General features: G+C 50.4%; 50 protein-coding genes (2 of these 50 cut by a window edge). 35 read left to right on the forward strand and 15 right to left on the reverse strand.

Annotation, left to right across the window (positions count from 1 at the left end; genetic code table 11):
* The 3 genes in view from JSQ97_RS01470 to fliS are tightly spaced (at most 14 nt apart) and all read right to left on the reverse strand, a layout consistent with a single transcriptional unit that may run on beyond the window.
* Positions 1 to 119 carry the 5' portion of a dihydrofolate reductase gene (locus JSQ97_RS01470; protein WP_205074419.1) on the reverse strand. It extends 400 nt beyond the left edge of the window, so 119 of the gene's 519 nt are visible here — the first part of the coding sequence; its start codon is at positions 117 to 119; the stop codon falls past the left edge of the window.
* A gap of 6 nt (positions 120 to 125) precedes the next feature.
* Positions 126 to 605 (reverse strand): flagellar export chaperone FlgN, encoded by a 480-nt coding sequence (gene flgN, locus JSQ97_RS01475; RefSeq protein ID WP_205074420.1) that lies wholly within the window; start codon positions 603 to 605, stop codon positions 126 to 128.
* 14 nt (positions 606 to 619) lie between these two features.
* Complete coding sequence (gene fliS, locus JSQ97_RS01480; RefSeq protein ID WP_205074421.1) at positions 620 to 1060, reverse strand: flagellar export chaperone FliS; 441 nt, start codon at positions 1058 to 1060, stop codon at positions 620 to 622.
* Positions 1061 to 1245: 185 nt separating this feature from the next.
* Between fliS and ftsH the strand changes: the two genes are divergently transcribed.
* The 9 genes from ftsH to tkt all read left to right on the forward strand — a co-directional run bounded on the left by ftsH (position 1246) and on the right by tkt (position 13539).
* Positions 1246 to 3276, forward strand: coding sequence for an ATP-dependent zinc metalloprotease FtsH (gene ftsH / locus JSQ97_RS01485; RefSeq protein WP_205074422.1), 2031 nt, complete (start codon positions 1246 to 1248; stop codon positions 3274 to 3276).
* A 163-nt stretch (positions 3277 to 3439) separates the two neighbouring features.
* The gene (locus JSQ97_RS01490; RefSeq protein WP_205074423.1) at positions 3440 to 4585 is read left to right on the forward strand and encodes an ABC transporter substrate-binding protein; all 1146 of its coding nucleotides are present in this window, start codon (positions 3440 to 3442) and stop codon (positions 4583 to 4585) included.
* Positions 4586 to 5211: 626 nt separating this feature from the next.
* Positions 5212 to 6135, forward strand: coding sequence for a branched-chain amino acid ABC transporter permease (locus tag JSQ97_RS01495; RefSeq protein WP_205074424.1), 924 nt, complete (start codon positions 5212 to 5214; stop codon positions 6133 to 6135).
* 53 nt (positions 6136 to 6188) lie between these two features.
* On the forward strand, positions 6189 to 7184 hold the full coding sequence (locus JSQ97_RS01500; protein ID WP_205074425.1) for a branched-chain amino acid ABC transporter permease: 996 nt from the start codon (positions 6189 to 6191) through the stop codon (positions 7182 to 7184).
* Complete coding sequence (locus JSQ97_RS01505; protein ID WP_205074426.1) at positions 7177 to 7974, forward strand: ABC transporter ATP-binding protein; 798 nt, start codon at positions 7177 to 7179, stop codon at positions 7972 to 7974. The genes JSQ97_RS01500 and JSQ97_RS01505 overlap by 8 nt, the downstream gene beginning before the upstream one ends.
* A gap of 48 nt (positions 7975 to 8022) precedes the next feature.
* The gene (locus JSQ97_RS01510; protein WP_205074480.1) at positions 8023 to 8727 is read left to right on the forward strand and encodes an ABC transporter ATP-binding protein; all 705 of its coding nucleotides are present in this window, start codon (positions 8023 to 8025) and stop codon (positions 8725 to 8727) included.
* Positions 8728 to 9143: 416 nt separating this feature from the next.
* Positions 9144 to 9788, forward strand: coding sequence for a CBS domain-containing protein (locus JSQ97_RS01515; protein WP_205074427.1), 645 nt, complete (start codon positions 9144 to 9146; stop codon positions 9786 to 9788).
* Positions 9789 to 9840: 52 nt separating this feature from the next.
* On the forward strand, positions 9841 to 11298 hold the full coding sequence (locus JSQ97_RS01520; protein WP_205074428.1) for a hypothetical protein: 1458 nt from the start codon (positions 9841 to 9843) through the stop codon (positions 11296 to 11298).
* 270 nt (positions 11299 to 11568) lie between these two features.
* On the forward strand, positions 11569 to 13539 hold the full coding sequence (gene tkt / locus JSQ97_RS01525; RefSeq protein ID WP_205074429.1) for a transketolase: 1971 nt from the start codon (positions 11569 to 11571) through the stop codon (positions 13537 to 13539).
* A gap of 90 nt (positions 13540 to 13629) precedes the next feature.
* Here the strand turns inward: tkt and JSQ97_RS01530 are convergent, their stop codons facing one another.
* On the reverse strand, positions 13630 to 14427 hold the full coding sequence (locus tag JSQ97_RS01530) for a carboxyl transferase domain-containing protein (protein ID WP_239446857.1): 798 nt from the start codon (positions 14425 to 14427) through the stop codon (positions 13630 to 13632).
* Between the two features lie 496 nt (positions 14428 to 14923).
* On the opposite strand from JSQ97_RS01530, the gene JSQ97_RS01535 reads away from it, so the two are divergent.
* The 6 genes from JSQ97_RS01535 (at position 14924) to JSQ97_RS01560 (ending at position 20387) form a co-directional block, all read left to right on the forward strand.
* Positions 14924 to 15937 (forward strand): C4-dicarboxylate TRAP transporter substrate-binding protein, encoded by a 1014-nt coding sequence (locus JSQ97_RS01535; protein WP_205074430.1) that lies wholly within the window; start codon positions 14924 to 14926, stop codon positions 15935 to 15937.
* A 97-nt stretch (positions 15938 to 16034) separates the two neighbouring features.
* Positions 16035 to 16535 carry a TRAP transporter small permease gene (locus tag JSQ97_RS01540; RefSeq protein ID WP_205074431.1) on the forward strand — a complete coding sequence of 167 codons (501 nt, stop codon included), beginning with the start codon at positions 16035 to 16037 and terminating at the stop codon, positions 16533 to 16535.
* On the forward strand, positions 16535 to 17815 hold the full coding sequence (locus JSQ97_RS01545) for a TRAP transporter large permease (RefSeq protein ID WP_205074432.1): 1281 nt from the start codon (positions 16535 to 16537) through the stop codon (positions 17813 to 17815). The genes JSQ97_RS01540 and JSQ97_RS01545 overlap by 1 nt, the downstream gene beginning before the upstream one ends.
* Positions 17816 to 17848: 33 nt before the next feature.
* A complete protein-coding gene (locus JSQ97_RS01550; RefSeq protein ID WP_205074433.1) occupies positions 17849 to 18106 on the forward strand; it encodes a UxaA family hydrolase in 258 nt (85 codons plus the stop codon).
* A gap of 3 nt (positions 18107 to 18109) precedes the next feature.
* Positions 18110 to 19282, forward strand: coding sequence for a UxaA family hydrolase (locus tag JSQ97_RS01555; RefSeq protein ID WP_205074434.1), 1173 nt, complete (start codon positions 18110 to 18112; stop codon positions 19280 to 19282).
* Positions 19283 to 19547: 265 nt separating this feature from the next.
* Positions 19548 to 20387, forward strand: a complete 840-nt coding sequence (locus JSQ97_RS01560) for an Rpn family recombination-promoting nuclease/putative transposase (RefSeq protein ID WP_205074435.1) — start codon at positions 19548 to 19550, stop codon at positions 20385 to 20387.
* 190 nt (positions 20388 to 20577) lie between these two features.
* On the opposite strand, the gene lgt is transcribed toward JSQ97_RS01560, so the two are convergent.
* Complete coding sequence (gene lgt / locus JSQ97_RS01565) at positions 20578 to 21558, reverse strand: prolipoprotein diacylglyceryl transferase (protein WP_205074436.1); 981 nt, start codon at positions 21556 to 21558, stop codon at positions 20578 to 20580.
* A 3-nt stretch (positions 21559 to 21561) separates the two neighbouring features.
* Entirely contained in the window at positions 21562 to 22710 is a 1149-nt protein-coding gene (locus JSQ97_RS01570; protein WP_205074437.1) for a P-loop NTPase, read from the reverse strand.
* 132 nt (positions 22711 to 22842) lie between these two features.
* Here JSQ97_RS01570 and JSQ97_RS01575 point away from each other — a divergent pair, with 132 nt between their 5' ends.
* Together JSQ97_RS01575 and JSQ97_RS01580 are read left to right on the forward strand one after the other, a co-directional pair.
* Positions 22843 to 24318, forward strand: coding sequence for a M16 family metallopeptidase (locus JSQ97_RS01575; RefSeq protein ID WP_205074438.1), 1476 nt, complete (start codon positions 22843 to 22845; stop codon positions 24316 to 24318).
* Positions 24315 to 25862 (forward strand): M16 family metallopeptidase, encoded by a 1548-nt coding sequence (locus tag JSQ97_RS01580; RefSeq protein WP_205074439.1) that lies wholly within the window; start codon positions 24315 to 24317, stop codon positions 25860 to 25862. Before JSQ97_RS01575 ends, JSQ97_RS01580 begins: the two co-directional genes overlap by 4 nt.
* Here the strand turns inward: JSQ97_RS01580 and nudC are convergent.
* The 3 genes from nudC to JSQ97_RS01595 form a co-directional block, all read right to left on the reverse strand.
* Positions 25859 to 26605 carry an NAD(+) diphosphatase gene (gene nudC, locus JSQ97_RS01585; RefSeq protein ID WP_205074440.1) on the reverse strand — a complete coding sequence of 249 codons (747 nt, stop codon included), beginning with the start codon at positions 26603 to 26605 and terminating at the stop codon, positions 25859 to 25861. The genes JSQ97_RS01580 and nudC overlap by 4 nt on opposite strands.
* A gap of 167 nt (positions 26606 to 26772) precedes the next feature.
* Positions 26773 to 27579 (reverse strand): purine nucleoside phosphorylase YfiH/LACC1 family protein, encoded by an 807-nt coding sequence (locus JSQ97_RS01590; RefSeq protein ID WP_205074441.1) that lies wholly within the window; start codon positions 27577 to 27579, stop codon positions 26773 to 26775.
* Complete coding sequence (locus tag JSQ97_RS01595) at positions 27576 to 29318, reverse strand: DUF5312 domain-containing protein (RefSeq protein WP_205074442.1); 1743 nt, start codon at positions 29316 to 29318, stop codon at positions 27576 to 27578. Before JSQ97_RS01595 ends, JSQ97_RS01590 begins: the two co-directional genes overlap by 4 nt.
* A 608-nt stretch (positions 29319 to 29926) precedes the next feature.
* On the opposite strand from JSQ97_RS01595, the gene JSQ97_RS01600 reads away from it, so the two are divergent.
* The 17 genes from JSQ97_RS01600 (at position 29927) to JSQ97_RS01680 (ending at position 48812) form a co-directional block, all read left to right on the forward strand.
* The gene (locus JSQ97_RS01600) at positions 29927 to 30748 is read left to right on the forward strand and encodes a segregation and condensation protein A (RefSeq protein WP_205074443.1); all 822 of its coding nucleotides are present in this window, start codon (positions 29927 to 29929) and stop codon (positions 30746 to 30748) included.
* 10 nt (positions 30749 to 30758) lie between these two features.
* Complete coding sequence (gene scpB / locus JSQ97_RS01605; RefSeq protein ID WP_187384962.1) at positions 30759 to 31298, forward strand: SMC-Scp complex subunit ScpB; 540 nt, start codon at positions 30759 to 30761, stop codon at positions 31296 to 31298.
* A 13-nt stretch (positions 31299 to 31311) separates the two neighbouring features.
* Positions 31312 to 32034 (forward strand): pseudouridine synthase, encoded by a 723-nt coding sequence (locus tag JSQ97_RS01610; protein ID WP_205074481.1) that lies wholly within the window; start codon positions 31312 to 31314, stop codon positions 32032 to 32034.
* Between the two features lie 153 nt (positions 32035 to 32187).
* Positions 32188 to 34545 carry a 30S ribosomal protein S1 gene (gene rpsA / locus JSQ97_RS01615; protein ID WP_205074444.1) on the forward strand — a complete coding sequence of 786 codons (2358 nt, stop codon included), beginning with the start codon at positions 32188 to 32190 and terminating at the stop codon, positions 34543 to 34545.
* A gap of 20 nt (positions 34546 to 34565) precedes the next feature.
* A complete protein-coding gene (locus JSQ97_RS01620) occupies positions 34566 to 36113 on the forward strand; it encodes a sigma-54-dependent Fis family transcriptional regulator (RefSeq protein ID WP_205074445.1) in 1548 nt (515 codons plus the stop codon).
* A gap of 46 nt (positions 36114 to 36159) precedes the next feature.
* Entirely contained in the window at positions 36160 to 36840 is a 681-nt protein-coding gene (locus JSQ97_RS01625; RefSeq protein WP_205074446.1) for a tetratricopeptide repeat protein, read from the forward strand.
* Between the two features lie 30 nt (positions 36841 to 36870).
* Complete coding sequence (locus JSQ97_RS01630) at positions 36871 to 37644, forward strand: hypothetical protein (RefSeq protein WP_205074447.1); 774 nt, start codon at positions 36871 to 36873, stop codon at positions 37642 to 37644.
* A gap of 371 nt (positions 37645 to 38015) precedes the next feature.
* The gene (locus tag JSQ97_RS01635; protein WP_205074448.1) at positions 38016 to 38432 is read left to right on the forward strand and encodes an ArsR/SmtB family transcription factor; all 417 of its coding nucleotides are present in this window, start codon (positions 38016 to 38018) and stop codon (positions 38430 to 38432) included.
* 9 nt (positions 38433 to 38441) lie between these two features.
* Entirely contained in the window at positions 38442 to 40040 is a 1599-nt protein-coding gene (malQ, locus tag JSQ97_RS01640) for a 4-alpha-glucanotransferase (protein WP_205074449.1), read from the forward strand.
* Between the two features lie 287 nt (positions 40041 to 40327).
* Complete coding sequence (locus tag JSQ97_RS01645) at positions 40328 to 41101, forward strand: ComF family protein (RefSeq protein WP_205074450.1); 774 nt, start codon at positions 40328 to 40330, stop codon at positions 41099 to 41101.
* 360 nt (positions 41102 to 41461) lie between these two features.
* Positions 41462 to 41941: a chemotaxis protein CheW gene (locus JSQ97_RS01650; protein WP_187384954.1), complete on the forward strand. Its 480-nt coding sequence runs from the start codon at positions 41462 to 41464 to the stop codon at positions 41939 to 41941.
* Between the two features lie 8 nt (positions 41942 to 41949).
* A complete protein-coding gene (locus tag JSQ97_RS01655) occupies positions 41950 to 43014 on the forward strand; it encodes a DegT/DnrJ/EryC1/StrS family aminotransferase (protein WP_205074451.1) in 1065 nt (354 codons plus the stop codon).
* A gap of 11 nt (positions 43015 to 43025) precedes the next feature.
* Positions 43026 to 43883, forward strand: a complete 858-nt coding sequence (locus JSQ97_RS01660) for an NAD(+)/NADH kinase (RefSeq protein ID WP_205074452.1) — start codon at positions 43026 to 43028, stop codon at positions 43881 to 43883.
* On the forward strand, positions 43861 to 45624 hold the full coding sequence (recN, locus tag JSQ97_RS01665) for a DNA repair protein RecN (RefSeq protein ID WP_205074453.1): 1764 nt from the start codon (positions 43861 to 43863) through the stop codon (positions 45622 to 45624). Before JSQ97_RS01660 ends, recN begins: the two co-directional genes overlap by 23 nt.
* Before the next feature lie 125 nt (positions 45625 to 45749).
* Positions 45750 to 46553, forward strand: coding sequence for a hypothetical protein (locus tag JSQ97_RS01670; RefSeq protein ID WP_205074454.1), 804 nt, complete (start codon positions 45750 to 45752; stop codon positions 46551 to 46553).
* The gene (locus JSQ97_RS01675) at positions 46553 to 47776 is read left to right on the forward strand and encodes an HD domain-containing protein (protein WP_205074455.1); all 1224 of its coding nucleotides are present in this window, start codon (positions 46553 to 46555) and stop codon (positions 47774 to 47776) included. The genes JSQ97_RS01670 and JSQ97_RS01675 overlap by 1 nt, the downstream gene beginning before the upstream one ends.
* A 142-nt stretch (positions 47777 to 47918) precedes the next feature.
* Positions 47919 to 48812, forward strand: a complete 894-nt coding sequence (locus tag JSQ97_RS01680) for a M23 family metallopeptidase (RefSeq protein ID WP_205074456.1) — start codon at positions 47919 to 47921, stop codon at positions 48810 to 48812.
* A 95-nt stretch (positions 48813 to 48907) separates the two neighbouring features.
* Here JSQ97_RS01680 and JSQ97_RS01685 read toward each other — a convergent pair whose 3' ends face one another.
* The 3 genes from JSQ97_RS01685 to JSQ97_RS01695 form a co-directional block, all read right to left on the reverse strand.
* Entirely contained in the window at positions 48908 to 49489 is a 582-nt protein-coding gene (locus JSQ97_RS01685) for a 3'-5' exonuclease (protein ID WP_205074457.1), read from the reverse strand.
* On the reverse strand, positions 49473 to 51257 hold the full coding sequence (locus JSQ97_RS01690; RefSeq protein WP_205074458.1) for a phospho-sugar mutase: 1785 nt from the start codon (positions 51255 to 51257) through the stop codon (positions 49473 to 49475). Before JSQ97_RS01690 ends, JSQ97_RS01685 begins: the two co-directional genes overlap by 17 nt.
* A 192-nt stretch (positions 51258 to 51449) precedes the next feature.
* Positions 51450 to 53216, reverse strand: a complete 1767-nt coding sequence (locus JSQ97_RS01695) for a phosphohexomutase domain-containing protein (protein ID WP_239446859.1) — start codon at positions 53214 to 53216, stop codon at positions 51450 to 51452.
* 198 nt (positions 53217 to 53414) lie between these two features.
* Here JSQ97_RS01695 and JSQ97_RS01700 point away from each other — a divergent pair, with 198 nt between their 5' ends.
* Positions 53415 to 55511 carry an elongation factor G gene (locus JSQ97_RS01700; RefSeq protein WP_205074460.1) on the forward strand — a complete coding sequence of 699 codons (2097 nt, stop codon included), beginning with the start codon at positions 53415 to 53417 and terminating at the stop codon, positions 55509 to 55511.
* Positions 55512 to 55714: 203 nt separating this feature from the next.
* Here the strand turns inward: JSQ97_RS01700 and JSQ97_RS01705 are convergent, their stop codons facing one another.
* From JSQ97_RS01705 to JSQ97_RS01715, 3 genes are all read right to left on the reverse strand, one after another.
* Entirely contained in the window at positions 55715 to 56146 is a 432-nt protein-coding gene (locus tag JSQ97_RS01705; RefSeq protein WP_205074461.1) for a DUF3276 family protein, read from the reverse strand.
* Between the two features lie 124 nt (positions 56147 to 56270).
* Entirely contained in the window at positions 56271 to 57464 is a 1194-nt protein-coding gene (locus JSQ97_RS01710; RefSeq protein ID WP_205074462.1) for a cysteine desulfurase family protein, read from the reverse strand.
* A 5-nt stretch (positions 57465 to 57469) separates the two neighbouring features.
* Positions 57470 to 57671, reverse strand: the 3' portion of a protein-coding gene (locus JSQ97_RS01715; protein WP_205074463.1) for a 3-dehydroquinate synthase. Its footprint extends 911 nt past the window's final position; only the last 202 of its 1113 coding nucleotides appear in the window; the start codon falls outside the window, past its right edge — the gene reads right to left on this strand; it ends in the stop codon at positions 57470 to 57472.

The raw sequence follows: 57671 nt of genomic DNA on the forward strand, positions 1-57671 counted from the left end.
ACGACATTGCCCGAAGTCACATCGCGGAAATGATGCAGTTCCTTTGTTAATTTCCACGGGAGCTTTCCGTCTTTTCCGATCGCGCGGTTTTTTGCGTATGCCGCGATGAGTGCGATCATGCCCTCTTACGCCTGCACTTCGACGAAACTTCCGACGCTTTGCTTTTGCGCATATACGCTCCTGCTTCCGCGGTACGGATTTTTAATGCGCTCCATCTGACTTTGAATGTTTGCGATGTGGACTCGGAGCAGGCTGCGGTTTTTTTCGTTTTGGGCGAGGACTTGGGACTGTAAGTGTGCAAGGTCTTTTTGAATCGATTCGAGGGCGCGGGTTTCGTCGGCCTCGGCGGAACTCCTTATCGACGAATACATTTCCGCCATCGGCACGATGACTTTTTGCAGACCGGCGATATTCGAAACGACCTGTTGTTCGAGTTCCGTATGCGCGATGAGAGCGTCGGTGTTTTCTTCCGTGATCGATGTTTGCTGTTTTTCGAGTACGGAGAGGTATTCGCGGAATTTATCGCGCTGCTGCACAAGCAGCGTTTTAAAGCGTTTGAGTACGGCGACTCGTTCGTCTATTTCATTTTGTGAAAGTTTCTGCATGAGTTTTCCTCGATTCAGCCTTCTATATTCAGCGAGTTTGCGACCGTCGCCGCCGGAGCGTTTGCCGTGCTGCTTGCCGCCTGCCGCCACGCGTCGGAAAGTTCCGTCAACATCGAGAGCACAAAATCGACCTTTTTTTTGTCGCGGTTGATGTTGGCCGACATGAGTTCGTTATTGAAAAATATGTACAGCGACATGAGATTTTTTGCGATTTCGCCGCCCCTGTCCATATCGAGCGATACTTGCAGTTCCGTGATGATCGCCTGCGCTTTTTGCAGACAGTTATTGAATTTTTCGATATCGCGCGCCTTTATGGCGTTTGCCGAATCGAACATATCGGCTGCACTTGAGAGCTGGCGCACCGCTCCCTCATAGAGCAACACGATGAGATGCCCCTGACTTGCCGTGCGGATATTCGTATTTTTATATGCATTATACGCCTGATTGTAGCCCATGTTCAACCTCCGTGTACCCATGCGGCGGGATATTTCGTCGGGATAACAGTCATCCGTATATGAGTATCGGTATTTGAAAACGGAACTTTATACGAAATTCATTCGACGCAAGCGTTTTTGTGTCGACAAAGGCGGCGATATTGCGTATATTTAAACGAGTGAAACGTATTCCAGTGAGGTTTTTGATGAGCGATGAAATCAAAGATAAAAAAGACGACAATAAAGACGATCCGTACAATTTTTTTAAATTTGCGGGGCCGGACAACAACGATAAAAAGAAAAAAGACGATGACAATAACCGCTCGCGGTTTCCGCTGTGGGCGCTTATGCTCCTCGTGCTCGCAGTCCTCGCGCTGGTCAATATGTTCGTCATGTCCAAGCCCGACAACCTCGTGGATTTTTCCGAATTCCGCCGCCTTATCGAAGACGGAAAGATCGTTTCGGTCGAACTCGGCGAAACCTATTTTACCGGTTACGGTCCCGAGCGCGCAGTTTCTTCGGAGCAGAACGCGAAAGGCTATATGCTTTTTCCCGTTCAAACGCGCAGCCGGCAGGAATACAAAACGCTCGGCGTACTGGGCCTAAGCGAAGGACTCATCGAACTGATGAACGAAAAGGGCGTCGATTATAAATTCGTGCTCCGGCAAAACAATTACCTGCTTCCGATCCTTGTTAATTTGATACCGATCGTTTTTATTTTTATCATGTATTTTTTAGTGCTTCGAAAGATGGGAAGCGGCATGGGCGGCGGTATGGGAAGCATTTTCGGCGCGGGGCAGTCGCGCGCGAAAGCCGTCGAAGAGGGGAAAGTGAAAACGCGCTTTTCCGACGTTGCGGGCGTGGACGAAGCGAAAGACGAGCTTATCGAAGTCGTCGATTTTTTAAAGCAGCCGAAAAAATATACCGACATCGGCGGTAAGATCCCGAAGGGCGTGCTGCTCGTCGGACCTCCGGGTACGGGTAAAACGCTCCTTGCGCGCGCTGTCGCGGGAGAAGCGGGCGTGCCCTTTTTCCGCATTTCCGGTTCGGACTTCGTCGAAATGTTCGTCGGCGTCGGTGCGAGCCGCGTGCGCGACCTCTTCCGCCAAGCTCGCGAAAAAGCCCCGTGCATCATTTTTATCGACGAACTCGACGCGATCGGCAAAAGCCGTATGAACAACCTCGGCGGCAACGACGAACGCGAACAGACGCTCAATCAGCTCCTCGTCGAAATGGACGGTTTCGATAACGAAAAAGGATTGATCATTTTAGCGGCGACGAACCGCCCCGACATACTCGATCCCGCGCTTTTACGACCCGGCCGCTTTGACCGCCAAGTGCCCGTCGAACGTCCCGACGTCAAGGGCAGGGAAGAGATTTTGCGCATCCATGCAAAAAACGTCAAGCTCGATTCCGACGTCGATTTCGAATCCCTTGCGCACGGTACGATAGGTTTTGCGGGGGCCGACCTCGCGAACGTCGTAAACGAAGCGGCTCTCCTCGCCGTACGCAACGGGCACGCAAAAGTGACGATGTCCGATTTTAACGACGCGATCGACAAAGTGAGCATCGGTCTCAAAAAGAAGACGCGCAAGGAAAACGAAAAAGAGCGGCGCATCGTCGCGTTCCACGAAACGGGGCACGCGCTCGTCGGCGCTTTTACGCCCGACTATCCGCCGGTCAACAAGATCACCGTCGTTCCGCGCTCTCACGGTATCGGCGGCTTTACGCAGTATCGCGAAGAAGAAGAAAAGACGCTGGAGACGAAACGCGATTTGATCAACGAAGTCGACGTGCTCCTCGGCGGACGAGCTGCCGAGCAGGTCATCTTCGATGAGATTTCGACCGGAGCCGCAAACGATATCCAGCGTGCAACCGATACGATCCGCAAAATGATCACTGCTTACGGCATGAGCGACCGATTCAAAAACGTTACGCTCGGAAAATCGGGTCAGGGATACGGGGCTGCCGAACCGCAGCTCGTGCGCGAGTATTCGGAAGAAACGCAAAAATATATCGACGAAGAGATAGCCCGCATTATGGCCGAGCGCTACAAATCCGTCGTTGCGCTTTTGAAAAAGCACCGCGAGCTGCTCGAATACATCGCGAAGTACCTGCTCGAAAAAGAGACGATGGACGGAAAAGAATTCGAAGAGATCGTTAAAGCGGAAGCACACGCAAAAGCGATCCAAGACGCGTCGAAGCCCGCCGCAAAAAAATCGGCAAAACGCGTGTAGGGCGCGCGGTGGGGATTGCTGCGGCGGGATGCGGCAGCTTATCGTAGCGCGTGTGCAAGCCCCTGCGGATTGCTGCGAAACGCATTTGCGGCGCGCTTGACAAACTTTAATATTTTTGAATATATTTACTCATGTTTAAGATCATACCTCGGAGGTATTCGATATGAAAATGCTCGGTAAATGTGCAGGTTTTGTGCTTGCTGCGGCTTTGGCGCTTTTTGCGTCGGGCTGTTCCAAAAGCGAAAGCGATACGATTAACATAGGCGGTATCTTTCCGCTGTCGGGCGACGTCGCCGTATACGGTGTCGAATGCAAAAAAGGCATCGACCTTGCGATCGGTGAAATCAACGAAGCAGGCGGCGTAAACGGTAAAAAAATCGTTCTTATCGGAGAAGACGATGAAGGCAAACCCGACAAGAGCGTCAACGCGTTCAAAAAGTTGACGACAAAAGACAAAGTGAAATTCGTCATCGGCTCGCTGACGTCAGGCTGCGTACAGGCGGTGACGACGCTCGCACAGGCTGGCCGCGTCATTCAAATCGCACCGGCGGCTACGGCTCCGGCGATCACCGATGCGGGCGATTATATTTTCCGCGCGTGTTTTATCGATCCTTTTCAGGGAACGGTCGGCGGAAAATTCGCAACGGAAACGCTCGGTGCAAAACGCGCCGCCGTTTTGTATGACATTCAAAACGATTATTCCGTCGGGCTCGAAGAAAATTTCGTCAAAGCGTTTGAGGCCGGCGGCGGAACGGTCGTCGCGCGAGAATCGTATTCGACCGGCGATAAGGATTTCAACGCGCAGCTTACGAAAATCAAAAACGCGTCACCCGATGTCGTCTATATTCCCGATTACTACGGTACGGTCGCGCTCATCGCGCGCCAGCTCCGCATGCAGGGCATAACGACGCCGATCGTCGGCGGGGACGGATGGGACGGACTGTCCGGAAACGCAGGCGACGAAGTGCTCAACGGATTTTATTCGAATCACTATGCAGTTGATTCGACGATCCCTGCAGTGCAGAAATTCGTTTCGTCCTTTAAGGCAAAATACAATTCCGCGCCCAATGCGTTTGCGGCTCTCGGCTATGATTGTGTGTATATGCTTCGCGACGCGATCGTAAAAGCCGGAAACCTCGACGTTGCTTCCGTCCGCTCGGCTCTTGAGCAGACGGACGGCGATTACGTTACGGGGCACTTGACTTTCGATGCTCGGCACAATCCCGTCAAATCCGCGGTCATGCTCGAACTCGTGCGCGGAAGCGATGGGAAATTGACGAGCGTGTATAAGACGACGGTCAATCCCTGATTCTTTTTTTGTACGGCAAGAGGCGCCCCTTCCTTTGCGAAGCCGGCGCCTTTTTATTTTCCTTTCGTTTCGGATAGCAACTAAATGGCGAGTTTTGAAAGCAAATAAAATTGTGCGGAGGCGAGGTTCCGGCAGCGTGCCGTTTCGAGCGTTATGCTTACGGAAATCTACCCTAAAAGCTCGACCGCGGCTAAGCTGACGGGTTCTCGCTGAAAGCATATCTTTTATTTAGATAATACTTTCAAAACTCGATATTCAGGATATAATTATTAATGCAGGCAACCGTCCCGGAAATGTGTGCATATAAAAATAGTGTACAGACAGACAAAAAGGCGGAACGCGAGGCAGCAGCAGTGCCGCCGAACCGCTCTGACCGATGGCAAGCAATATTTTTGTTAAAAAAGATTGCGCAGTCCGATTCCGATTACGGTCAGCCGCGGTGAACGGCAGGGCTGCTGCCGGGAGAGCAGCCGATTTTTACATTGCACTCTATCTTTTAAAAGGCATAGTTTCCGGGACGGTTGCCATGAATTATTAATGAGCGTTTTATTGAATAATCGGCGCGGATATGGTACTGTAAAACTTACCGTTTAATAAAGGAAATGAAAAAGGTTTAGGAATCGAATATGAATAACGGTTTACTGTTTTTACAGCAGCTCATCAACGGGCTTTCGCTCGGCAGTATCTATGCTCTCATCGCGCTCGGCTATACGATGGTCTACGGTATTGTAAAACTTATTAATTTTGCTCATGGAGACGTCGTCATGATGGGAGCGTACGCGGGCTACTTCGTGCTTGTCGCGCTCGGATCTGCGCCTTCGGTCGCGGCAAGCGTCACTCCCGTAAGCCTCGTGCTCGCATTCGCCGCGGCTATGGTCGTTTGCGCGCTGCTTTCGATCGTCATCGAACGCTTTGCCTACCGACCGCTCCGCTCGGCTCCGCGCCTCAATTCGCTCATCACGGCGATCGCGGTCGAACTCATTTTGCAAAATACGATGCGCGTGCTGCCCTTTGTCGGGCCCGATCCTCGTCAGTTTCCGACGATTGCGGTAAAAAACTTTTTATTCGGTCCTCTTGCCGTATCGAATATCCAGTGTATCGTCATCGCATCGAGCGCGTTTTTGATGATCGTTTTAAATTATATCGTAAACAGGACGAAGACGGGCAAAGCGATGCAGGCCGTTTCGTTCGATATGCAGGCCGCTTCTCTGATGGGGATCAGCGTCAACCGCATCATCGCGGTCACTTTCGTTATCGGCTCGATCCTCGCGGGTGCGGGCGGCGTTTTGTATGCGACCGCCTATCCGCAAGTCGATCCGATGATGGGGTATATGCCCGGTCTCAAAGCCTTTATCGCGGCTGTTCTCGGCGGCATCGGTTCGATCCCCGGCGCGATGTTCGGCGGCATCCTGCTCGGCATCGCGGAAACGCTCACGAAGGGCTTTCTTTCTTCGCAGTACGCGGATGCGATTTCGTTTTCGATTTTAATAATCGTCCTTTTGGTAAAGCCGTCGGGCATATTCGGAAAGAGCCGCACGGTAAAAGTGTGATGCGCCAAGCGTAGGAATACGGCTTTCGCATCGCATAGGAGTTATTATTAATTATGAAAAATACACTGCTGAAAAATATGCTCGTTCCGGGTGTGTGCGCGCTGCTCGCCGTCGCGCTTCCCGCCCTTCTCATACGCTTGGAAATCATCGATGCGTATACCGCGCAGATACTCACGCTGTCGGCGGTCAACGCGATCATGGCGCTCAGCGTCAATATGATCTGCGGCATCACGGGGCAGCTGTCGCTCGGACAGGCGGGCTTTATGGCGATCGGCGCGTATGCGACGATTTTGCTTTCGACGAACGCGCACGTACCGCTGCCCCTTTCGATTCTTGCCGCCGGCATCATTACTTCTTTTTTCGGATTTCTCATCGGCTTTCCGACGCTCAAACTCGAAGGCGATTACCTTGCGATCGTAACGCTCGGCTTCGGCGAAATAATCCGCGTCGTACTCGTCAATTTAAAACGATGGACGGGAGGCCCCAACGGTAAACAGTTTCCGACGGTGCTGACACTTGATCCCGCGCTCGCGTATACGGTCATCGTCGGAACTCTCGTCGCCCTCATTATTCTGCTTCAGAACTTTATACGCTCGACTTACGGACGTGCAATCCTCGCCGTACGCGAAGACGAAATTGCCGCAAACGCTGCGGGCATCGATGTGTTTAAATATAAGATGCTCGGTTTCGTCATCGCCTCTTTTGTCGCGGGTATCGGCGGAGCGCTCTACGCGCCTTTTATCGGATTCGTAAAACCCGACCAGGCGTCGTTTACGAAGAGCATCGATTATCTCATCTTCGTCGTGCTCGGCGGTATGGGGTCGACGACCGGAAGCGTACTCGCGGCCTTTGTGCTCACTTATGTGCAGGAGTTTTTGCGTTTTTTGCAAAATTACCGCCTGCTCATTTATCCTGTCATCCTCATTATCGTGATGATATTCCGCCCGCAGGGACTTATGGGTATGAAAGAATTTTCGTTTGTCCGCACCTTTGATAAAATCGCTTCGGCGCTCACACGCGGCAAAAAAACGGAGGCGCGCAATGGCTGATGAAAAAAAACTCGTGCTCGAAGCGAGCGACGTTTCGATCGTTTTCGGCGGTTTGTGTGCGGTGAGCGATTTTTCATGCGAACTGCGTGAAGGAAGGCTCTACGGTTTGATCGGTCCGAACGGCGCGGGAAAGACGACGCTGTTCAATATGATCAGCGGTATCTATACGCCGACTTCGGGGCAGCTTTCGTTTTGGGATAGAAACGGTAAAGTCCGCATTATCAACAAGATGAAGCCTGCGGGGCTCAACGCGATCGGCATTGCGCGCACCTTTCAAAACATCAGGCTTTTCGGAAATCTTTCGGTGTCCGACAACGTGCGCATTGCGCTCCATTCGTCGCGCACGGTTTCCCCTCTCGACGTACTGCTGCGTACTCCGAAGTTCCGCCGTGACGAAAGAATGATGAGCGAACGGGCGATGCATCTTTTGCAGCTGTTTAAAATCGACGGCAAAAAAGACTCACTCGCGCGTAATCTGCCGTACGGCGAACAGCGCAAACTTGAAATCGCACGCGCCCTTGCATCGAAGCCGAAACTCCTTTTGCTCGACGAACCTGCTGCCGGAATGAATCCGCAGGAAACGGCGGAACTCATGCGTATGATCGATTTTATCAGAAAGGAATTCGATTTGACGATTTTGCTCATCGAACACGATATGAAGCTCGTCATGGGAATCTGCGAACACATCATGGTGCTCGATTACGGCCGCGTTATCGCGGAAGGAAAACCGGAAGAGATTCGGACGAATCCGCAGGTTATCAAAGCCTATCTCGGACGGGACGCGTTGTAAACGAGAATCGATTTTTATTAATTTTTATATGGGGGTACGATGGGTACGCTGCTCGAAGTTAAAAATCTCACCGTCTCATACGGCGCGATCAAAGCGCTGCACGATATTTCGTTTTCGGTCGAAGACAAAGAAGTCATCACGCTGATCGGATCGAACGGCGCGGGTAAGACGACGACTCTGCACGCCGTTTCGAATATTTTGAAAAAGGATGCGGGAAGCGTTTTTTTCGACGGAGAAGACATCACCGATTGCGCGCCCGACAAAATCGTCGAGCGCCGTTTGATTCAGGTGCCGGAAGGCCGGCGTATTTTTCAAAACCTTTCGGTACGCGAAAATCTCGAACTCGGCGCCTATTTGCGGCGTGACAAGGCGGAAATCCGGCGTGATACGGAAAAAGTGTTCGAGCTTTTTCCGCGTTTAAAAGAACGCTTAAAGCAAAATGCGGGAACACTTTCCGGAGGAGAGCAGCAGATGCTCGCGATGGGCCGCGCTCTCATGGCTTCTCCGAAACTGCTTTTGCTCGACGAACCTTCTATGGGGCTTGCGCCTATCCTCGTCGACGAAATTTTTTCGATCATTAAAAAAATCAGCGCGGAGGGGACGACGATCCTGCTTGTCGAGCAAAATGCGTATAAAGCGCTTTCCGTTGCCGACCGCGCGTACATCCTTGAAACGGGTGCAATATCGAAGAGCGGAAAGGCTTCCGACCTCGCTGCCGATCCTGCAGTAAAAGCGGCTTACCTCGGCGGCTGAAATCATCACGCGCGAACGGCGGTTGCAGCGTATGTTGCGGATTTTTTTGCGGTACCGGAGCATAGCGGCCGATAAAAAAAATCGCAGCATGGCGGTAAAATCGCGCGGAATGTGTTATAATACTAAGGAAATGCAGAACAGGGCAACCGAGTCGGAAATGTATTAGGTATGAAAATAGTGTATGCGGGTACATAAAACGCGGCGGAACGCGAGGCAGCGGAACTGCTGCCGAGCCGCTCAGACCGATGGCAAGCAATCTTTTTTATAAAAAAGATTGCGCTGTCCGATTCCGATTACGGTCTGCCGCGGCGAACGGCAGGGCTGCTGCCGGGAGTGCAGCCGCTTTTTACATTACACGCTATTTTTTAGATGACATAGTTTCCGGCTCGGTTGCCTTGGGGTGCAGGAGGATTTGTATGATTGTAAAGGATGTGATGACGCGAAACCCGGTGTACGTTTCTCCGGAAACGACGCTCACGGAAGCCAAAGCGCTTATGACGAAAAAGACCATCAGCAAGCTGCCCGTCATCGATAAAAACGACAGACTCGCCGGCATCATCACAAAAAACGATTTGGCAAAAGCCGGTCCGTCCGATGCGACGACGCTCGATATGTATGAAATCGGCTACTTGCTTTCGAAGCTCACCGTCGAAAAAGTCATGACGAAAAAAGTCGTAACGGTTTCCGAAAACGAAATCGTCGAAGAAGCGGCGCGCATCATGGTCGACAATCAAATCGGATGTCTTCCCGTTATGAAAGACGATATCCTCATCGGCATCGTGACGGAAAGCGATCTCTTTCACCTGTTTACGAATATGTTCGGCGCCCGCCACGAAGGTGTGCGCGTGACGATAAGCAGCGCCGACAAGCCCGGTCAGCTCGCAAAGATCGCCGAAAAGATCGCGGCGCTCAACGGCAATATCGTTTCCGTCGTCACCGACGAATTGAAAGAGCCCGGCGTGCGGCGTCTCACGGTAAAAGCGACCGATATAACGCTCGAATCGATGCAGTCGATACTTTCGGACTGCGGCGTTTCCGTAGAAGATATCCGCGTCGTGTGACGGAGTACGCAAAGATTTGCCTTTGCGGCGGACTGTCAGTATTTTATAAAAGATGAAAGCACAGGCGAAAACGCTTATCGACAGATTTCTCAGAACCTACCGCGAAGTTTTTTCCGATAAGGATTTTGCGCGCATCCTCGGCAAAATGGGTATGCGCGTGACTCGTACGATATGCGAAGATTACCTCGCTTCAAGCGATTGCGTTTTTGCGCTGGATGACGGGCTGTACATCACGAGGGCGGGTGCGTTTTCGAACCGCTTTTTCAGCTTTAAGCCGACACGCTACGAAGTCGAGCACAAGTGTTTTGCCGCAGGTGCGAGGTGTATGCCCTTTGTCGATCCGGAAATGCTTCCGTCTTCGTTCACTTTTACGTACAAAGGCGAAGTACTCCCGCCTAAGATTGTGACTTTTGCAAGCCCCGATGCCGCCGATCTTTTTGCTCTCTACGGTGCGGAATTCGCTTCTCAATATATCGCCGCCGATCCCGCAAACGAGGGCTTGGATTTGGCCGCCCATGATTTTGAGCTGCCGTCCGAAGTGCATCTTACGGTCAATTCCCTTGAGCCGCTCGTCAAATACTGCGGCTTCAAATACGGCGACCGTATTTTGTGCCGCGTCGTCGATTGGGATTACGGCCGCATCGAAGTCGTGCCGGTAAAGCGTGATGAAAATCCGATGCGTATGCAAGCCGACGATCTCGAACGGCAAAATTGGTATGCGAGGCTCGAATCCGATTTTCTCGAAAGTTTCGCAGTCGCGGGTCCCTGCGCATCGATCGAAGAGCAGCTCGCCTGCATTTTTTTCGACGACGGCAAAGCGCTGTGTACGGCGCACTGCGGTTCGGTCGAAGAGTTCCTCCTGCAAAGCCGTAAAGTCGCATACGAGCCTTTCGGAGTTGAAACGCGCTTGTGGAAAGCCGGCGAAGAAGTTCCCGCCGTCGGCACGTGGAATAATTTTTTGAATATCGACACGGATTCCGATGATCCGATATTCGAAGATCTGGCCGCTCCGGATTTTGTTTTCGACGCGTATATCGAAGATCAGCTTTTCGAAAAAAAATACGATCCCGATCTCGTCCTTGAACGGATTTTGCCCGACGGCGTTCACTTAAAACCGGAAGAGCGGAAAATTCTTTTATTGCATATCGATTCGTGCCACGCTATAATAAAAAAGGATTACAACTGGTTTGCCGATTTTCATATCGGGCCGTTGCGTCGTCGCGCGCTTGCACTGTACCGGAAAGCGAGCCGGCTCGTGCTGGAAATCGATCGATCCGCGGTAAACCTTGAGCGCTATCCGCAGCAGGAGCTCGTCATCCTGTCGCAGATATATAACCACGTTTTGCGCATGTTGGAGATGATCGAACGCGAGCCTACCGCTGCAGCTGAAGACGTCGATGAGATCGCGGCATCGCTCGACGGCATGGAATGTAATTTTGAAGATATCAGCGGCGAACTTACCGATGCCGTCAAATCGGAAAGCGGCAGCGGGTTTGTCGTTGTAAAATGATAATTAAGTCGAATGACGAGTTTCGAAAGTATTTCTAAACAAAGCGATGCTTTCGGCGAGAACCCGTCCGCTTAGCCGCGGTCGAGCTTTTAGGGGGCAGGCTTCCGTAAGCCTGACGCTCGAAATGGCACACAGCCGGAACCTCTCCGTAAGCATAATTTTATTTTTTTGAAACTGTCATTCGGTTGATGAGCAAAATGGACGGAAAATTTCGAGTTCTAGCAAACTCGAAATTGAACAGATTATTAATTATTATTGATAGGAGCGATTATGGACGAAAAAGCAATTAAAGCGATTGCAGCGAGCGTGCGCGGCCTTTCGATGGATGCCATTCAAAAGGCGAATTCGGGGCATCCGGGTATTCCGCTCGGAGCTGCGGAATTGGCGGCCGTTCTCTACGGCGACATATTAAAACACAATCCCGCCGACTCGAAATGGGCAGACCGCGACCGTTTTTTGATTTCCGCGGGACACGGCTCTATGTGGCTGTATGCGATCTTGCACCTTGCCGGCTACAAAGTGACGCTCGACGACATAAAGAGTTTCCGCCAAGTAGGTTCGAAATGTCCGGGTCACCCCGAATACGGCGCGACGGACGGTGTTGAAAACACGAGCGGCCCGCTCGGACAGGGTGTGGCGATGGCGGTGGGCTCGGCAATCGCGGAAACGATGCTTGCCGCGCGATTCAATACGGCTTCTCGTAAAATCGTTGATCACTATACGTATTCGCTCGTCGGCGAAGGCTGCCTCCAGGAAGGCGTCGCCTCCGAAGCGTCGAGTCTTGCGGGGCACTTGAAGCTCGGAAAGCTCATCGTATTCTACGACGAAAATAAAATCAGCATAGACGGTTCGACCGATATCGCGTTTACCGACGATATTGCAAAGCGCTACGAAGCGTACGGTTGGCAGGTTTTGAAAGGTTCGATGTACGAACCTGAAAAGATTATTAAATTGACTGAAGAAGCGAAACAATGCACCGACAAACCGACGCTCATCATGCTTACGTCGGTCATCGGAAAATACGCGCCGAAGCAGGGCACGCCCGACGTACACGGCGCTCCCCTCGGAGAAGCAGGCGTAAAGGCTGCGAAGGAAGCGATCGGTTTGCCTTCCGACAAAGACTTTTACGTGCTCCCCGAAGCGTACGATTATTTTGCCGCAAAAAAAGCGGCTTATGCGGAGCGCGAAGCGGAATGGAAAAAAGAATTCGAAGCGTGGTCTGAAGAAAATCCCGAACTTCGAAAAGAGTGGGACGCTTTCCATACCGACTCTCCCACGAACGACGTTCCCGACGTTTCATTCAAAGTCGGAGATTCCCTTGCAACGCGCGATGCGAGCGGCAAAGCGATCGTCATGATCGCAAAGCGTTACGGGAATTTCGTCGGCGGTTCGGCGGATTTGACAGGGCCGAATAAAACGAAGATCGACGATTTGGACGGCGTCTATTCGGCCGAAAATCGAAAAGGGCGCATGATCGAATTCGGCATCCGCGAGTTTGCGATGTCGGCGATCAGCGCAGGTATCAGTCTGCACGGAGGTCTTCGCCCGTTCTGTGCGACCTTCCTCGTGTTCAGCGATTACCTCCGTCCGTCGCTGCGCGTCGCATCTCTTATGAAGCAGCCAGTCATATACGTTTTTACGCACGATTCTATTTACGTCGGTGAAGATGGACCGACTCACCAGCCGGTCGAAACGCTCGCTTCTCTCCGTGCGATCCCCGGCGTACAAGTGCTCCGTCCGGGTGATGCCGAAGAGACGGTCGAAGTGTGGAAGATGGCCTACGAAAGCAAAGATCATCCGGTTTGCCTTGCGCTGACGCGGCAAAAACTTGCCGTATACGAAAAAGCCGACAAAGACTGGAAAAAGACGATCCGCACGGGCGCCTACGTCGTGCAGGAAGGAAGCGCCTCTCCGGATATTACCGTTCTTGCATCGGGCTCCGAAGTGAATACGGCGCTTGAAGCGGCGAAGCTCGTTCCCGAAAAAAAGATCCGCATCGTATCGGTTATCGATTTGAAGCGATTTTCCGAAGCGGACGATGCGGCGCGAAGCAAAATCATCGGAAATGCAAAGCGCATCGTCGCCGCGGAAGCGGGTATCGGTACGGAGTGGTTCCGCTTCGTAAAAGATCGCAGCGATATCTTCAGTATCGAAACCTTCGGCGAATCGGGGCCGGCGGAAAAAGTTGCGGAGCATTTGCACTTTACCGCTTCCGATCTCGCAAAGGTGCTGAAGCGCTGAGCGCCGCATCGCAGGTGAAAGCGCCGCTTCTTACGCTGAAAGCGCAAAGTAAAAATTGTGCGGCGGTAATGAATGCAAACTTCGATTTGATTAATAAAAATTATTAAACCGCAGGGGCTTTTCTCTGCGGTTTTTTTCTTTCAAACGGCTTGCTTCCGGAGTGCGGCGGTATCGGGTGATGTGTTCGATATTCGGTCGGTACCGTTTCGGACGGCGCATATCGGAAGAACCCGCCTTCCGCACTTCGCTCACGCTCATCCGCGCTCGTGCGCGGACGCTTCGCGGTGCTCCACGCGGGCGTAGGCACATTTTGCAGCGCGCGGAATTTTCGAAGACACAAGCGATTTCGCAGCGGAAATGCGCGACGCCCGATTTTTTCGAATGGATCGCCGCTCCTCCCAAATCTTCCGACGAGATATCCATAAACATAACCGATTTGACGACTTTCGGTCCGGTGATAAAAAGTTCGCTTATCTTATCGATTGCAAAGATAAAATCGGTGATGCCCGGCGAATACACGGCGCCTCCCGCACAGGGACCGGCGACGATCGAAATCTGCGGCACCGAACCGGCTGCGCGGACGTTCTGGTAAAAGAGGTCTCCGTAGCCGCCCAGCGCGTCGACGCCTTCCTGAATACGCGCTCCGCCGGAATCGTTTATACCGATAACGAGGTACCGCGCTTCGATCGCTTTATCGATGAGTTCAGCGATTTTTTTGCCGTGCATGAGACCGAGAGAGCCGCCCTGCACCGTAAAATCCTGCGCGTATACCGCGACCGTCCTTCCGTTTATCTTTCCGAATCCGGTGATGACGCCGTCATAGGGCAGATTCTTCGTTTCCATGCCGAAGCTCGTGCAGTTGTGGCGTACACCCGAATAGATTTCCATAAATGAATTTTCATAGCACAGAGCGCGAATACGTTCGATTGCGTGGAGTTTTCCTTATTTCATGCTGTTTTTCGACATTGTATTCCATAAGATATTCCTCGTTCCAAAATAATGTAAGCGTATATTTTATGATACTCCATCATTTCCGCGCTGTCATATGACAAAAATCAATTTGTCAAAAATCAATTTTATGTCGAAGTCGTACCGGACGTGTTCGGGACGACCGATCACTACTTTAGGTAAAGAGGCGAAGTTTCGTACGTCGCGATCGGATACAGTGAAATAGAATGTTCCGGGAATTTTTATGTACAGAATTTAAATTGCAATTTTCAAACAATCAATTTTTACTGTTTATATTAAGTAAGGAAATTTTATAACATAGAGATCTCTGTGCAATAGATAAATAAAAACTTGACAGCTCAATAATGAGGTCTTATAATTTTCTTGTTAAGAAGATATATCCTTTTTAATTTAATAGTGTAATAGGAGGAATCTAATGAAAAGAGTAATAGTATTATTAGCGGCTGTAATTTTAATGATAAGTTCGATCGCTGTTGCTATGGGTACGCAAGATACTATAAATGGTACCAAAACAATTGCACTTTCTATTGCACACGATAATCATCCGGGTGATCCTCTTACGGAAGCTTGTAATTATTGGGCTACAATTTTAAAAGAACGTTCAAATGGAACAATGATACTGACATGTTATCCCTCAGGACAATTAGGGTCAAAAAATGATTTGATTGACCAGATGCTTGCAGGAGATCCTATTATGGTCGTCGTTAATGGACCTTTTGCTGCCGATAGAGGAGTTAATGACATCGGTATAATTCAAGCACCATATTTATTTGAGAATTGGGAACAGCTTGATAAACTTATGGCAAGTAGTTGGGGGCAGGAACAAAAGAGAAGGATGGCCAATATAGGTCTGCAAGTTATTGCCGATAATTGGCGATATGGAGTGCGACATACATTAACGACGAAAAAGGTTGTACATCCGTCGGATTTAAAAGGGATGAAAATCCGTACGCAAGGTAGTACAATTCATATTGAAGGTTTTCGTTGTCTTGGAGCGACACCGACACCAATGACTTTATCAGAAGTTTATACTTCACTTCAACAAGGTGTCGTCAATGGTCTTGAAAATCCACTTTCTGTTTTATATAGCGGAAAATTTCAAGAGGTTGCAAAGTATTTAGCTCTTGATGCTCATATCTACGATTTATCATTTGTTTGTATAAGCAGCAATGTATTCGAAAAACTTACTCCTACGCAGCAAAAATTGCTTATTGAAACAGGATTGGAAGCAGGTACAAAACAAAATGAGCTTGCGGTAAAAGCCGATGCGGAATGTTTGCAAAAATTAAAGAAAGAAGGAGTGACCGTTTCTGAAGTAAGTTTTAAAGAATTTCAAACAGCAGCGTCTTCTTTTTATATGAACAAAGATATTACCGGTAAATGGACTCCGGGTTTGATCGATACGGTTACAAATATTATTAATAAGTAAAGTATTGCTTTGAATTTCTTATAGAAGCATCTCCTGAAACTGTTTTTTTAGAGGTGTTTTATAATTTCGTTGGTATATTTTTTTCGAGGGTTTTATAATGAGAAAGATATGGGCGGAGTGGGATTTAAATATTGCAGCGATTGCTATGGTTTGCCTTGTTTGTCTCACTATTATCGGAGTCGTATTCCGTTATATCCTTAATAATCCGATTACATGGTTGGAAGAACTACAGGTCGTTTTAATCGTCTGGGCGTGCTTTCTCGGTGCCAGTGCCGCGTTTCGTGCCGGTAAACATATGTGTATGGAATTTATATATGAAAAAGTCAGTCAGAGATTCAGATTGATTTTAGATATATTTATTCTTGCCGTTACCGTTTTTACTTTAGCACTGTTTGGATATCAATCGATTAGAATGATTTTGTCATATACAATGCATAATCGAGTGTCAAGTAATTTGCATATTCCCAGCTTTGCTAATTATTGTATCATTCCAATTTGCTGTATTACTATGATTATCAATGATGTCCGATCTTACATTGAGAAATATAGCAAAGATAGAACGGAATTTACTAATAAACAAACGATGGAGGAAACATAATGATTCCGCCTCAGGCTATCATCATTCTAATGCTCCTGTTGATGTTCTTAAAAATACCTGTATTTATTTCTGTGCTTTTTGCTGCAAGTATATATTTTTTGAGCCATAGTGTTCCAAACCTCTTGTTAGTGCAACGTTTTGTTGCCGGTATTGAAAGTATCCCTCTGCTTGCTATTCCGTTTTTTGTCGGAATGGGCGTATTTATGAATCGTTCCGGTATTACCCGCAGAATTATGGCTTTTGCAAGCGTATGTGTTGGGCATATGGCAGGAGGACTTGCGCAAGTTAATATTCTTGTTTCTACGCTAATGGGTGGTATTTCAGGATCCAATTTAGCTGATGCAGCGATGGAAGCGAAAATGCTTGTTCCTGAAATGCGTAAAAACGGTTATTCAAATGAATTTTCAAGTGTCGTGACAGCGTTTTCTTCATTAATTACTCCGCTTATTCCTCCCGGAATCGGTATGATTATGTATGCTTCGGTTACTGGGGTTTCTGTCGGAAAATTGTTTGTCGGAGGACTTACGATCGGCTTTGTATTATGTGTAATGGAAATGGTGCTTACCGTGGTTATTTCAAAACAAAGGGGGTATAAGTCCATTCGTACCAGCTGGGTTACCGGCAAAGAATTTTTTCATGCATTACAAGGCGCGATTATTCCGTTACTAATGCCTATTATTATCATAGGGGGAGTACGCATCGGCGCATTCACGGCATCGGAAGCAGGGGCTGTCGGTATTTTTATTGCGATTATATTAGGTTTCGCTTATAAAGAAATGACATTTGAGAATCTAAAAGAAGGATTTAAAGAAACGGTCATTTCAAGTGCAACAATTCTCTGTATTATCGGTGCTGCAAATGCACTTTCATGGACGCTCACAAAGGAACAAGTGCCGCAGCATTTGACACAATGGATTGTCGGTCTTGTATCAAATAAATACATATTTTTATTTTTAATAAATATATTTTTACTAATATTAGGTATGCTTATTGAAGGTAATGCAATTACAATTGTTGTTGCACCGTTACTCTTTCCTCTTGCCAATACTTTCGGTATCGACCCGATTCATTTTGCGATGATTTTTATTTATAATTTGGCAATAGGTGCATTATCTCCCCCAATGGGTACGGTTATGTATGTTACCTGCGGTGTAACAGGCTGTAAAATTGCCGATTTTATTAAAGAATCTATTATATGGTTCATTGTATTGCTTGCATTGATGTTTGTTATTACCTATGTTCCGATAATATCTACATTTTTTGTCAATTTAATTTATTAGGAAATTCATATGCCAAGCACGATAAAGAGAGGTATGAGAATAGATCCAAAAGATACCGTTGGAGTCGTACTGGAAGATATAAAACGAGGCGAAATGGTTTGTTGCGGCGATATCACCGTAACGGTACAGGAAGATATTCTTATGCCCCATAAAATCGCTTTAGTTGATATAAAAAAAGGAGATTCTTTATATAAATACGGTGAAATTATCGGATATGCAACGCAGGATATCAATAAAGGAGAACATGTCCACGTGCATAATTTAGATTCCGAAAAGATCATGAAGCAGTAAATTATGATAACATTTAAAGGTTATGTACGTCCTGACGGTAAAGTCGGCGTAAGAAATTATGTTGTTGCAATAGCAAATGCAAGTTGTGCTACGGGTATTATAAATAAGATTGTTGCCCAAGTTCCGGAAGTAGTTCCTCTTATCCATACTGACGGATGCAGTGCGCCAGGGGAATACGACAGATGGCGTATGTTTTTGCACGGTATCGGTGACAACCCGAATATTTTCGCTACTATTTTGATTGGTGTCGGATGTGAAACGGATGATGCAAAAGAACAGGCTGCAATTATAGCAAAAAACGGAAAGCCCATTTTTGCCGAAATCGTCCAAGATGACGGCGGCGGTGAAAAGGTGACACAAGATGCTGTCGAATTTGCAAAAAAAGCGTTAGTCGAATCAAAAAAGTGTAAGAGGACGGAAGTGCCGCTCAGTAATTTAATACTTGGTACCGAATGCGGCGGTTCTGATGCTTTAAGCGGATTAACGGCAAATCCGGTAATTGGATATGTATCCGATTTTGTTGTAAACAATGGGGGGACTGCAATACTCACGGAAACGACTGAATTAATAGGTACAGAAGATATTTTATATCGACGAGCTATAAATAAACAAGTTGGAGATAAGATAAAAAAGATTATTTATGATCAAGAAATCGCCGTACGCAATGTGATGGGAGAGGGTGCATCCCGTATGATTGCTCGCGGTAATATGGCAGGCGGTATGTCGACGATTCAGGAGAAATCACTGGGGTGTATCCGGAAGGGAGGAACGACGACTATTATGGATGTCATTGATTACGGAGAACCGGTCGGCAATCGAAAAGGACTCATTATCATGGATGGACCGGGATATGATCCGGATTCAATTGCCGGAGAGTTTGCTTCCGGCGCACAGGTTATTTGTTTCAGTACAGGTCGCGGTAATCCGCTCGGCTTTCCTGTCGCTCCGGTCATCAAAATTTGTTCTAATACGATTACATTTGAAAAAGTCGGTGGTGTTGGCGGTGATATGGATATCAATGCCGGAGCGATTATTACAGCAGGAAAATCACTCGAAGAACTTGGCGAAGAAGCTGTAAAGTATCTTCTTGCAACAATCAATGGACGTGAAACAATGCCCGAAAAGCATGGATATGGGGGTGCACTTTGTGTCTATTCTTCGACAAGTCCGTTTTAGCTTTTATGTTCTTATGAGGGATATTGTCTTCATAAGATTCCGTTGTAAGGTACTATCACCGTTACCGAGAACAAACTCGGCACCGCCGAAGGTGAAGCGCGCGGCATTTGCGTTACGGCACGGGAATAATGGATAATTTCTTTAATTTGTAATGGGTAATTACCCATTACAAATTAGCGATTATAAATTAAAAAAATCGATATTAAAAAAGTCGACGCTTTTAAAGTTATTTAATCTGTGGTATAATACAATCAAGAGGGTGCCTATGCAAAAACGGTTTGATGATTTAACGATTACCGACGATTATATGTTTTGCGCGGTGATGCAGGATAAGTCTATCTGTACAACGGTTTTGAATATGGTGCTTGCAGACTCGATCGGGCCGATTAGCGATATAACTTATCAAAAAATATTCGACCAGGCAGGCTATGCAAAGGGCATACGCCTTGATGTGTGGGTTACCGACAGCAACGGCAGCGTGTATGACGTAGAAATGCAAACTACAAATCAACAAGACCTTGCCAAGCGTCTGCGCTACTATCAATCGGTTATTGATGTAAGCAGCCTTGAAAAGGGCGGACATTATACCGACTTGCCCGATTCATTCATCATCTTTTTTTGCCCGTTCGACTATCTAAACAGAGGCTTACCGGTATACACCTTCAAAACGGTATGCAGTGAAGATAACGTAATCGTATTAGCGGACGGCGTAACCAAGGTCATTATCAACAGCACTGCGGCAGATAAGGAGCCTGATCCTGAACTAAAGGCTTTTTTGGAATACATGAACGGCATAACAAGTGACAGCCCCTTTATCCGCAAGATAGAACGGTATATCAAAGAACTGAAAGAAAATGAAGAGAGGAGGAAAGAATATATGTTAATACAAGCATTTGAAATGGATGCACGAAAAGACGGCATACAACAGGGCATACAGCAAGGGCTGCGGCAAGGTATACAGCAAGGTAAATCGCTCGGTCTTGCTGAAGGTTCCCGTCAAAAAGCTCTCGAAACGGCACGGATTTTAAAACAGCTTGGCGATTCCGTAAAAAAGATAATGCAAGCTACCGGCCTTAGCCAAGAAGAAGTGGAATCGATTAGCTAATCGGTAATTTGGTAATTTCAATGGTTAATGTGTAATTGGTAATGGCTAATTACACATTAAAATAAGTGACCGCTCTCAAGTCGGAGAAAATTTCGGCTACGGGGGCGGTTTTTTCTTCCAAACGGTTGACAACGGAACCGCCGTGTTCCCGGTGCAAATTTTGCAAACGAAGCTTATCGCTTACAGTATCTTATACTTTCCGATTTCTTTTCGCGTAACAATAAGAAACTACGGCGAAGACGATACTTGAGACCATCATCAAAAAGCAGAGGATTTGCCCCGTTGAAAAATTGAGGAGCGAAGCGTTCATATAGACGGGAGACGCCGTATCCTTTCCGATGCGGAAACCCAAATCCGCATCCGGCTCCCGGAAATATTCGATGACGAAGCGGAATGCGCCGTACCCGAAAACGTATGCGGCCGAAAGCATGCCGTCCCACCTTTTACGTTTTCTGATAAACCACAATATGCCGAACAGTACGACGCCTTCGAAAAACGCTTCGTATAATTGGCTCGGATGGCGCGGAAGGTTTACGGTGGCTCCCATAATTTCCATGTATATCTTTGCCGCAAAATCCTGCACCCATTTTAAGCTCGCAGAAAATTTTTCCGCTTGCGGAAAGACGATCCCCCACGGCATTGTCGTGATCCTTCCGTACAGCTCTCCGTTTAAAAAATTGCCGAGCCTGCCGAATGTGTAGCCTGCGGGGATCGCGACCGCTATCGCATCCATCCATTGGAGCGTGTTTTTTTTGTGCCGCCTGCACCACAGGATCGTACCGATAAGGCCTCCGATAAGGCCTCCGTGATACGACATGCCCGCAAGGCCCGTGAATTTATGCGTCACCGTGTCGAATGGCCAAAAGATAAGCCACGGCCGTTCGCGGTACATACCGCTCGTATCGTAGACGAGGGTCGAAAAGATGCGCGCGCCGATGAGCAAAAACACGATTCCCGTAGCGATAAAACCGAATATGTCGTCTTCGGTCGCTTTGTAATTTTTGCCGTCGAGCGCGCCTTCCAGCATTTCTTTTTTCAGCACGAAAAACGCCGTACCGAACGCGAATATGTACATGAGACCGTACCAGCGCAAAAGGCCGAGTACGGGGATGCCCGGAAAAATTTCGGGACGGATCCACGACGGGTAATTGCAATACAAGGGTAAAAACATCGCTTATACCTTAAAGCCTTGGGCTGCAGCCTGCACCAATTTCGATTTTAACAATATGTTTTCTTTTTTCAGCTGCGTCAGTTCGAACTGCTGCGTTTTGATCGTCTCGGCGAGCTCTCCGACCGTGAGCGTGCCGCTTCCGACCAAATCGTCGATGACCGACAGTTTGTAGTCGTAATCTTCGTTCGCTTCTTCTTCCGCCGTTTGGAAGGTTTCGGCACCGTCCGTGTCGGGAGAATAGGCGTCATCGAAGGTATGCGTTTCCGACGCGAGCACTTTTTCTGCGATGCGGTAGATCGCCTGCGAAAGTACCGCCTGCGGTTTGTATATGATGATCGGCAGCTGCGATTCGAGCGCTTTTTCCTGCAGCGAATCGCGATACATGATTCCCAAGTATTCGATATCGAGTCCGAGGTATTGGTTGCACGAACGGCGTATGCGCTGCGCTTTGTCCGCGTCTTTCGGATCGTCGATGAGATTCATGATGAGGCGCGGGCGGAACGATTTCATGCGTGACAAAAAGAGCGCGGTGTTTTCAGGATCCGCTTTGTCGAGGGTTTCAAGCAATTTGGGGATATACAGCCGCTGGAGCGACGTCGAATCTTTGCGCAGCGCTTCGAGCCTGTCGTATCCGGCCGTTCCCTTTTTAAACGTCGTGTACATGAGGCGGAAAACGGCGTTTTTGAGAAAGAGATAGCCGTTGAGCGTCGCGGTGACCGTCGGAGCGGTTACGATGATGCCCTGTGCGGAAAGCAAAAACATATCGAGGATGATCTGATGCGTTCCCGCTCCCAAGTCGAGGATGAGGTAATCGGCGTCGATGTTTTGAAAACTGCGCACGAGCTTTGTCTTTTGAAAAGGCTTGAGAGAGGTGAGACCGGGGATCTGACTGTCGCCTGCGATAAAGCTCACGTTTTCATAATCGGTCGGTACGATGATGTCTTCGAATTCGCCTTTGTCGGTGAGCCACGCGCCGAGGCTTGCCGCCGGATCCACGTGCTGACCGATCGCAAGATGCAGATTCGACGCGCCTAAATCCAAATCCGCAAGCACTGTTTTTTTGCCGGCCTGACCGAGCGCAATCGAAAGGTTTGCCGACAAAAGGCTTTTGCCGACGCCGCCCTTTCCGCTCGCAACGGGAATGATTTGCATACATCGATTATAACACACGTGCGCTTTTGTGCATAGTTGCGATCGCGTATGTTGTAATATTATGCGCTTTTATCCGAAACGTATATTGATACCGTCGTTGCGCGCCCGTGCGTCCTTTGTTATACTGCCGGTATGACTTTTTTAAAACGCACCGTGTTTACTCTCTTTTTTCTGTCGGCGGTCTTTTTCTCTTTTGCGGAAAAAACGCCGCTCAAAAACGTACACCGCTATAAGCTTGAAAACGGACTTGACGTATACGTCGTCGAAAATCATGCGGCGCCTCTTGCATATATCGAAATCGCGGTAAAGGCGGGCGGTATCGCGCAGACGAGCGAAAACGCGGGACTCTTTCATCTCTACGAGCACATGATGTTCAAAGGCAACGCGAAGTATCCGAATGCCGCGAGCGTGCAGCGCGCCATAAGCGATATGGGAGTGCCCGATTGGAACGGTACGACGGGCGCGGAGTGCGTCAATTATTATTTTACGGTGCCGTCGGCACTGCTCCGAGAGGGGATGGAGTTTTGGAGCTATGCGATCAGATCACCGCTTTTGGACGAAGCGGAATTCGAGCGCGAAAAAAAAGTCGTGCTTTCGGAAATCGAAGGAGGGCTTTCCGACCCGAACACGATTTACCGGTACGATATTCAAAAGACGCTTTTTCCGAAATATCCGTGGAGATGCGATCCTGCGGGCTCTCCCGCCGTCGTGCGGAATGCGACGCTCGATCAGATCCGCGCGATTCAAAAAACCTACTACATACCGAACAACGCTTCTCTCTTTATTGCAGGCGACGTGAATCCCGAGTCAGTGTATGCGCTTGCAAAGGAATTGTACGGTTCGTGGGAACGCGGAAAGGATCCGTGGGTCCCGCCGATCGAACAACAGCCTGTCGATCCGCTTTCGCACACGACCTTCCGTGTTATGCCTTACGACCGGATTTCGATCGATACGGCGCAAGTGTCCGTCATCTGGCGCGGCCCCGATGCGGGCTATGACAGAAAGGCGACCTATACCGCCGATATGCTCGGCTACTTTTTCGACGATCCCGAGGGTATCTACGTTCGAACGATGATGCAAAACGAAGCGCTCGGCATTCCCGATCCCGAGTACCTGTGGGAAGGCTATATGACCACTCGCGCGACGAGTACGCTGTCGTTCGGCGCTTTGCTTCTTTCGCCTGAAAACGATTTGCCGCAGCGCGCAGCTCTTTTTTATACGACGCTTACGGAAAATATCGTGGAGCGCATTAGGGGCGACGCGTCGATTTTTTCGAAGCGACAGTTTTCGCGCGTATATCAAAAGATAAAGGATACCTTTATCGACGACGCAGAAACGGCCGAGCGCGTAAAGACGAGTCTCCGTTTTTGGTGGATCACTGCGGATGCGGATTATTATTATCGCTATCTCGACAATATGATGAAAATCGATAAAAACGATATCGACCGTTTTTTGACGGAATATATTTCGGAGCGTAACGCGCTCGTCACGGTGCTCGTCAATCCCGCCGTGTACGAAAAGCAAAAAGAAGCGTTTGCCGCGGCGGGCTTTTCGGAGATCACGGCCGACACCGCATTTTGGTATAAAGATACGGAGACGGTAAAATGAAAGGATCTTATATGCGTTCGTTTTTTGTTTGTTTCGATTCGCGTGCGTCCGCTGGTCGCGGCGGTGAGAGATACGCTTTCTTTCGGCACACGTGGTTCCCGCGCCGTGTTCCCGTGCCGATCCGTTCCGCGAGGTTCGCTTTCTTTCGGCGGATATCGATTCCGTTCTGTGCGCTTTTGTTTTCGGCTTTTATCCTTTCGTGCGCGTCGGTAAAAACCGATAATGCGAAAGCCGCCGAGGGATGCGTTCCCGTCCGAAAGGATGTGCGGCATCTCCACCTTTCGAACGGCATCCCGCTCTACGTCCGAAAAAACACTGCGAACAGAAAACTCTCTCTTTCCGTCATCGTCAAAGGAGGAACTTCCTATCTCTCTCCCGAAACGTCCGGTTTGGAAAAGGCGCTCTTCGATATGATGACTCGCGGTTCGGAAAAGTACACATACGACGAACTCCGCGCTCTCGCGTACGAAACGGGCTTTTCGATTCTGCCGCAGGTTTCGCGTGAAGGCGCCGTCCTTTCGATGAGCTGTATCGATTATTATTTCGACAAAGTGCTGCCGGTTTTTGCGGATGCGTTTTTGCATCCTTCGTATGATTCGCAGCAGTATAAAAATCTTATGACCGATTACGCGCAGGAAATGCAGCGCTTCGAAAGCGATCCTGAAAGCATGCTCGCCTATCGAATGACGCGGACGATTTTTAAAGATCATCCCTATGCGGCAAGCTCGTCGGTAAAACCCGAATCGATCGGCAATATAACAGTCGAAGCGATGCGCTTGCTGCACGAGCGCGATACGGACGCGCGTCGCATTATGATCGTCGCGGTCGGAAATTACGATGAAAGAAAATTATTAAAAAAGCTCGACGCCGCTTTCGGTTCGATCCCCTCTCAGTCGTACGATCTTCTCTCCCCCGATGTGCCGCCGCTTACCGTATCGGGAGAACCGATCGTCATCGGAAGCAAAGCCGCTTCCGGCACGGGCTATCTTGAAAAAGCGGTGAGCGGCCCCTCGCTCTTTGACGACGATATGCTTGCTGCCTCCCTTGCCGCTTCCATGTATTCACAAGTGCTTTTCAACGTCGTGCGGGAAAAATACGGCGCGTGCTATTCGCCGAGCGCATCCGTCACTCCGATGCGGGCGGGACTTGCGAACGTGTATATATTTAAGGCGAGCGATTTGGCGAACGTCGTGCGCTACGAAAAAGAAGCCCAATCGATTTTCGCATCGGGCAAAGTGATCGACGGAAAAAACGACGACGGCACGTATCTTTTTTCGTCCGTAGCCGACAGGCTTCGAGGCTATAAAAATCAATATGTCAATTCGTTTTACGCTTCGTCCGTGACGAACGCCGGCGTCGCTTCGCGCCTCGCATACAGCCTCCTCATGTTCGGCGACCCGTATGCGTACGACGAAAAAATCGCCGAACTTTTTTCGGTGAGCGCCGACGATGTGCTCCGCGCATTCCGAAAATATTGGGCTGCAGGCGGCGGCCGGTGGTTTTGCGTCGTCGGCCCGGAAGATATCGGTAATATTAAATTCTAGCCGTATACGCCCGTGATGAGGCGCCAGCCCATGCTCCCTTGTTTAGGGAAAGGCGGAAGCGCGTCTTTCGTAAACCACTTCGCTTCGACGAGTTCCGATTCCTGCACTCGTATGTCGCCGCTTTTATATTCGGCGCGAAAGCCGAGCATAAGCTGGTCGGGAAAGGGCCAGCCCTGGCTTCCGACATAGCGCAGGTCTTTTATTTCGATGCCGACTTCTTCGCGCACTTCGCGTACGACCGCCTGTTCCGCGCTTTCACCGATTTCGATAAAACCCGCAATACACGTATGGATATTTTGATTGCGGCCTCGGTGTTTTGCGAGGAGGAGTTTATCGCCCTTTGTTACCAGTACGATGACGCACGGTTCGATGCGCGGAAAAAACTGTGCGCCGCAATTCGTACAGTTTCGCGCGGAAAGCTTTTCGTCGTCGGTGAGAGGGGCGGCGCAGGAAGGGCAAAAATTGTATGTGCGCCGCCATGAGAGCATTCCCTTTGCGCGTGCGGCACGGGTACCTTCGCTTTCGTCGTGTTCGGCAAAATAGCTTCGGATCGGGATGAGTTCGTAATTTTCATCGACTGTGCCGTCTTGAAGGAGGGCGGCTGTGTATGCGTACGGCGTTTCCGAAAAAATATCGCGAACGGAGTTCGATTCGCGCAAAGCGCGCCACGCTTTTTCGTCGGGAAGTGCGTGCGAATCTTTACGTACGAGCAAGTCGTTGCTGCGGAAAATATAGTAGTCCATAGACAGGCTTACTATATCGAGCGGATGCTCTTTTGTAAATGTTGCACTGTATCTCGCGGCAAAAACGAAAATTGATAATGAGCGGAAGGGAGAGCGGACGCTGTCGTTTCGAGCGGCCTTATGAAATTCAAAATCGAGTTTTTATGCTGTCCGCTGTACGCGCGCACTCAGCGGATCCATCCGCAAAAGGCGGCCTGTACGGTAAAAGGTTTTTGCACGTCGCCGCCCGTTTCCCGCCTGAACGATCCGAAGCGCTCGTCGCATCCCGTGCAGTCATCGCATACGGCGATATTTTCGTCGCGGACGCCCGAGGCTTCGAGGAGTGAAAGATTTGCTTTTTCAAGCGAAAGCCGGTAGCGCTTTGCATTTGCATATCCGCTTTCGTATTCGCGTACACAATCGTCGCAAAAGTTCTTTTTAAAATACGATGCGCGCTCTTCGTCTACGATATAACAGCAGCTTCGTATATGCGGACCGAGCGCGACGGATAAGTTTTTTACATCGGTTCCGTATATTCGCCGCATTACGGCGATCGCTTCCGTAACGATTCCCGTTCCCTTCCATCCCGAATGGGCGACGCCGAAGACGCCGCGTTCCCGTTCATAAAAAAATATCGGCATACAGTCCGCCGCCGTGACGACGGGCATGAGCGACGTATGTGCCGTGACGATGCCGTCGCCCTGTAAGCCGTACGTATCGGAGGCGGATGAGACGGAGTATACGATTTTCGAATGGATGAGTTCAAGCGGAACGGGATCACACGGCGCACCGTTTTGCGAAGCGCTTCCGCCCGATGCGATTTCTTTAAGCAGCGTATCGCGCGTTCCATTCGTTTCGTTCCAGCGGAATCGCATGCTTCCCGCTTTTTTGAGCGTCATGCCCCAAAAGGGCGCATCGTGCATGAGCGGTTTACCGTCTGCGTAAAAGGGGCGTACGGCGTATCGCTCTTCGCACGAGAGGGTGATGCGAGTCATTCTGCCGCCGCCGCATCGGAAGGGGCTTCGCGCGGTAAATTGAAGGGTTCGATTTCCGCGAGAAGCTTGAACGCGTTTTGCAGTAAGCTTCGTACGTCGAGCATTTTGTCTCTGAAATCCTGATTGTCGCGTCCTTGAATCGTCATGAAGTTCTGCAGAACGTCGTAGTCCGCGCTTTTGCTTTCGTTAAAGATGCCGGAAAAAATATTTTCGATCGTGCGGCATTCTTTGCAGAAGGCGCTGCCGAGTTCACGGACTTCCGCTTCGATTGCGAGCATCAACGAGTCGATACGCTCCTGTCCCTTCAGCGAGCGTATATGTTCGGATGCGATGCTTTCGAATACGATACCCTTCGTACCGCGCGGGGCAAGCGATTCGGTAAACGCTTCGATTTTTTTATTTGTCGAGGCGAAATCGTTGACGGCTTCGGAAAATTCGATGCGGTTTTCGTTTTTTAGAAAGATGCCTTCAAGCATGAGCGTCGTAAGCGTCGGCATCGCTTCTCCGTATTTATTCGAAGCAAACCACGCTAAAAATCCCGCCGTCATTTCGCAGCGGAACGGAATGCCTCCCCACAGCGACGCCCACGGGCGGTACGGCAGTTCGGGAAATTCCTGCAGTCCGAAATGCACGTAAAGAGAATCGACGAGCTGATGTTTTTTTCTGTCGGTGAGCCACGAATTCCACCTCTCGTCGAAGATCGCTTTCCATTGACCGCGGAATTTTATCGACCAGTCTTCCGCTCCTCCGAACGGCTCCGGAAACCACGTACAGTTTCCGTGTACGATCCGTCCGATCGGAACAAGCGGGACGGTTTCGATAAACATACGTATGCTTGAAAGCGTCGCCGCCGCTTTTTTCAAAAAATCTTTCAGCGCTTTTTCGGAGTCGGCATCGAGGGCGAGCGTACGCGTCGCTTTTCGCTGAACGAAGAAAAAGAGGCTTTCAAGCACTTCGTTTGAAATCGATACCCCGTTCGACAGCACTCGCGCGAAGGATGCGTAATCGGTGTGCGCGTTTCCGAAGGGACAGGTGTGCGAGCTCGATGCGATCGCGGTAAATTGCGCGAGAAAGTGCAGATACGGCAGAGCGGTAAACTGCCTCAGCCATTCTACGGCGCGCACCGCTTCGTACATATTCGCCTTTGCTTCGCTTGAAATGTCGCGGATCGCCGCATCGAGTTTGCGTGCAAGTGAAACGCGCAGTTCGTTCGTGAGCGGCCGGTCGAACGGGATCGCATAGGGATCGGCTTCGTTGTCGATGTGTTCCGCGATTTCGGGCGCGACGAAGGTACTTAAAAAAACGTAGAATTCGCCGGAGTTCTCATATGCCGCGGCGATGTAGGGTTTGAAAAAAGAAGCGCAGTCATGAATGTCTTTGAGTTTTTCGTAAAAGATTGATTCCAATACGCCGTGCGGAAAATCGATCAAGCCCGGATGCGCACGGGCGATTTTTCGCGCCGTATCCGCCATAACGTCTTTATTGTAGAGCGTCTCCCGGCTTTGATTCGTAAGCAGCGCGCGCAGCCATAAAATGAAACGATACAAAGGCGATTCGGTTTGTATACGGACTTGGAGCGTTCTCGTGTCGGATGCCTGTTCTGCCGGAACCGAAAGCGGCTGCGGAGGCAAAGCCGCAGTTTCCTGTTTCAGCCTTTCAAGCAAAAACCGCCGTTCTTCCGCACTTATACCGGAGACGAGTTTATCGAAAGAATTGTTGAACGCTTCGTTTTTCAACATATCGCTTGCCAGTGTACTTTATATCGGAGCGAATGTCGAGTTTCGATTGTCCGGTTGCCATACGACAAAAAAGCCGGCATAACGCCGGCATTTGCGGTCACGGCAATAAGCGCGCTGTATGCGTTCTTTTGCCGACCTTCATTTCATGCGCGGTCATTCCGACCGGCTGAATATCAGTGATCCAAGACAGCTGTGTACGGGGGATTTTCAACCATAGGCTGCCCTCCTTACCGCTCGTCCTCAACGGCGCTAACCGTTCCGGCGTGCTTCTCACGCTCTGTCCCTTTCACCGCTTGTAAGTATACCACAGATTTCAAATAATGCAAGCAAAATTTTTTAAATTTTCTCCTTGTCCGAAAGCTTCGATTTTCCGACGATTTCCCTGATTTTTTTTATCGTTCCGGAGGTTGAGATTTTATGCCGTTTTGCCGATAGTTGAGGTAAGGAATCTGTACACTGAAAACGGATGTACGGTTCCCAAATTAAAGATTTACTCGCTGTGCTGTTTTATGGGACGGCTATTTTAATACACGCTGCCGCCCCATACTTTACAGCGGAACACGCGGGGTAATTTCCTCGCAGGCGTTTGATGTTTCGAGAGGCATAAAATGGCGGAAGAACAGTCGGTACTCCAAAAAACGGCGGATACGGCAAAAGTAAAGCGCAGCTATACGGCGGGTGAATTCGAAGGCCCGCTCGATTTATTGTGGACGCTTATCAGGGAAAGCAAAGTCAATATCTACGATATTCCGATAGCCGAGATCACCGATCAATATCTTGAATATCTCGATTATGCGGTGCAGACCGATTTGGGCGATCTGTCGGAATTTTACAGTTGGGCGGCGAAGCTTCTCTATATCAAAAGCCGTATGCTGCTCCCCGTTGAAATCGAGTATGACGACGATGACGAAGATCCGCGGCAGGAGCTCGTCGACCGCCTTATCGAATATCAAAAATTCAAGCGGTTGTCCGCGCTTATGGAAGAGCAGGAAGATACGTCGGAGTGGAATTTCGAGCGCGCGAAGATCCAGCGCGTGCTGCCTTTCGACAAAGACGACGGCATCTGGGAGCAGATCGATACGTGGGATCTCCTTCAGCAGATGCAGCGGATTTTCCGCGACATGGTTTCTCAGTATTCGAACGAAAAGATACTGAACATGTACGAAGAGATTTCGATCAACGAAAAGATCACGCTCATGAACGAAAAGCTCGAAGAGGCGGGCGAGTGCATGTTTACGGATTTGATCACGAGGCCGGGAAACGAAATGGATATCATCTGTTCGTTTATGGCGCTGCTCGAAGCGGTAAAAGACCGGATGATCGCCGTCTTCCAAAACAGGCTCTTTGGTGATATAAAGATATGCAGACTGAAAGAAGAACACGCGGCGGCTTCGGTTTCGGGTGCCGGCAGTGCAAGTGTACAGGGGTGATTGAAGCGGTATGGAGCTTGAAAAAGAAACGGCATTGATCGAAACGATCCTCTTTCTCGAAAGCGAACCCGTGAGCGAGCGTTCGCTTGCAAATATTTCCCAGCTTTCGAGCGAAGTCGTCAAAAAGTGTATCGACGCTTTAAAAGAACGCCTTGCCGAAAAGTCGAGCGGTATCGAACTGCAGATGATCACCGGCGGCTGGTCGCTCGTTCCGAAAAAAGAATTGTGGCAAGCGCTGCGGGAACGCTACGGTTCCAAAAGCGAAGGAAAGCTTTCGCGCTCGGCTATGGAAACGCTTTCGATCATCGCGTATTCGCAGCCGATCACCCGCGGCGAAATCGAAGCGATCAGAGGCGTGTCCGCCGACAATATGATCCGTCTGCTTTCGGAGCGAAATTTAATAAAAGAAGTCGGCAAAAAAGACGTGCCGGGAAAACCGGTGCTCTTCGGCACGACAAAAGAATTTTTAAAATTTTTCCGTTTGAACAGCATATCCGAATTGCCGAAGCTCGACGAAGACGAAGCCGAGAGGTTCGAGCTTGCCCGCTGACTTTTCGTTTCCGATGAGGCTGCAGGCATACCTTGCTCGATCGGGTGTCGCAAGCCGCCGCGCATCGGAAGAGTACATCGCGTCCGGCCGCATTTCGGTAAACGGAAAAATCGTTACGACGCTCGGTACGAAAGTGTCGTCCGCCGATAAAGTGGCGGTCGACGGCAAGATCGTTTCGCCCGAAAAAGAGTTCCGCTACGTGCTTCTCAATAAACCTGCAGGCTATGTGTGTTCTCTTTCCGATGAAAAGGGGAGACCCGTCGCATCCGATTTGTTAAAATCCGCATACGCCGAAAGGTTGTACAATGTCGGACGCCTCGATATGTTCAGCACCGGATTGATAATTTTTACGAACGACGGAGGCTTTGCGGCAACCCTTTCTCATCCGTCGGCGGAACTCGAAAAGGAATACGCCGTCGAAACGAGTACGCATATCCCGCGCACGCTTGCAGCCGATTTTGAAAAGGGCATCCGCATAGACAATGTATTTTACCGCTGCATCAAAGCCGAAGAACGCAATGCACGAAAAATGCACATCGTTTTGATCGAAGGCAAAAACCGCGAGATACGGCGAGTGTTCGAATATTATCAAGTCGGCATCAAATCGCTTGAGCGCGTGCGGATCGGGAATGTAACGGTCAACGGACTTAAACGCGGCGAGTTCCGCGATCTAACGAAGGGCGAAGTGCGCGGTCTTCTCGCACTGTGCAAAAATTCGGGAACGGAGCGATTTTAGAAAGGCGCGGATATACGCTGTGCGTCAGTGTGCACGGCCAAAAACTTTTTCGGAAATTGATTCGAAGTCCGCGAAAGCGGACACGTAGAATCAGTTCTTTGCAGAACGAGCCGAAGGCTCTAATTTCCTGCAAAAGTTTTTATGGGAGGATATATGGTTATTGCGATAGACGGACCGGCGGGTACCGGTAAAAGCACGATCGCATCTCTTATTGCGAAAAAGCTCGGCATTACGTTTTTAAACAGCGGAAGCTTTTATCGCGCGCTCACGCTCGCAATTTTGCGAAGCGGCATCGACGTGCACGACGAACGGACGGTCGTCGATTTTTGCAAAAAACAAAAACTCGATTACGTCGATTCGCATTTGATTCTAAACGGCGATGACGTCGAATCCTTACTGCACTCGGACGAAGTGAGCGCTCATGCGGCGGGCGTGTCCGCGTTTCCCGAAGTGCGCCGTTTGGTCAACGCCCGCCTTCGCGAATTAACAAAATCGCTCGACATCGTTTCGGAAGGACGTGATATGACGACCGTCGTATTTCCCGATGCCGAGTGTAAATTCTATCTCGACGCGTCGCTCGACGTGCAGGCGGAGCGGAGATTCAAACAGGGCGTGAGCGGTATGACGCTCGAAGAGATCAAAGAAGCGATAAAAAAGCGCGACGAAATCGATAAAAACAAAAAAGAAGGCGCCCTCGTCATTGCTCCCGACGCCGTATATATCGATACATCCACCTTGACGATAGAGAAAGTTTGTGAGATAATATTAAATCAAATTCACGAAAAAGGGTCAAAGATGGAAACACAGGAAGTGGAAAAGGAACAAAACCAGGACTCCAAGGATAAGTTCCAGACACAATTAGAAGAATCTCTGAACAGTTTGAGCACGCCGGAAAACGGACAGCTCGTCGACGGAACGGTCGTCGCGGTTACCGACGATACCGTATTTGTCGATGTAAACTGCAAATCGGAAGGCAGGATCCCCAAATCGGAGTTCGGCTCAAAGGTGCCGGAAGTCGGGGATACGGTTACGGTTAAACTCGTCAATAAATTCGGCAAAAACGGTCCGGAGATTTCCAAACGGCAAGCCGATGAAAAGCGCTTGTGGAAAGACATTACCCAAGCGTTCAAAGATAAAACGCCTATAGACGGCACTGTATCGAAGGTCGTGAAAGGCGGCTTCGAAGTCGATTTGGGCGGCGGCATACACGCGTTTTTGCCGATCAGCCAGTCCGACAGCCAAAAGGTCGAAAAGCCCGAATCGCTCATCGGTACCGAAAGCAAAATGTATATCGAACGGCTGTACTCCGACAATAAAGCGAACGTTGTCGTCAACCGCAGAAAATATCTCGAAGAGCAGATCGATAAAGCCCGCGACGAATTCTTTTCGAACGTAAAGATCGGCGACACGGTAAAGGGTACCGTAAAAAGCTTTACAAGCTTCGGCGCTTTTATCGACTTGGGCGGATTCGACGGTCTGCTTCATATAAACGATATGAGCTGGGGGCACGTCGCCCGCCCGAAAGATTTTGTCAAAAAAGGGCAGGAGATCGAGCTCAAAGTGATCCGCATGGACGAAGCCGAAAAGCGCATCAACCTTTCGCTCAAGCACTTTACCGAAGATCCGTGGATGCACTTTGAAGATACCTATCACGTCAACGATGTCGTAAAGGGCAAAGTGACGAAGCTTACCGATTTCGGCGCCTTTATCGAACTTGAAGAGGGCATCGAAGGTCTTGTGCACATAAGCGAATTTTCGTGGACGAAAAAAGTCAACAAGCCGTCCGACATGGTAAAAGTCGGAGACGAAGTCGAATGCATGATCCTCGGCTACGATATTCAAGCCGGTCGCGTATCGCTGGGCTTAAAGCAGGTGACGGCGAATCCGTGGGATACGATCGGCGAAAAATATCCGGTCGGCACGCGCATAAAGGGCAAAGTCGTAAAGATCACGAATGCGGGCGCCTTTATCGAACTTGAAGACGGCATCGATGGATTTTTGCACGGCGACGATATTTCGTGGACGAAAAAAGTCAAGCACCCCGGAAGCGAACTCGAACAGGATCAAGAAGTGGAAGCGGTCGTCATCGAAAACGATGCGGAAAGCCACCGTATCCGGCTCGGTATCAAGCAGCTTACCGACAATCCGTGGAAGCTCTTTGCCGACGCGCATAAACCCGGTTCGACGCTCGAAGGCGAGATCACGTCGATCACGGAATTCGGCATTTTCGTCAAAGCGCCGGAAGGCATCGAAGGTCTTGTCAATAAAACGAATTTGAGTGAAGACCGCAACGTACCTTTTGAAGAGGCGGTAAAAAATTATAAAGTCGGCGACAAGATCAATGTGTACGTCGTCGATGTCAACGTCGAAAAAGAAAAGATCGCTTTTTCCGTGCGCGAATTCAAAAAGGCGCAGGAGCGGGCGGCCATTTCCCAGTATATCGCAAAGCCCGATGAAAACGACGGCGCCTATACGTTCGGCGACTTTCTGCAGACGCAGAAAAAAGATTAATAATTTTACCGAAAACCGAGATGACTTCGATTGGTTTAGATGAACTGAATACGCTCATCGAAATCAACAACAGGATCAATTCGAATTACGCGGATTTGGACGCGCTACTCGCATACATTCTCGAAGCGGCGATGCGTCTCGTTCACTGCGAGTCGTCGTCGCTGCTGCTCGTAAACGCCGACGGTACGCTTCGATTCGTCATCGCGTTGGGGCCGAAAGGGGCGGAAGCGAAAGACATTCCCGTCGACAAAAGCAGCATTGCCGGCTGGGTTTCAGCTCATCGGCAGCCGCTCATCCTGCGGGATGTCGCACGAGATCCGCGCTTTTCCGATCACGTGCAGCATAAAACCGGCTACGTTTCCAAAACGATGATAGCGGTCCCGCTGTGCGTGGGCGACGAGTGCATCGGCGTTATCGAATTGATAAACAAAGCGGGCGGAGTGTATTTCGACGACGACGATCTTGAAATACTCAATATGCTGTGCAATCAGGCGGGCATAGCGTACAGGAACGCGGCGAAGTATCAGTCCGCGCAGAATAAAATTTCCGCGCTGCAAAATACGATTTCATCGGGGAGCGATTATCATCCGTTTATCGCAAAAAGCCCTGTCATATTGGATCTGCTGAAGATGATCGACGGTATCGCGAAGACGAATCTTTCGATCATCATAACCGGCGAAAGCGGCGTCGGAAAAGAACTCGTCGCCGAACAGATACACAAAAAAAGCGATCGGGAGGGAAAGCCTTTCGTGCGGGTCAACTGCGCAGCTCTTTCTCCTTCGCTGCTCGAAAGCGAGCTTTTCGGGCACGTAAAAGGCGCGTTTACCGACGCGAAAGCCGATCACAAGGGCTACTTTGAAACGGCCGACGGCGGAACGATTTTTCTCGATGAAATCGGCGAGATGCCGCTTGAACTGCAGGCAAAACTTTTGCGCGTCTTACAGTCGAAGCAGTTTCAAAAAGTAGGGTCGAGCAAAACCGTGTCCGTCGACGTGCGCATCGTCGCCGCAACGAACCGCGATCTCGAAGCGATGATGAGCGAGCAAAAGTTCCGAAGCGATCTGTACTTTCGCTTGAGCGGCATACCTTTAAAAGTGCCGCCGCTTCGCGAACGGAAAGAGGATATTCCCGCTCTTGCCGATTTCTTTTTGCAAAAGTTTTCGGGCGAAACGAAAAAGAATTTTACCGGCTTTTCGCGGTCGGCGATGGATGCCCTTTATTCGTATTATTGGCCGGGGAACATCCGCGAACTCGAAAATTCGATCGAACGCGCATGCGTACTCGGTACACCGCCTCTTATCAATGCGCTCGATCTCCGCATCGGTTATGAAGAGCGCGGAAGCGGGAAAAACGAAATCGAGTGCATGGCGGAGGAATACGCGTCGGACGTGAGCGGCGACCGTTCGCTCAAAGAAGCGGTCAATAAATTTAAAAGCGCCTACGTGCGGAAAATTTTGGAAGAGACCGCTTGGAATAAAACGAAAGCGGGAAAAATACTCGGCATTCAGCGGACTTATGTTTCGCGCCTGCTGAGCGACCTTCGCGACCGCGAAGAACTGTCGGAATAGATGTGAATACGGAAGTATGATAAAAGCGAGATTATCGGGAGTAAATATGATTGAAAAAAAATTTGAAAAAGCGACTGCGGGCGAACGTCTTTCGCAGTTTATGATGCGCCATCGCATGCAGATCATCGTTTCGGCGGCCGTCGTCATCGGTGCGATAGTCGTATACGGCATATCCGCCGCCGTCGTTTCGTCTTCGACGACGAAAGGCATTTCATTTGTCGATACCGTAGAATACGATCTCACGAACGATTCGGATCCTCTTTCGGATGCGGAAATCGAAACGCGGAGAAGCGATGCAATGACGAAACTTACGCCTTATCTTACGAGAGGCGGCATCGTCGGCGTGAGGGCGAATATGCTCGCTGCCGGCATCGCGTACGGGCGAAAGGATTATGCGGCGGCAAAAGCTTATTGGACGGCTGCCGCAGCGAAGGGTGCGAAGTCGTATACGGCGCCGCTTGCGTATTACAATATCGCCGTCTGCGATGAAAATACCGGAAACCTCTCCGATGCGGCGGCGAGTTACGGAAAAGCTGCGGACGTGAAGGATTTTCCGCTCGCGTCGCACGCGCGTTTTTCCGAAGCGCGCACGTACGAAACGCTCGGCGATTATAAAAAAGCGGCGGAAGCGTATGCTAAACTCACCGCAGGCGCGCTCGGAGATGCGTGGACGAATCTTGCCGAAACGCGCCTTATCGCGCTGAAAGCCGAAGGCAAAACCGAGTAACGGATATATCGATATAATTGTTTTTTTTACATGAGAATGGGCGGCGGCATGCGGAAAAACTGTCATGTATACGAATTGTTTTTTCTTGCAGCGTGCTGCCTTTGTTTTTTCGGCTGCGGACTGGAAGAGTATTACGTGCTCGAAGCGCCCTTTCGTATATACAACACGCCGAATGCCGATACGACGTATGACAATAAATATTTCGATTTTGTGACGAACGAAACCGGCAACTCGAGTATGAGCACTTCGTTTGATTTTCTGGGAACGGCCGTTTATTATAAAATCTACAATCGCTACGAATCGATCGGCAGCGTTACTTCCGCGCTGAGCAGTGCAAACAATTCGACCGAATATTCGGCTGCGGCGACATTACTTATCAATACGTACAAATACCGCGAGCTCGGAACCGCTTCGGGAACGACAACTCCGCTCATCGCATCGACCGGTGCGGACAGACGCATTTATATTCGCCTGACGAATTATCAGAATGATGCTCGTTATAAGGCAAAGATCATCATCGGTTATGCCGGCGACAGCAGTATCGTTGCGACGATGGTGCCGAAACGGGAAGGTAACCGGAACTCCTTCGATTTCGGCAGGACGGGCGCGAAAGACCCCGAACCCGCATCGGGTGACGACGACTACAATTATTCGAGTTCCGGATTTTCAAGCTCGTATCCCAATACTTATTTTGTCGATATGTACGCCCTTTCCGTCGGACGCGATACGACGTATACGACCTATTACAGTAAAGTGCTGCATCTCGGAACCGTCGCCGTCAATGCTGTTTCAGAGGATAACTGACGCCGACAGTACGCGTTCGTATCGCGTTACGCAGATCGGATTTAACGATACGGCGCGCGTTTGTAATCATTTTCATGGATCGCCTTTGTTGCTACCGCTGCTCTCGCGCAGTTCGGGTTTAACGATGCACCGCTGCAATGTGCCGATTCCCATCTTGTAAAAATTTTTTGACAAGGTTTTGAAACTTAGGATAATGACAGCGGCCTCGAATCGGCCTCGTATTTCTTCACGTAAAAAATCAACCGAAATGCGCAGTGTTTGACAAAGTTCGCCGTCAGGTGTATACTGTATCATATACTTAAACGAATAAACGTTTAAACTGATTTGATGAATAAAATGCAGCAGTTTATGATCGAGTGAAGCGGGAAGCTATGGTTAAGGATTTTCGCGCTGAAGTTCAGCGGATTTGGAAAAAATTTATCGTGTGTAAGCCGTATTTTGCCGCACTCGGCGATGAAATGCGGCAGCGCATCGTCCTCATACTCGCGGAAGCGGGACTCGACGGCATGGATGTCGCGGCGATTACCGCAAAAACGCATCTTTCCCGGCCGGCGATATCGCATCATTTGAAAATCCTCAAAGATGCGGGTATCATCACGAGTCACAAAAAAGGGACGAGCGTTTATTATTTTATTTATATTCAAAATACGCTTGACAAGTTGAAGGATTTGCTTACGTCCATCGAAAAACTCGTTTCCGGAATCGATATGCGATCGATAAAGGAAAAGGCTCCGTGGATGATCGCCCGCGACGATTATCTGCTTGCGGATGAAGTGCAAAAAAAGTAAAATCGCGCTATGACATTTTCACGAAAAAGCGGCATCCTCCTGCATCCGACATCCCTTGCGGGAAGTCCCGGTATCGGAACGCTCGGAAAGAGCGCATACCGATTTGCGGATTGGCTGCATCGCTCGCATCAAAAGCTGTGGCAGATACTGCCGCTCGGTCCGACCGGCTACGGTGATTCTCCGTACGCATCCTTTTCGACTTTCGCGGGAAATCCGCTCCTCATCGATTTTGAATTGCTTGCCGAAAGCGGCCGGGCGAGTGCGGACGATACGATCCCGCCCGACTCTATACGCTGCGACGGGCCGGTCGATTTTGAATCCGTCGTTCGATGGAAGCTGCCCTCTCTTTCAAAATGCGCTCGTTATTTTTTGGCGCATGCGAGCGGCGCCGATCGGGATGCCTTCGCGTCTTTTAAAAACGATAACAGGGCGTGGCTCGACACTTACGCCGTCTTTATGAGCGTAAAAAATTTTTTCGGCGAAAAAGAAAAAACGCAGGATGAAAATGCGCTCGGAGAGAACGCGGTGTGGAACACTTCGTGGCCGAAAGAACTCGCCGCCTGCGAGCCCCGAGCGGTCGAAACGTGGGAGAGAGAGCATGCGGAAGATATCGAAATTATTAAAGCGATACAGTTCTTTTTTGCGGTACAGTGGGGAGAATTGAAGCGCTATGTCAATGCACTCGGTATCGACATCATCGGCGATATTCCGATCTTTGTCGCTCCCGATTCGGCGGACGTGTGGGCGAATCAAAAACTGTTTCAGCTCGATGAAAACGGTTTTCCGACGCGGGTGGCGGGAGTGCCGCCCGATTATTTTTCGGCAACGGGACAGCTGTGGGGAAATCCGCTTTACGACTGGGATGCGATGAAAAAAGACGGATATGCGTGGTGGATTTCGCGCATAAGGCGCGCGCTCGAACTTGTCGACTGCATCCGTATCGATCACTTCCGCGGCTTTGAATCTTATTGGTCTGTTCCGTATGGGGAAGAGACTGCGGTAAACGGTATGTGGGTAAGCTGCCCCGGTGCGGATTTTTTTGCCGCCGTCAAAGCTTCTCTCGGCGATATCCCCGTCATCGCGGAGGATTTGGGCGTCATCACCGACGAAGTGCGCGCTCTCCGCGACAGCTGCGGTTTTCCCGGCATGAAAGTGCTCGAGTTCGCATTCGACCCTGAAGAAGAGCGGCGCGGAAATATGACGAACGCTTTTTTGCCCCACGAATATGAAAGCGCACGCTGCGTCGTCTATACCGGCACGCACGACAACGATACGCTGCAGGGCTGGCTCCTCCGAGAAAGAGACGATGTCGTGCGCTGTGCGGCCGAATACGTGTGCGGTAAGCCGCTTTCGGATGAAGATGCGCGGGCTATGGTCACAAGCGGCGAATTGTGCGGAAAGCTCGTGAGGGAAGCGTTCGCATCGACCGCTTCGTACGCCGTCATCCCGCTGCAGGACGTTCTCGCCCTTGACAACGGCTCGCGCATGAACACACCTTCGACTGCGGGCGGAAATTGGATGTGGCGTATGGATGAGAATGCGCTCTCCGATGATGCGGCCGCCTCTCTTGCTTTTTTAAGCAAACTCTACGGAAGAAACGGCGGATAGCACGGAGTTTCCTATGCGGCTTGCAGCGAGCGCGCAGGCGAATTGTATCGTGGGGACACGGATTTCCCGCTCTCTTTTGCGGGGTGCGCGGTCTTTTTGCGATAGGATTATTAAAATTGCGGGCATGAGGCATACGACCTACGCCCGCCTGGAGTGACTCGGCGACCGGAGCGAAGCGAGGACGCAGAGCGTGAGCGAATCACGGAAGGCGGGATAGCAAATCGGCTTCGTCCGAATAATTAAAAAAAAACTGCGTAAAAATGCAAAGTTTGCGCGATATATAGAGTGTGAAACGCTTCTTTTTTGCATTGAAAGAAAGGGCAGTGTGCGCCATGCGCTTAGTCCTGTCCTTTGTCACCGGCGGAAACGCTTGTGCGGTCTGCGGAGGGCAGGCGGGAGTGATTCCTCTGTGCGGCGCGTGCGAAAAGCGGTGTTTTGCAGAGCCTCCTTGTGGAGAGGGAGAGCGGTGTTCGGTGTGCGGTAAAACGCTCATATCCGAGCGCGGCGTATGTATGCGCTGCAGGCGGGAGTGCCTTTTGGTACATACGGATGCCGTTTTTCCTCTCTATTCGTATCGCTTGTGGAACAGTGTGCTTTTGTTCCGTTGGAAAATACAAGGAGAACGCGCGCTTTCGCCGTTTTTCGCTTCGCGCGCAGCGTCGGCCCTTAAAAAGCTGCCGGAAAGGTGCGTAGTTGTTCCGGTACCGCCGCGTCCGGGAAAAATACGCAAAAAAGGCTGGGATCAGATCGAAGAGCTGTGCCGTTTTTTGGAATACCGTTACGGGTACGACGTATGCCGGCTCCTCGAACGCCGTACGGCAGACGAACAAAAGCGGCTCGGACGGGAAGCGCGGCTCGAATCGATCGGAAAAATATACGCGCTGAAATCCGAAAAAAAACTGAAAAAGGAACTTAAACGTTTCGGCGGCAAGGTGCCGAAAAACCTGTGCATCGTCGACGATCTTTTTACGACGGGCGTAACGATCGAAAGCTGTGCCGCCGTTTTAAAATCCGCCGGAGCCGAAAAAGTGTCCGCCGTGACCCTCTTTATCGCGGATTGATAAAGCGGGAGGAACGACTCCGCAGAAGTACGCAGGGCAAACGCACCGGAAATGTATACACGGAAAAATCTGCGCATAATTACACAAAGAAGGCGGAACGCAAGGCAGCGGGACTGACGTCGAGCCGCTCTGACCGATGGCACGCGAACTTTTTGAAAAAAGTTCGCGTAGTCCGATTCCGATCACGGTCAGTCGCGGCGAACGGCAGGACTGCTGCCGGAAGTACCGCCGATTTTTGTCTTACCCGCTGTTTTTTTTGAGACTACGGTTTCCGGTGTGTTTGTACTGATGTGCGGATTGAATGTTGCAAAATGTGCAAATATGGTATATGATGGCGGGAACAGTTTTCAAGGAGCGCATATGGCCGGAGAAGATTCTCAATTTCAACTCGTAACGTTTCAGCTCGGCGATGAAATATACGGCGTCGATATCATGGATGTAAAAGAAATCGTAAAAATACAGGATGTGCGCCCCATTCCGAACGCGCCGTATTATGTCGAAGGAATCATCAACCTGCGCGGGGAAATCATTCCGATCATCGATCTGCACAAGCGCTTTCGGCTGAAATCGCTCAGGGACGAAGATATCGATACCGATATCGAAGGCGGCTTTATCATCCTCAGTATCGAAAACAATAAGATCGGCATCATCATCGACCGCGTAGCGCGCGTCGTTCCGGTGACGGCCGACGATATAAAAGATCCCCCGCAGATGTTCAGCGGTATCGGCTCGGAATACATTCAAGGCGTTATCCGTTCCGACAACGGCACCTATCTCATCATGCTCGACATACATAAGCTGTTCAATCCGAAAGAACTGCAAAAGATTGTCGATTTTTAACGGCCGCGATGATTCGAACATACAGTACAACGATCAGACGGAAAGAGATGGACGCCGTGCTCACCTGCATGGTCGACGAAAAGATCGGACCGGGCGAGATGAACGCGCGTTTTATCCAGTCGGTAAAAGAATTTTTCAAATGCGACGGTGCCGTTGCCGTGAGGAGTCCTTCCATCGCGCTGAAATATGCGATGAAAGCGCTCGGCGCGGAACGGGGTACGGTCGTGATGATTTCGGCTCTCGCTCCTTCGTGGCAGATACTCGCCCTCGAAGATTTCGGCTATACGCCGCTCGTACTCGACGTCGACGAAGTGACCGCTCTCGTAACTGCGGATATCGTTTCCGAGGGGATCAAAAAAGGCGGGCGCATCCTCCTCCTGCACGAAACGAACGGCATTATGCCGGATATGGACGCGATCGCTTCTCTGGGTATTCCCGTCATAGAAGATATTTCGCAGAGCGTCGGCTCGGTGATCCCTTCTCCTAAGGGGACGGAACGTACGCCTGCCGAAGCCGCGCGCGCGAGGGCGGGATTGTACGGAGTGTTTGCCATTTTGAGCCTCGAAGAGCGCGATGTCGTCACCGCGGGCGGGGGAGCTGTCGTCATGGCGGGAAGCAGGCGGGATTGGATTCCGCTTAAAAAATACACCGACGAAGCGCCTCTTACGGATTTGCTTCCCGATTTGAACGCGTCTCTCGCGTGGGTCGAACTCCGCGAATTTAATAAAAACGAAGAAAAACGCAGGGAGATTTTTGCGATCTTTCAGCGCGCCTGTATGTCGGGCAGGCATAAAATGCTTGTGCGCGATTTTGACGGCGCGTCGACGATGTGTAGTTTTCCGCTCGTCCTTTCGAGCGCGTACAAAGACGTCAAACAGTATACCGACCGCAAAGGTATCGAAATCACCCGCGCTTTCGAACATTCCGTTATCGCGCTCCGCGACGAAGCGCTTTCTCCTTCGTGTATCCGCGCGAAATCGCTCAGTCTGCGCTGCGTTTTGTTTCCGCTCTATCCGCGGCTTACGCACGCCGAGACGGCGCAGATCGTCAAAGTACTCGGCACGCTGCCGTGAGCGGGAACCGTATGGAAAAGTGCCGTATCGTCGTCAATACGTCAAAACCCGAATCGCAGGCGCTCGGAAATGAAATCAAGCGTTTTTTGGCGGAAAAGAGCATAGCATCGTCGTTCTACCGCTTTGACGGTTTCAGCGACGCCAATCCTTTTTCGAACTGCGATTTCGCCGTAACGCTCGGCGGCGACGGCACGGTGCTCTTTGCCGCCCGCGGCTGCGCATCTCTCGGCATTCCCGTATTCCCTGTCAATTTGGGCGAATTCGGTTTTATCGCGAGCATCGAAAAAAACGAATGGAAAGAAAAGCTCGAGCTTTTTTTAGCGGGAGAGATGTTCGTCGGCGAGCGGAGTATGCTCGAAGTTTCGTTTTCGCGCGGTTTGCGCGGGGATTTTTCCGCCGTCGCCTTGAACGATGTCGTCGTCAGCGCGGATACGGCTGCAAAAACCGTTTCACTTGAAGTATCCTACGACGGCGTGCCGCTCGGCGTTTTTAAAACGGACGGCATCATCGTCAGCACGGCCACCGGTTCGACCGCGTATTCGGCGTCTGCAGGCGGGCCGATCGTCGATCCTGAACTCGATGCGATTATTCTTACTCCGATAAACGCCTTTTCGCTTTCATCGCGTCCCATCGTGCTCGATCCGCGCGAAGAAGTGTGCATAAAGCTCCTTTCGGTGCGGAAAGAGGCAGCGCTTATCACCGTAGACGGGCAGACGCCTTTTGCGCTGAAAGCTGAAAGCGTCATCACCGTACGGAAAGCCGCGCACAAAGTAAAGCTTGCGGGCTGCACGACGGAAAAATTTTGCAGCGCGCTTCGTTCAAAATTGAATTGGTCGGGAGGGCCTCATGCTCGAAGACCTGACGATTAAAGATTTTGCGCTCATCGATTCGGTTTCGATAGAATTTCCGCGCGGCTTTACCGTGCTTTCAGGCGAAACGGGCGCAGGCAAATCGATCCTCATCGGTGCGCTGTCGTTTCTGCTCGGCGGAAAATCGGACGCTCAGATGATCCGAAGCGGCGCTCACGAAGCGTCTGTGTCGGGAACTTTTTTACTCGGCGGAAAAAGCGAAAGCGCTGAAAGCGATGTGCCGAAAGCCCTGCAGACTTCACCCGACGTCGAAGAAGAAGCCGTAACGGCGGAAGCATGGCTTTTGCAGCACGGCATCGAAAGCGATGACGGACGTGTGCTCGTGAGGCGCACGCTCCGCGACTCGGGAAAGTCATCGGCATGGATCCAAAGTACGCCCGTTACGAGAGCCGACTTGGCTTCTTTTTCGGCACTTCTCGTAGACATTCACGGACAGCACGATCATCAGTCGCTTATGAAAGTTCCCCGCCACCGCGTTTTTCTCGACGCGAGGGCGGGCATCACCGAAGAAGTGCGCCGTTTTACCGCGTTGTACGCCGAACTCGTCGAAAAGCGGAAACTCCTCGACGGACTCAATGCATCGAGCGAAGAGCGTTCTCGAAAAATCGAAATGTATTCGTTTGCGGTAAACGAAATACGAGAGGCGAAGCTCAAAGCCGATGAAGATGCCCTGCTTTCTGAAGAGGAGGGGAGGCTTTCGTCCTACGAAAAGCTCGCCTCCGACATCGATACGATCGTGAATATGCTTTCCGACAACGAAACTTCAGCCGTGTCGATTTTAAAACAAGTGCGACGCGATGCGTCCCATGCGCTTGAAATGGATAAAACGCTTTCCGATTTGGATTCGCGCGTGGAATCGGCGTTTTACGAAGTGTCCGATATCGCCGAAGAATTTTCCGCGTATAAAGACAAGCTCGTCTACGATCCCGCACGACTTGCCGAAGTGCAGGAACGTCTTTCCCTCATCTATAATTTAAAGAAAAAATACGCATCGTCTCCGTCTGCGCCTCTTTCCGAAGTTTTGCAGTATGCGGCGGAAGCCGAAGAAAATCTCGAACGGCTCGGTGCGGGGACTGCCGATAAAGCATCTCTGGAAAAAGAAGCGGCGGAAACGGAACGGCGCGTCTACACGGCTGCAAAAGCGCTTTCCGAAAAACGAAAGGCTGCGGGAGAAGCGATGTCGAAAGAAGTCGAATCGGTGCTTGCAAAGCTCGGCATGAAGGGCACTCGTTTTTCGGTGCGCGTCGAAGAAAAGCCCGGAAGCGGCGCGGTGCAAAAATGCGGCCCCTACGGCATGGACAATGTAGAATTTTTAATAAGCGCGAACCCCGGCTCTCCGCTTTTGCCGCTCGCTCAAATCGCTTCGGGAGGTGAGCTTTCCCGCGTCATGCTCGCCCTTAAAACGATATTTGCCGAAACCGATCCGGTTGCCACACTCGTCTTCGATGAAATCGATACGGGTATCGGAGGGGAAGTCGCGGTATCGGTCGGAAGTCACCTCAAAAACCTTGCGAAAAACCGGCAGATATTGTGCATAACGCATCTTGCAAGTATTGCCGTTTATGCCGATAATCAGATAAAGATCGAAAAAGCCGTGTCGGAAGGCAAGACGTCGTCACGATGCCGCAGCGTTTCGGGAGAGGAGCGCGTAAACGAGATCGCGCGCATGCTTTCCGGAGAAAATTCGAGCGAATCGCTTGAACACGCTCGGTCGATGCTCGAACGGTTCGGCGGCAAATAAATCTGAAGATTTACTCGCTGTGTAATTTTTAAGGATTAAGGAACGATAAAACGGGATGCCGAAACAGCGCGGCGGGATTGAAGCGACCAGGGCTTTTTAGAATGACTTTTATTCGGAGGACGGGTATGGCAAAGATATCGGAAACGACGCGGGAACAGCTTGCGAAAGCAATTCAGCCCTATCAAAAACAGATCGACGATCTGCTTGCAAAAGAAAAAACGCTCGTCGACCTCATGAAAAGCGACCACGCGGGCGAAGCGTATAAAAAGCTGCAGCTTGCCGAAGATATGGTTTTCGTTTCGAGCCTCTATATGGCGGAAAACAGTTTATCGCTGAAAATACTCGAAGTCAAAAATAACGACGCGCTCAACGAATCGCGCAAAACGCTTTACCGTGCAATCATCTATCTCGAAGATATCGTAACGAATTTTATCGATGTGCCGTACTCCGAACTTTCGTCCAAATGGGAAAACATCGCGAATACACCGATTGCAAAGCGTTATCTGCTCATGAGAAAGCTCGGTCTTGCCATACGGCTTTTAAAAGATGCGTTCGGCGAAAACAGCAAGTGGAAGTGGTCGTTCGTCGAACTCGAAGGACGCTTTGCCGCCGTTGCAAAAAATCTCATCGACATGAAAAAGGGCGCAAAGGATTATTTTGAACCGAGTTCTGCCGATTACGAAACGACGGTGCTTTACGTGCGCAAATTGCAAAAATTGCTCGACGCTTCGGCAAACGGCTACCGCGATAAATACGAGCTTTCGACGAGGCGCATCGACGATATGCGCAACGCGATCAAATTCCTGCTTGCGCGCCACAAACTCTGCCTTGCGATCGGCGATAAAACGAATGCCGAAGATATCAAAAAAAAGGCCGTCATCTGGAAAGATAAAATGGACGCCGATCAAAAAGCGGGTTTAAGTTCGTAATGATCGGTAAAGCGCTTGCTCTCAAGATTTTCGAAGGATTTTCCATCCAGCGCTGGAACGATTTGATCCGGCCTTTCGATTTGATCGAAATGGACAAAGCCGGCGAAAAAATGATGATCGCCTATATCATCGGAAAATTCGAAGAACACAAAGGAGAGGCGATCGATTGGGAATGGATGGCCTATGCCTCTCTGTTCGACCTGCTCCGAAAGATTTCTCTGTGCGATATAAAAGCGCCCGTGCAGCGTTTGTTAAAAAAAGAATACACCGCCGAATATTTAAGGCTCGACGAATGGGTGCTTTCTCAGTACCGCCCGCTCATAAACGACGACGAACTCTTTTCCCGCTTTACGATATATGTCGGACAAAAAGCGGAAACGCTTCCGATCCCCGCCTCTCTTACGGCATCCTACCGCGTGCTGCAGGCGGCGCACAAGTATTCGACGATGCGCGAACTCCAAATGCTCTCCGTCGTCAACGAGCGGGAGCGCCTCGTAAAGATCGAAACGGAACTCCAAGCGCAGATCCGTCCCTACCTCGATTTGGAAGGGCTGCAGATGATGCTCACGCATCAAAAGACCTACGATTTTTTATTAAAGATCGAACAGCTGCGCTTTCAAACGCGCTGGAATCAAACGCCGCGAGTGCCGAAAACGAACGTGCTCGGGCACAGCTATTTTGTCGCGGTGATGACGCTGCTGCTCTCGCGAAGTACCGGAATCGAAATGTGCTCGCGAAGAATTATTAATAATTTTTTTTGCGCTCTCTTTCACGATTTGCCTGAAGCCGTAACTCGCGATATCATATCGCCTGTAAAGCAGGCGACCGACGCGCTGCCCGATATCGTAAAGCGTATCGAAGACGAAATCGCAGGCAGAGAACTCGTTCCGCTTATGGAAGATTTTTTTGCCGACGAACTGCGCTATTATACGAACGACGAATTTCTGAACCGCATACGGCGTGACGGAAAGAGCGAAGCGGTTTCGTTTGAAGATTTGAACGGACGTTTTAACAGCGACGCCTTTGAGCCCGTCGACGGCCGTCTCGTGCGCCTTTCCGATCACCTTGCAGCTCTTCTCGAAGCCGACAGTTCGATCAAACACGGCATTACCTCCGAACACTTGGTGCACGGGCGGGAGAGCCTTCTCGGTCACTATGCGCCGGGTGAAACGATAAACGGCATCGATGCGGGAAAATTATTTCAGGATTCGGTCGCTTCCTGACGCGACGCTTCCGATTGCCGAAAACGCACTTATCCGACTGCGGTGCATAATTATATCAAGGAAATCGACCGCAAACTGAAGTTTTTCGGCAGGCCTTTGTCCGTCTCATTAAATTCGCTTTTTTTGCCGATATTATAACGGTATGAAAGTCAACGGAAAAAAATCGTCCTCGTTCGTATTGTATGCCGCCCTCATCATCGCACTTTCCTCGTCCGTTTTTGCGGACACTACGTATATCGTCAAAAAAGGCGACACGCTCTATTCGATAAGCCGCCGCTACGAACTTACGGTTGCAGAGCTTCGAACGGCAAACAATCTTTCGGAAAACGATGTGCTTCAAGCGGGGCAAAAATTGACGATCCCGTCGGCCGATATAACGAATGCGGCGGCATTGAGCGCCGTACCGGAAAAAAAGGGGGATGTGCCCGTTTCCGAAATCGCAAAAAATGCGGAAACCTATACCGTTCAAAAAGGCGATACGCTTTATTCGATCGCGCGGAGATACGATATAAAATTATACGATCTGCTTTCGATAAACAATATGGCAAATGATGCCGTGATCAAAGTAGGGCAGCACATAAAAGTGCCCGCAAAATCCGCAACTGTCGCAAAAAATATTCCGAACAATCCTTCATCGGGTAAGCCTTCCTCTTCATCTCAGAGTCCTGCCGGAACGGGAGACTCTTCGCTTTTATGGCCGGTAAAGCATCCGACGGTCGTCTACACGAAGGGTAAAGTATCGGGCGTCGAACTTTCGGCTGAAAAAGACGAACCGGTAAAATCGATCCGCGCGGGAACCGTCATGTACACGGGAATGTACCGCGGTTACGGAAATATCGTGTTCGTCGAATCGAAGACGGGATTGATCTACGCGTATTCGTGGCTCGGTTCGGTACACGTAAAAAAAGGCGACTACGTCGTGTGCGGAGATACGGTCGGCACTGCCGGAAAAAATGCGGCGGGAAGTCCGAGTTTGACCTTTATGGTTTTCCAAAACGGTATGCCGATCGACCCCGCAAAAGCGCCGCGCGGTTGAAAGTTTCCGCCGACTGTATCGATTGCCGCAGGCTTTGGCCGATGCGCATCGAAAATCGCGGTGAATGATCGTTGTATACAATTTTTAAATCCGATTTATTTTTTTTGCACCGATTCGGTGTCTTTTAAGCAGCGTAAAAATATTTTGCGACAGGTTTTCGCATCGTCCGATGCGCGGTGTGCGTTTTCCGCATCGATTCCCATAGCGGCTGCGAGGTATTGCAGCGAATGATGTTTTGCCGAAGGGTAGGCCCATCGGCTCAAATTCAGCGTGTCGATCGCTTTGTTCGACATGGAAGGCATACCGCTCCGTTCCAATTCTTTATTGATAAAAAGCAAATCGAAGGGCGCGTTGTGTGCGACGAGGATAGCGCTTCCGATAAATTCGATAAAAGCCGGAAGAACCGAAGATACAGGCGGAGAGAAGGAAAGCATATCGTCGGTAATGTGTGTAAGCTCTTTCGTAAAAGAGGGCAGAGCGATTCCCGGATTTACGAGAGAGGCGAAAGTGTCGAGTACGCCCGTTTTATCGAAGAGTACGGCTCCGATTTCGATGATGCGGCAAGTGTCGGGAGTAAGACCCGTCGTTTCGGTATCGATCGCCGCAAAAACCGCCCCGCCGTTTACGAGGCGGAGCAGTTTTTTGTAATCGCGGAAAAGTTTATTGGGCAGCCGCATCGAGCGTGGATTTTATTTCCGAAGCGATCGCATCGCGGAGGTGAGCGGCTTCTTTTTTCGCTTGTGCAAGACCCGCATCGTTGTTGCCGGCGACGGGAACCGTGCAGTTTATGTAGAATTTTATTTTCGGCTCCGTACCCGACGGCCGCGCGCTTACGATCGTTCCGTCGTCGAGGAAAAACTGCAGCACATTGCTTTTCGGAAGATCGAGCGGTTTTGTCGTCGCCGGATTTGCCGGATCGAACGAAACGCTCCGTTCGATGTCGCGAATTTCTTTAACGCGTTTTCCGCCGAGCGTCTTCAACCCTTCGTTTCTGAGCTTCGTCATGATACCGCGCATCGCTTCTCCGCCCGTAGGACCCGGGAAATACTGTTCGATCGTTTTGTCTTCGAAGTAACCGTATTCTTTATACATGTCGTCGAGGTGTTCGAGGAGGCTTTTGCCCTTGTTCCTCCAATAGAGCGTCATCTCCGCGCACATCGCCGAAGCGGAAATGCCGTCTTTGTCGAACACTTCTTTTTCGATTTTATAGCCGTAGCTCTCTTCGAAGCCGAACACGTAACTCGCGGACTTGTCTTTTTCCATCTCGGCTTCGATCGCTGCGATCCATTTGAAGCCGGTTAAACATTCGAAAACTTTGACGCCGTATTTTTTGCAGATGTAGTCGATAAACGGTGAGGTGACGATTGTTCTGACGGCAGCGGGTTTTTCAGGCATTTTGCCGAGCTCTTTCCGTGAAAGCAAAATATATTCGAGAAAAAGCGCGCCCATTTGATTGCCCGTTATCAAAACGAATTTTCCGTCTTTGTCGGGGAAAGCCGAGCCGAAGCGATCGGCATCGGGATCCGTCGCCATAATGCAGTCGGCTTTTTCCTTTTCGCCGAGCGCTATCGCGAGTTTCATCGCAGGCGCTTCTTCGGGATTCGGTTTTTCGACCGTCGGAAAATTCCCGTCGGGGTCTCGCTGTTCGGGAACGGTGATCACTTTGAGTCCCAAATCGCCGAGCACTTTTTCGACGTGCATGCCGCCCGTTCCGTGAAGCGGAGTGTAGACGATTTTGACGTCTTTCGCATGCGCTTTGATGAGATCCGGCCGGAAAAGCTGCGCTTTGCACATGTCCCAGAATTTTTCGTCCATGTCTTTATCGATGAGGACGATTTTGCCGGCTTTTATCGCTTCGTCTTTCGACATCGTTTTGATTTCTTTGACGGCGTTCACTTCGCCGATGATACCCTTGTCGTGCGGCGGAATCACTTGCGCGCCGTCATTCCAATACACTTTGTAGCCGTTATAGATGCGCGGGTTGTGGGAAGCCGTTACGATAACGCCGGTGTCGGCACCGAGCGTGCGGACGGCAAACGAAAGTTCGGGCGTCGGCCTCAGCGACGAAAAGAGATAGGCTTTGATGCCGTTCGCCGCGAAAATGCACGCCGCAGCTTCCGCAAACACGTCGGAGTTTTTTCGGCTGTCGTAGGCGAGTACGGCAGAAAGCGTGCCCGCTTTTGCCTTTTCGGGAAAAGCTTTGATCACGTAAGAAGCGAGCCCCTGCGTTGCGCGGTTTATGACGAGCGGGTTCATGCGGTTCGTTCCGCCTCCCATTATGCCCCGAAGTCCGCCCGTGCCGAATTCGAGCGATTGATAAAATCTGTCTTCGAGCTCTTTGATATCGTCTTTTGCGATGAGCGCCTCGACTTCGCTCCGAAAGTTTTCATCTTTTTCTTCGGCGATGTACGCATTCGCGCGCTTTAAGATTTCCGATTTCTCCATATCATGCTCCCATAAAAAGTTTTAAGGGGAGAGTCCCCCTTAGACCCCGTTTTCTTTGGAAAGGGGGAGCGGCACCCCGTTCAAGTATAGCAGGTTTTACGCACTGCTTCAATTTCGCGTAAGTTTTTCGCGCGGAGCAAAATCACCGTACGCCCGCCGATTTAAAATACCGATACCGTGCTTTTTCCGCATTTACGCTTTGTCGGCCTCTTTAAGCATTTTCGTTTCCCATTCGATGAGCATCCGCTCTTCGTCGTGCGCGTCTCCTTTTACGTCGCAGAGTATGCGGAAAACGGGTTCCGTACCCGAACCTCGCATCCACATAAACGATTTCGGATTTTTATCTTTATCGAAAAAGATGATGCGGAGACCGCCTTTACCGCTCTTTGAAAAATCGGAAGCGTTCCGAGTTTCTTCCGTTCCGTTCGTCAAAACCGCTTCGTATGAAACGATGCCGTATTTTTTTTCGAGTTCCGCTTTTTTCGACTTCCATTCGCGCTCGAAAATACGCTGAAATCTTCCTTTGAGTACCGCGTTGTCTGCGGTTTTTAGGCGGAGCACGGCGCAGGGTTCGGAAACGCCGGTTGTCGTGTAGACGGGAAGCGTTTCGAGAACGTCGGTGAGCGTAAAGCGTTCTTTGTATGTGTGATGCGATTTTTCGCACCACGCTTTATACAAACCGTCCGCAGTCAATAATTTAATAATTGCGAACAGCGTAGAAAGCGGATCGCGGACGGCGGACGGGTACGTGATGTTCCCTCCGTTTCCGCCTTCGCCGCAGATGCGCACCGTAAAGCCCTTTTCACGCGCGCTTCGTGCGGTATTGACGACGTTCGCTTCTCCGACTTCTCCGTGAAAAACTTTTGCGCCGAATGCTTTTGCGATGTCGTCCACGCGCATGGACGTGCAGCAGTTGACCGCAACGGCGGGTTTATAGCCGCTCTTTGCAGCGTAGAGCTTGTCGGCGTATGCGAGTTCGGCGAGGACTGAAAGCGCAAACACTTCCTGTGCTTTCAGAGGCAGGGCTTTTTTTTGTTTTTCATTCCAATAGACGATATTGCCCCGATCTCCGTCGCAGTCGGGCATATAGCCCAAGACGGCCTCTCTTTTGCCTTCGGCTTGCAGCCTTTCCATCTCTTGTGCGCACCACACGAGATTCTCAGGTTCGGGGATGATTTCGTGAGCGATGGCGCCTGCTTTGTCGTTTATCGCATAAAAACCGATACCGTTTTCGGCAAAAAAATCTTTGTCGATCGAAAGCGTACGCGCCGAACCGTTCATATCGCACACGATACCGATATGCGCTTTTTCGGCAGCGCTTTTGATGTTTGAAAAAAGAGCGTCCTGTTCGGCGCCTTCGGGAAGAGCGGAGACGACTTCTTTGATAAACGCTTTATATGCGGCAAGCGAATCTTTTTTACAGCCCGGCGATTCCGCGTATACCCATTCCGCATCGCGCATACTGCACGAATTGAGGAGAGCCGCCGCTTTTTGCATCGCTTCGGGATCGGCGCATTTTTCGACGAAGGCTTTGACCATTTTCGCATTTTCTTCGGCGTTTACGACGCCTCCGTCGCTCAAGCCGACTTTGAGTCCGTTGTGACCGATCGGATTGTGGCTTGCGGAGATGTAGATAAAGCCGTCGAATTTTCGAGCGTACGCCATGATTTCCGGAGCCGCGACGACGCCGGGATAGCGTACGATTGCTTTTCGCGCGAGAAGCGTTCGTACGATCGCCGATGCGACGGCTCCTCCCGTCGGGCGAGTGTCCGTACCGCATACGATGACGGGATTTTTTTGTCCCGTTGCGGCGCTGATATAATCGAAAAAAACGTCGGCGGCGATGACGGCGAGCGCGGTATTTTCAGATCCGATTTCGCTCGTCGTGTCCTGTTCATCGCCCGATTTTGCAAAAACTTTGCGCCAGCCCGACGCGGAAAGAATCATATTGTGTTCCATAACTGTCATTCTATCACAAAGCGCTTCAAAATGAAATGCTCCTGTTAAAGTACTGTTAAAGTACTCCGCTTTGCGTATCCGATTTACGAGCGCTTTTTATAACGACCTGTGCCGTAAATGCCGTAAAAAAATATTTGCGTTTTCACCGATCCCGTAGTACAATAATACATATTTATAAAATTTGGAGGAAAGTGCATCATGAAGGTCTACACAACCGATAAAATCAGAAACGTTGCCGTTCTCGGGCACGGCGGCGCCGGCAAAACGACGCTCGTCGAAGCGATGTGCTATTTAAGCAAATTGACGACGAGGCTCGGACGCGTTGAAGACAAAAACACCGTCAGCGATTTTACGAAAGAAGAGCAGAAGCGCGGCATATCGATCAGGACCTCTCTCGTTCCCGTCGAGTGGAACGATTATAAATTCAATATCCTCGACACTCCCGGCTATTTCGATTTTGCAGGCGAAGTCGATGAAGCGATGAGCGTCGCCGACGGCGCGATCATCGTCGTGTCGGGTAAATCGGGCATCGAAGCGGGCACCGAAAAAGCGTGGGAGCTGTGCGAAAAATATCATCTGCCGCGTATGTTTTTCGTAACCGATATGGATATCGACGATGTTTCCTATAGAAAAGCGATCGAAGATTTGACTGCGGTGTACGGTAAAAAGATCGCGCCTTTCAATATGCCGATCCGCGACGACGGCAAGTTTACCGGCTATGTCAACGTCATCCAGCAAAAGGCGTTCCGCTACAAAGCGATCGGCGTCGTCGAACCGACGGATATACCCGATTATTCGAAAGAGCACTTGGCCGCCTATCACACGATTTTGATGGAAGCGATTGCCGAAACGTCGGAAGATTTTATGGAGCGCTTTTTTGCGGGCGAAGAATTTTCCGAAACGGAAATACGGGAAGCGGTACGCCTTTCCATACAGGACGGTTCCATCGTACCGGTGTGCATGGGTTCGGGTACTGCGGTGCACGGCGTGTACAACCTCATGGACGATATCGAAAAGTATATGCCGTCGGCGGAAAGCCGCAAAGTGTCAGGCATCAATACGAGTACGAACGAAATTTTCAAAGCGAACTTCGACGTGCTTAAGCCGAAAACGGCGTTCGTATTTAAGACGATCGTCGATCCCTTCCTCGGCAGATACAGTCTTATTAAAATCCGCTCGGGTATATTTAAAACCGACGATCTCGTCTACAACGTATCCACTGCATCCGAATTCAAAATCGGAAAGCTCTACATCATGCAGGGCAATAAGACGACTGAGATTTCCGAACTCCATGCCGGCGATTTGGGAGCCGTCGCGAAACTCAATGACGTAAAGACGGGCGATACGCTTTCGACGAAGGCGACGCCGATCCAATATCCCAGACAGGATCTTCCCGTGCCGTATACGTATCTGCGCTATCACGCGGTCAATAAAGCCGACGTCGATAAAATCGCGCAGGCGATGGCAAAAATTTCTGCGGAAGATCCGACGTTTAAAACGGTCAACGATTCCGTCAACGGACAGATGCTCATGTACGGCATGGGCGATATGCACCTCGATGTCATTCAAAACATTTTGAAAGACGAATATAAAATCGATTTGCGGATCGAAAAACCGAAAGTCGCGTTCCGCGAAACGATCAAAAAGAATTCCGACGTCGAGCACAAATACAAAAAACAAACCGGCGGACACGGGCAGTACGGACACGTCAAAATGCGCTTTGCTCCGACCGGAGATTTTACGAAAGCCTACGAGTTCGATCAAAAAGTCGTCGGCGGCTCCGTGCCGAAAAATTATTTTCCCGCAGTCGAAAAAGGCATCGCCGAATCGACTGCCCGCGGTCCGCTTGCGGCTTATCCCGTCGTCGGCGTACAGGCGACGCTCTACGACGGATCCTATCATCCGGTCGATTCGTCCGAAATCGCATTTAAAACGGCGGCGAAGTTCGCGTTTAAAAAAGGCTTTATGGAAGCGAGCCCTGTACTCCTCGAGCCGATCGTCAATTTAAAAGTTGTCGTCCCCGATGCGTACACCGGAGACATTATGGGAGACTTGACGAAGCGGAGGGGTCGCGTGCTCGGCATGAATCCCGCATCCGGCGGCAGACAGATTATCGAAGCCGACGTTCCGCAGATGGAACTCTTCGATTATTGTACGGGACTCCGTTCGATGACCGGAGGACGGGGAGAATACAGTTATGAATTTGCGCGCTACGAACAGGCTCCCGCCGACATTCAGAGCAAAGAAGTAGCCGCCCGTGCCGAAAAAGCCGCTGCAGGATTTGCCGAAGAGTAGGAGATATGTACCCCCTCGCGGTATTTTCGAAAACGCGAGGGGAGTTTGCAACGGGGTACAGGTCTTTTAGAAAGGATTGCGATACAAGAGATTTTCGACAGCCATCTCATGCGCGTGAGCGCATATGTTGATCCGCGAGTTTTCGAAAGAAAACTCGAAGTTAAAAGCGCCGCGCCATTTCAGCGGTGCTTTTAAACCTTCCCTTAATTTTCTTCGCCGCTTGTCTGTGCGGCATCATTTGCTTTATCCGCGCCGCTCCGCTTCGATACGATGTGAACTCTGCCCGTGCGCTTGATGCCGTCGTCGCGCTTCGCTTCTTTTTCGCCGTCTTTTACGTAATACAGTTTTTTTGCGTACTTCGCTTCTTTTTCGGCTTTTTTTTCGCGGACGGCTTTGACGCGGGCTCTGCGCGCTTTGTCGATAAACGAAAGCGATTTATCCATGCCCTGTAAAAACTTCTGCATATCTTCGGCGAAAATCGCAATCTGATGGCGGTCGAAGTCCGCTCCGTCGCGGCTTTTGCTTTCGACGATTTGAAGAAATATATCGCCGGTTCTGTTTTCTTTGACGTTAAAAAAATACGACCGGTTGTCCAAATATACTTGCGTTGTAAAGAGTTCTCCGCGTGCGCCCATAATCCGTCCTCTGTTCGCTTCACAGTATCATAAAAAGAGCGCTTGGGCAACTGCGCCGGAAACCGTATTCTCTAAAAAATCGCGTGTAATGTAAAAAATCGGCTGCACTCCCGGCATCAGTCGATTATGCGAATTTTGCGGCGATTTCGCCCGCCTTTACTGCAAGCGCTTTCATCGCGTCTTCGCTCGTACGCGGCCCGAAACTGAAGCGGAGTGCACCTTCGCGGACGGATGCGCTCACGTTCATCGCCTGTAAAACCGCGCTTCCGCCTTTATGCTGCCCCTTGTGCGAAGAACACGCGCTTCCGGTCGACACGCAAAATCCCTCGGCGTCGAGTGCGCGGAGCATCACTTGTCCCGGAATGTTTTTAAAAGACGCCTGCACGATCCACGGAGAATATTCGTCTTCGTGTCGGACGTCGAGCCGCGCTTCGGGGATAATCGTGCACCCTGCAATTTCGGAAAGGCTTCTTATAAAAGATTTTGTTAATTTTTTTTGCGTTTCAAAACGCGCGCGCGCTTTTTCGTTTGTATTCGAAATGCAGTAGCGTTCGAGGCAGCGCGCAAATGCGAGCGCACCGTATACGTTTTCCGTTCCGCTTCGTATATTTTTTTCCTGTCCGCCGCCGCGGAAAAAAGATTCGATCGTGTCGGCAAGGTAGAGTATGCCGATTCCCCTGGGTCCGCCGATTTTGTGGGCGCTGAAAGCCGCGCTTGCGACACTTAAGTGTGAAAGTTCGAACGGAATTTTTCCCGCCGCCTGAACGCAGTCGACGTGCAGTTTCGCTTTTCGTTTATTTCCGCTTTCTTTTGCAAGCGCATCCGCTATGTCTTTGATCGGCTGAATCGCGCCCGTTTCGTTGTTGACCGCCATGACACAGACGAGGGCGGTGTCGTCGGTGAGTTTTGACAGCACCGCTTCTTTCGTTATGATGCCGCCCGTTGTCGCCGGAATGCGGACGACGTGCCATCCGCATTTTGTCAACGATTCCGCCTGTTCGCGGACTGCCGGATGCTCTACGGAGCTTATGAGTACGGTGCCTTTTTGCGGCCGGTTCAGCAAGGAGAGGAGGGGAATGCAGTCGCTTTCGGTTCCGCCCGACGTAAAGTAAATCGTTTCGGACGGCACTCCCAAAGATGCGGCACATAGTGCACGCGCTTTTTCCAAAAGCCGTTTCGCTTCTTTTCCGACCGAGTGTACGCTCGAAGGATTTCCCCACGCCGAAAAAGTTTCTGCAAGAGAGGCTTCCAAAATATCTTTGTCGGAGGGTGCGGTCGCCGCCCAGTCAAAATAATGATCGATATTGTTTTGTTTCATACGCATTATTTTAAAACGTTTAAGATGACATCGTCGCCGACGGTTTCGGAAACCGTTTCGGTCAGACCTTTTTGCAAAACGAGACGAACGCCGCCGCCGATATTTTTTTTATCTTTGTGCATGATAGAAAGGAGTCTCTCTCCTGTCGCACCCCCTTTTATAATGGAGGGCACGGGATCGGTTTCCCAGCCGTAGCGCTCGAGGACG

Source organism: Treponema sp. Marseille-Q4523 (assembly GCF_016901105.1).
Classification (GTDB): domain Bacteria; phylum Spirochaetota; class Spirochaetia; order Treponematales; family Treponemataceae; genus Treponema_D.

Bases quoted from the DNA above. Each gene is read 5' to 3' on its own strand.
- flgN (WP_205074420.1), bottom strand. From the start codon at position 605: ATGCAGAAACTTTCACAAAATGAAATAGACGAACGAGTCGCCGTACTC.
- fliS (WP_205074421.1), bottom strand. From the start codon at position 1,060: ATGGGCTACAATCAGGCGTATAATGCATATAAAAATACGAATATCCGC.
- ftsH (WP_205074422.1), top strand. From the start codon at position 1,246: ATGAGCGATGAAATCAAAGATAAAAAAGACGACAATAAAGACGATCCG.
- JSQ97_RS01490 (WP_205074423.1), top strand. From the start codon at position 3,440: ATGAAAATGCTCGGTAAATGTGCAGGTTTTGTGCTTGCTGCGGCTTTG.
- JSQ97_RS01495 (WP_205074424.1), top strand. From the start codon at position 5,212: ATGAATAACGGTTTACTGTTTTTACAGCAGCTCATCAACGGGCTTTCG.
- JSQ97_RS01500 (WP_205074425.1), top strand. From the start codon at position 6,189: ATGAAAAATACACTGCTGAAAAATATGCTCGTTCCGGGTGTGTGCGCG.
- JSQ97_RS01505 (WP_205074426.1), top strand. From the start codon at position 7,177: ATGGCTGATGAAAAAAAACTCGTGCTCGAAGCGAGCGACGTTTCGATC.
- JSQ97_RS01515 (WP_205074427.1), top strand. From the start codon at position 9,144: ATGATTGTAAAGGATGTGATGACGCGAAACCCGGTGTACGTTTCTCCG.
- JSQ97_RS01520 (WP_205074428.1), top strand. From the start codon at position 9,841: ATGAAAGCACAGGCGAAAACGCTTATCGACAGATTTCTCAGAACCTAC.
- tkt (WP_205074429.1), top strand. From the start codon at position 11,569: ATGGACGAAAAAGCAATTAAAGCGATTGCAGCGAGCGTGCGCGGCCTT.
- JSQ97_RS01530 (WP_239446857.1), bottom strand. From the start codon at position 14,427: ATGGAAATCTATTCGGGTGTACGCCACAACTGCACGAGCTTCGGCATG.
- JSQ97_RS01535 (WP_205074430.1), top strand. From the start codon at position 14,924: ATGAAAAGAGTAATAGTATTATTAGCGGCTGTAATTTTAATGATAAGT.
- JSQ97_RS01540 (WP_205074431.1), top strand. From the start codon at position 16,035: ATGAGAAAGATATGGGCGGAGTGGGATTTAAATATTGCAGCGATTGCT.
- JSQ97_RS01545 (WP_205074432.1), top strand. From the start codon at position 16,535: ATGATTCCGCCTCAGGCTATCATCATTCTAATGCTCCTGTTGATGTTC.
- JSQ97_RS01550 (WP_205074433.1), top strand. From the start codon at position 17,849: ATGAGAATAGATCCAAAAGATACCGTTGGAGTCGTACTGGAAGATATA.
- JSQ97_RS01555 (WP_205074434.1), top strand. From the start codon at position 18,110: ATGATAACATTTAAAGGTTATGTACGTCCTGACGGTAAAGTCGGCGTA.
- JSQ97_RS01560 (WP_205074435.1), top strand. From the start codon at position 19,548: ATGCAAAAACGGTTTGATGATTTAACGATTACCGACGATTATATGTTT.
- lgt (WP_205074436.1), bottom strand. From the start codon at position 21,558: ATGTTTTTACCCTTGTATTGCAATTACCCGTCGTGGATCCGTCCCGAA.
- JSQ97_RS01570 (WP_205074437.1), bottom strand. From the start codon at position 22,710: ATGCAAATCATTCCCGTTGCGAGCGGAAAGGGCGGCGTCGGCAAAAGC.
- JSQ97_RS01575 (WP_205074438.1), top strand. From the start codon at position 22,843: ATGACTTTTTTAAAACGCACCGTGTTTACTCTCTTTTTTCTGTCGGCG.
- JSQ97_RS01580 (WP_205074439.1), top strand. From the start codon at position 24,315: ATGAAAGGATCTTATATGCGTTCGTTTTTTGTTTGTTTCGATTCGCGT.
- nudC (WP_205074440.1), bottom strand. From the start codon at position 26,605: ATGGACTACTATATTTTCCGCAGCAACGACTTGCTCGTACGTAAAGAT.
- JSQ97_RS01590 (WP_205074441.1), bottom strand. From the start codon at position 27,579: ATGACTCGCATCACCCTCTCGTGCGAAGAGCGATACGCCGTACGCCCC.
- JSQ97_RS01595 (WP_205074442.1), bottom strand. From the start codon at position 29,318: ATGTTGAAAAACGAAGCGTTCAACAATTCTTTCGATAAACTCGTCTCC.
- JSQ97_RS01600 (WP_205074443.1), top strand. From the start codon at position 29,927: ATGGCGGAAGAACAGTCGGTACTCCAAAAAACGGCGGATACGGCAAAA.
- scpB (WP_187384962.1), top strand. From the start codon at position 30,759: ATGGAGCTTGAAAAAGAAACGGCATTGATCGAAACGATCCTCTTTCTC.
- JSQ97_RS01610 (WP_205074481.1), top strand. From the start codon at position 31,312: ATGAGGCTGCAGGCATACCTTGCTCGATCGGGTGTCGCAAGCCGCCGC.
- rpsA (WP_205074444.1), top strand. From the start codon at position 32,188: ATGGTTATTGCGATAGACGGACCGGCGGGTACCGGTAAAAGCACGATC.
- JSQ97_RS01620 (WP_205074445.1), top strand. From the start codon at position 34,566: ATGACTTCGATTGGTTTAGATGAACTGAATACGCTCATCGAAATCAAC.
- JSQ97_RS01625 (WP_205074446.1), top strand. From the start codon at position 36,160: ATGATTGAAAAAAAATTTGAAAAAGCGACTGCGGGCGAACGTCTTTCG.
- JSQ97_RS01630 (WP_205074447.1), top strand. From the start codon at position 36,871: ATGAGAATGGGCGGCGGCATGCGGAAAAACTGTCATGTATACGAATTG.
- JSQ97_RS01635 (WP_205074448.1), top strand. From the start codon at position 38,016: ATGGTTAAGGATTTTCGCGCTGAAGTTCAGCGGATTTGGAAAAAATTT.
- malQ (WP_205074449.1), top strand. From the start codon at position 38,442: ATGACATTTTCACGAAAAAGCGGCATCCTCCTGCATCCGACATCCCTT.
- JSQ97_RS01650 (WP_187384954.1), top strand. From the start codon at position 41,462: ATGGCCGGAGAAGATTCTCAATTTCAACTCGTAACGTTTCAGCTCGGC.
- JSQ97_RS01655 (WP_205074451.1), top strand. From the start codon at position 41,950: ATGATTCGAACATACAGTACAACGATCAGACGGAAAGAGATGGACGCC.
- JSQ97_RS01660 (WP_205074452.1), top strand. From the start codon at position 43,026: ATGGAAAAGTGCCGTATCGTCGTCAATACGTCAAAACCCGAATCGCAG.
- recN (WP_205074453.1), top strand. From the start codon at position 43,861: ATGCTCGAAGACCTGACGATTAAAGATTTTGCGCTCATCGATTCGGTT.
- JSQ97_RS01670 (WP_205074454.1), top strand. From the start codon at position 45,750: ATGGCAAAGATATCGGAAACGACGCGGGAACAGCTTGCGAAAGCAATT.
- JSQ97_RS01675 (WP_205074455.1), top strand. From the start codon at position 46,553: ATGATCGGTAAAGCGCTTGCTCTCAAGATTTTCGAAGGATTTTCCATC.
- JSQ97_RS01680 (WP_205074456.1), top strand. From the start codon at position 47,919: ATGAAAGTCAACGGAAAAAAATCGTCCTCGTTCGTATTGTATGCCGCC.
- JSQ97_RS01685 (WP_205074457.1), bottom strand. From the start codon at position 49,489: ATGCGGCTGCCCAATAAACTTTTCCGCGATTACAAAAAACTGCTCCGC.
- JSQ97_RS01690 (WP_205074458.1), bottom strand. From the start codon at position 51,257: ATGGAGAAATCGGAAATCTTAAAGCGCGCGAATGCGTACATCGCCGAA.
- JSQ97_RS01695 (WP_239446859.1), bottom strand. From the start codon at position 53,216: ATGGAACACAATATGATTCTTTCCGCGTCGGGCTGGCGCAAAGTTTTT.
- JSQ97_RS01700 (WP_205074460.1), top strand. From the start codon at position 53,415: ATGAAGGTCTACACAACCGATAAAATCAGAAACGTTGCCGTTCTCGGG.
- JSQ97_RS01705 (WP_205074461.1), bottom strand. From the start codon at position 56,146: ATGGGCGCACGCGGAGAACTCTTTACAACGCAAGTATATTTGGACAAC.
- JSQ97_RS01710 (WP_205074462.1), bottom strand. From the start codon at position 57,464: ATGAAACAAAACAATATCGATCATTATTTTGACTGGGCGGCGACCGCA.